General features: G+C 68.1%; 55 protein-coding genes (1 of these 55 only partly in view). 32 read left to right on the top strand and 23 right to left on the bottom strand.

Annotated elements, in window-relative coordinates; genetic code table 11:
- On the top strand, positions 1-252 hold the 3' portion of the coding sequence (locus tag F1654_RS07630; RefSeq protein WP_150022930.1) for a 2Fe-2S iron-sulfur cluster-binding protein. It extends 69 nt beyond the left edge of the window; 252 of the gene's 321 nt are visible here — the last part of the coding sequence; the start codon falls outside the window, past its left edge; its stop codon occupies positions 250-252.
- A 98-nt stretch (positions 253-350) separates the two neighbouring features.
- Positions 351-917, top strand: a complete 567-nt coding sequence (locus F1654_RS07625) for a hypothetical protein (RefSeq protein WP_150022929.1) — start codon at positions 351-353, stop codon at positions 915-917.
- A gap of 6 nt (positions 918-923) precedes the next feature.
- On the opposite strand, the gene F1654_RS07620 is transcribed toward F1654_RS07625, so the two are convergent.
- On the bottom strand, positions 924-1,286 hold the full coding sequence (locus tag F1654_RS07620; RefSeq protein ID WP_150022928.1) for a DUF2794 domain-containing protein: 363 nt from the start codon (positions 1,284-1,286) through the stop codon (positions 924-926).
- A gap of 304 nt (positions 1,287-1,590) precedes the next feature.
- On the opposite strand from F1654_RS07620, the gene F1654_RS07615 reads away from it, so the two are divergent.
- The 8 genes from F1654_RS07615 to F1654_RS07580 all read left to right on the top strand — a co-directional run bounded on the left by F1654_RS07615 (position 1,591) and on the right by F1654_RS07580 (position 11,991).
- Complete coding sequence (locus tag F1654_RS07615) at positions 1,591-2,346, top strand: ABC transporter ATP-binding protein (protein ID WP_150022927.1); 756 nt, start codon at positions 1,591-1,593, stop codon at positions 2,344-2,346.
- Positions 2,343-3,083 (top strand): ABC transporter permease, encoded by a 741-nt coding sequence (locus tag F1654_RS07610; RefSeq protein ID WP_150022926.1) that lies wholly within the window; start codon positions 2,343-2,345, stop codon positions 3,081-3,083. The genes F1654_RS07615 and F1654_RS07610 overlap by 4 nt, the downstream gene beginning before the upstream one ends.
- Positions 3,080-4,927 (top strand): Gldg family protein, encoded by a 1,848-nt coding sequence (locus F1654_RS07605; RefSeq protein WP_150022925.1) that lies wholly within the window; start codon positions 3,080-3,082, stop codon positions 4,925-4,927. The genes F1654_RS07610 and F1654_RS07605 overlap by 4 nt, the downstream gene beginning before the upstream one ends.
- Positions 4,924-5,973 (top strand): DUF4340 domain-containing protein, encoded by a 1,050-nt coding sequence (locus tag F1654_RS07600; RefSeq protein WP_150022924.1) that lies wholly within the window; start codon positions 4,924-4,926, stop codon positions 5,971-5,973. Before F1654_RS07605 ends, F1654_RS07600 begins: the two co-directional genes overlap by 4 nt.
- Before the next feature lie 170 nt (positions 5,974-6,143).
- Positions 6,144-7,931: a hybrid sensor histidine kinase/response regulator gene (locus F1654_RS07595; protein ID WP_150022923.1), complete on the top strand. Its 1,788-nt coding sequence runs from the start codon at positions 6,144-6,146 to the stop codon at positions 7,929-7,931.
- Positions 7,932-7,956: 25 nt separating this feature from the next.
- A complete protein-coding gene (locus F1654_RS07590; RefSeq protein ID WP_150022922.1) occupies positions 7,957-9,399 on the top strand; it encodes an AmpG family muropeptide MFS transporter in 1,443 nt (480 codons plus the stop codon).
- Between the two features lie 71 nt (positions 9,400-9,470).
- Positions 9,471-10,979, top strand: a complete 1,509-nt coding sequence (locus F1654_RS07585; protein ID WP_150022921.1) for a flavin-containing monooxygenase — start codon at positions 9,471-9,473, stop codon at positions 10,977-10,979.
- Between the two features lie 118 nt (positions 10,980-11,097).
- Entirely contained in the window at positions 11,098-11,991 is an 894-nt protein-coding gene (locus tag F1654_RS07580) for an RNA polymerase factor sigma-32 (RefSeq protein WP_150022920.1), read from the top strand.
- Here the strand turns inward: F1654_RS07580 and F1654_RS07575 are convergent, their stop codons facing one another.
- The 5 genes from F1654_RS07575 to F1654_RS07555 form a co-directional block, all read right to left on the bottom strand.
- Positions 11,992-12,840 carry an EamA family transporter gene (locus F1654_RS07575; protein ID WP_150022919.1) on the bottom strand — a complete coding sequence of 283 codons (849 nt, stop codon included), beginning with the start codon at positions 12,838-12,840 and terminating at the stop codon, positions 11,992-11,994.
- Positions 12,841-12,919: 79 nt separating this feature from the next.
- On the bottom strand, positions 12,920-13,459 hold the full coding sequence (locus F1654_RS07570) for a DUF3035 domain-containing protein (protein ID WP_233205184.1): 540 nt from the start codon (positions 13,457-13,459) through the stop codon (positions 12,920-12,922).
- Between the two features lie 89 nt (positions 13,460-13,548).
- On the bottom strand, positions 13,549-14,055 hold the full coding sequence (lspA, locus tag F1654_RS07565) for a signal peptidase II (protein WP_233205183.1): 507 nt from the start codon (positions 14,053-14,055) through the stop codon (positions 13,549-13,551).
- A gap of 80 nt (positions 14,056-14,135) precedes the next feature.
- A complete protein-coding gene (locus tag F1654_RS07560) occupies positions 14,136-15,074 on the bottom strand; it encodes a bifunctional riboflavin kinase/FAD synthetase (RefSeq protein WP_150022918.1) in 939 nt (312 codons plus the stop codon).
- A gap of 8 nt (positions 15,075-15,082) precedes the next feature.
- A complete protein-coding gene (locus F1654_RS07555; protein WP_150022917.1) occupies positions 15,083-15,526 on the bottom strand; it encodes a MaoC family dehydratase in 444 nt (147 codons plus the stop codon).
- A gap of 138 nt (positions 15,527-15,664) precedes the next feature.
- On the opposite strand from F1654_RS07555, the gene F1654_RS07550 reads away from it, so the two are divergent.
- The 7 genes from F1654_RS07550 to F1654_RS07520 all read left to right on the top strand — a co-directional run bounded on the left by F1654_RS07550 (position 15,665) and on the right by F1654_RS07520 (position 22,314).
- Positions 15,665-16,051, top strand: a complete 387-nt coding sequence (locus F1654_RS07550; protein WP_150022916.1) for a response regulator — start codon at positions 15,665-15,667, stop codon at positions 16,049-16,051.
- An 86-nt stretch (positions 16,052-16,137) separates the two neighbouring features.
- A complete protein-coding gene (locus F1654_RS07545; RefSeq protein ID WP_150022915.1) occupies positions 16,138-16,806 on the top strand; it encodes a protein phosphatase CheZ in 669 nt (222 codons plus the stop codon).
- A 105-nt stretch (positions 16,807-16,911) separates the two neighbouring features.
- The gene (locus F1654_RS07540) at positions 16,912-19,086 is read left to right on the top strand and encodes a primosomal protein N' (RefSeq protein ID WP_150022914.1); all 2,175 of its coding nucleotides are present in this window, start codon (positions 16,912-16,914) and stop codon (positions 19,084-19,086) included.
- A 69-nt stretch (positions 19,087-19,155) separates the two neighbouring features.
- Entirely contained in the window at positions 19,156-20,109 is a 954-nt protein-coding gene (locus tag F1654_RS07535; RefSeq protein WP_150022913.1) for a tetratricopeptide repeat protein, read from the top strand.
- Positions 20,102-20,677 (top strand): tetratricopeptide repeat protein, encoded by a 576-nt coding sequence (locus F1654_RS07530; protein ID WP_150022912.1) that lies wholly within the window; start codon positions 20,102-20,104, stop codon positions 20,675-20,677. The genes F1654_RS07535 and F1654_RS07530 overlap by 8 nt, the downstream gene beginning before the upstream one ends.
- Positions 20,678-20,734: 57 nt before the next feature.
- Entirely contained in the window at positions 20,735-21,232 is a 498-nt protein-coding gene (gene purE, locus F1654_RS07525) for a 5-(carboxyamino)imidazole ribonucleotide mutase (RefSeq protein ID WP_150022911.1), read from the top strand.
- Between the two features lie 2 nt (positions 21,233-21,234).
- Complete coding sequence (locus F1654_RS07520; RefSeq protein ID WP_150022910.1) at positions 21,235-22,314, top strand: 5-(carboxyamino)imidazole ribonucleotide synthase; 1,080 nt, start codon at positions 21,235-21,237, stop codon at positions 22,312-22,314.
- Here the strand turns inward: F1654_RS07520 and F1654_RS07515 are convergent.
- The 3 genes from F1654_RS07515 to F1654_RS07505 form a co-directional block, all read right to left on the bottom strand.
- On the bottom strand, positions 22,305-23,666 hold the full coding sequence (locus F1654_RS07515) for a dicarboxylate/amino acid:cation symporter (RefSeq protein ID WP_150022909.1): 1,362 nt from the start codon (positions 23,664-23,666) through the stop codon (positions 22,305-22,307). The two genes, F1654_RS07520 and F1654_RS07515, sit on opposite strands and share 10 nt — an antisense overlap.
- A 119-nt stretch (positions 23,667-23,785) precedes the next feature.
- Complete coding sequence (locus F1654_RS07510; RefSeq protein ID WP_199200503.1) at positions 23,786-25,912, bottom strand: glycosyltransferase; 2,127 nt, start codon at positions 25,910-25,912, stop codon at positions 23,786-23,788.
- A complete protein-coding gene (locus F1654_RS07505) occupies positions 25,912-26,670 on the bottom strand; it encodes a glycosyltransferase (RefSeq protein WP_150022907.1) in 759 nt (252 codons plus the stop codon). The genes F1654_RS07510 and F1654_RS07505 overlap by 1 nt, the downstream gene beginning before the upstream one ends.
- Before the next feature lie 186 nt (positions 26,671-26,856).
- On the opposite strand from F1654_RS07505, the gene glmS reads away from it, so the two are divergent.
- The 4 genes from glmS (at position 26,857) to F1654_RS07485 (ending at position 31,978) form a co-directional block, all read left to right on the top strand.
- Positions 26,857-28,683, top strand: a complete 1,827-nt coding sequence (gene glmS / locus F1654_RS07500; RefSeq protein WP_150022906.1) for a glutamine--fructose-6-phosphate transaminase (isomerizing) — start codon at positions 26,857-26,859, stop codon at positions 28,681-28,683.
- A gap of 87 nt (positions 28,684-28,770) precedes the next feature.
- Positions 28,771-29,886: a DegT/DnrJ/EryC1/StrS family aminotransferase gene (locus F1654_RS07495; protein WP_150022905.1), complete on the top strand. Its 1,116-nt coding sequence runs from the start codon at positions 28,771-28,773 to the stop codon at positions 29,884-29,886.
- Between the two features lie 77 nt (positions 29,887-29,963).
- Positions 29,964-30,974 carry a dipeptide epimerase gene (locus tag F1654_RS07490; protein ID WP_150022904.1) on the top strand — a complete coding sequence of 337 codons (1,011 nt, stop codon included), beginning with the start codon at positions 29,964-29,966 and terminating at the stop codon, positions 30,972-30,974.
- Complete coding sequence (locus F1654_RS07485; RefSeq protein WP_150022903.1) at positions 30,971-31,978, top strand: DUF1611 domain-containing protein; 1,008 nt, start codon at positions 30,971-30,973, stop codon at positions 31,976-31,978. Before F1654_RS07490 ends, F1654_RS07485 begins: the two co-directional genes overlap by 4 nt.
- 4 nt (positions 31,979-31,982) lie before the next feature.
- On the opposite strand, the gene F1654_RS07480 is transcribed toward F1654_RS07485, so the two are convergent.
- Genes F1654_RS07480 through F1654_RS07465 form a run of 4 tightly spaced genes read right to left on the bottom strand, consistent with a single transcriptional unit; the run spans position 31,983 to position 34,230 of the window.
- Positions 31,983-32,423, bottom strand: a complete 441-nt coding sequence (locus F1654_RS07480; RefSeq protein ID WP_150022902.1) for an acyl-CoA thioesterase — start codon at positions 32,421-32,423, stop codon at positions 31,983-31,985.
- Positions 32,420-32,767, bottom strand: coding sequence for a HepT-like ribonuclease domain-containing protein (locus F1654_RS07475; protein WP_150022901.1), 348 nt, complete (start codon positions 32,765-32,767; stop codon positions 32,420-32,422). Before F1654_RS07475 ends, F1654_RS07480 begins: the two co-directional genes overlap by 4 nt.
- Positions 32,764-33,078 (bottom strand): nucleotidyltransferase family protein, encoded by a 315-nt coding sequence (locus F1654_RS07470; RefSeq protein WP_150022900.1) that lies wholly within the window; start codon positions 33,076-33,078, stop codon positions 32,764-32,766. Before F1654_RS07470 ends, F1654_RS07475 begins: the two co-directional genes overlap by 4 nt.
- Positions 33,079-33,087: 9 nt before the next feature.
- The gene (locus F1654_RS07465; RefSeq protein ID WP_150022899.1) at positions 33,088-34,230 is read right to left on the bottom strand and encodes an iron-containing alcohol dehydrogenase; all 1,143 of its coding nucleotides are present in this window, start codon (positions 34,228-34,230) and stop codon (positions 33,088-33,090) included.
- 96 nt (positions 34,231-34,326) lie between these two features.
- On the opposite strand from F1654_RS07465, the gene F1654_RS07460 reads away from it, so the two are divergent.
- On the top strand, positions 34,327-35,454 hold the full coding sequence (locus F1654_RS07460; RefSeq protein ID WP_150022898.1) for a phenylalanine 4-monooxygenase: 1,128 nt from the start codon (positions 34,327-34,329) through the stop codon (positions 35,452-35,454).
- Between the two features lie 15 nt (positions 35,455-35,469).
- Here F1654_RS07460 and F1654_RS07455 read toward each other — a convergent pair whose 3' ends face one another.
- Entirely contained in the window at positions 35,470-36,771 is a 1,302-nt protein-coding gene (locus tag F1654_RS07455) for a tetratricopeptide repeat protein (RefSeq protein WP_150022897.1), read from the bottom strand.
- A gap of 124 nt (positions 36,772-36,895) precedes the next feature.
- On the opposite strand from F1654_RS07455, the gene thiE reads away from it, so the two are divergent.
- Both thiE and F1654_RS07445 read left to right on the top strand, forming a co-directional pair.
- Positions 36,896-37,507: a thiamine phosphate synthase gene (gene thiE, locus F1654_RS07450; RefSeq protein ID WP_150022896.1), complete on the top strand. Its 612-nt coding sequence runs from the start codon at positions 36,896-36,898 to the stop codon at positions 37,505-37,507.
- Positions 37,477-38,604: a tetratricopeptide repeat protein gene (locus F1654_RS07445; protein WP_150022895.1), complete on the top strand. Its 1,128-nt coding sequence runs from the start codon at positions 37,477-37,479 to the stop codon at positions 38,602-38,604. Before thiE ends, F1654_RS07445 begins: the two co-directional genes overlap by 31 nt.
- A 3-nt stretch (positions 38,605-38,607) precedes the next feature.
- On the opposite strand, the gene F1654_RS07440 is transcribed toward F1654_RS07445, so the two are convergent.
- On the bottom strand, positions 38,608-38,940 hold the full coding sequence (locus F1654_RS07440; protein WP_150022894.1) for a hypothetical protein: 333 nt from the start codon (positions 38,938-38,940) through the stop codon (positions 38,608-38,610).
- Between the two features lie 202 nt (positions 38,941-39,142).
- On the opposite strand from F1654_RS07440, the gene F1654_RS07435 reads away from it, so the two are divergent.
- Positions 39,143-39,709 carry a hypothetical protein gene (locus F1654_RS07435; protein WP_150022893.1) on the top strand — a complete coding sequence of 189 codons (567 nt, stop codon included), beginning with the start codon at positions 39,143-39,145 and terminating at the stop codon, positions 39,707-39,709.
- 81 nt (positions 39,710-39,790) lie between these two features.
- Here the strand turns inward: F1654_RS07435 and cmk are convergent, their stop codons facing one another.
- A complete protein-coding gene (gene cmk, locus F1654_RS07430) occupies positions 39,791-40,417 on the bottom strand; it encodes a (d)CMP kinase (protein ID WP_150022892.1) in 627 nt (208 codons plus the stop codon).
- A 25-nt stretch (positions 40,418-40,442) separates the two neighbouring features.
- Positions 40,443-41,216, bottom strand: coding sequence for a YebC/PmpR family DNA-binding transcriptional regulator (locus F1654_RS07425; RefSeq protein WP_150022891.1), 774 nt, complete (start codon positions 41,214-41,216; stop codon positions 40,443-40,445).
- A gap of 162 nt (positions 41,217-41,378) precedes the next feature.
- Here F1654_RS07425 and kdsB point away from each other — a divergent pair, with 162 nt between their 5' ends.
- Genes kdsB through F1654_RS07410 form a run of 3 tightly spaced genes read left to right on the top strand, consistent with a single transcriptional unit; the run spans position 41,379 to position 44,001 of the window.
- Positions 41,379-42,155 (top strand): 3-deoxy-manno-octulosonate cytidylyltransferase, encoded by a 777-nt coding sequence (kdsB, locus tag F1654_RS07420; protein WP_150022890.1) that lies wholly within the window; start codon positions 41,379-41,381, stop codon positions 42,153-42,155.
- Positions 42,155-42,793: a histidine phosphatase family protein gene (locus F1654_RS07415; protein ID WP_150022889.1), complete on the top strand. Its 639-nt coding sequence runs from the start codon at positions 42,155-42,157 to the stop codon at positions 42,791-42,793. The genes kdsB and F1654_RS07415 overlap by 1 nt, the downstream gene beginning before the upstream one ends.
- Positions 42,790-44,001: an O-antigen ligase family protein gene (locus F1654_RS07410; RefSeq protein ID WP_150022888.1), complete on the top strand. Its 1,212-nt coding sequence runs from the start codon at positions 42,790-42,792 to the stop codon at positions 43,999-44,001. Before F1654_RS07415 ends, F1654_RS07410 begins: the two co-directional genes overlap by 4 nt.
- A 4-nt stretch (positions 44,002-44,005) precedes the next feature.
- On the opposite strand, the gene F1654_RS07405 is transcribed toward F1654_RS07410, so the two are convergent.
- From F1654_RS07405 to F1654_RS07385, 5 genes are all read right to left on the bottom strand, one after another.
- A complete protein-coding gene (locus tag F1654_RS07405; protein WP_150022887.1) occupies positions 44,006-45,040 on the bottom strand; it encodes a nucleotidyltransferase family protein in 1,035 nt (344 codons plus the stop codon).
- Positions 45,041-45,092: 52 nt separating this feature from the next.
- Entirely contained in the window at positions 45,093-46,313 is a 1,221-nt protein-coding gene (gene serA / locus F1654_RS07400) for a phosphoglycerate dehydrogenase (RefSeq protein WP_150022886.1), read from the bottom strand.
- Positions 46,314-46,407: 94 nt separating this feature from the next.
- Positions 46,408-46,632: a hypothetical protein gene (locus F1654_RS07395; protein ID WP_150022885.1), complete on the bottom strand. Its 225-nt coding sequence runs from the start codon at positions 46,630-46,632 to the stop codon at positions 46,408-46,410.
- Positions 46,629-47,519, bottom strand: coding sequence for an MBL fold metallo-hydrolase (locus tag F1654_RS07390; RefSeq protein ID WP_150022884.1), 891 nt, complete (start codon positions 47,517-47,519; stop codon positions 46,629-46,631). The genes F1654_RS07395 and F1654_RS07390 overlap by 4 nt, the downstream gene beginning before the upstream one ends.
- Positions 47,520-47,613: 94 nt before the next feature.
- Positions 47,614-49,767 (bottom strand): alpha/beta hydrolase family protein, encoded by a 2,154-nt coding sequence (locus tag F1654_RS07385; protein ID WP_150022883.1) that lies wholly within the window; start codon positions 49,765-49,767, stop codon positions 47,614-47,616.
- A gap of 138 nt (positions 49,768-49,905) precedes the next feature.
- On the opposite strand from F1654_RS07385, the gene F1654_RS07380 reads away from it, so the two are divergent.
- The 4 genes from F1654_RS07380 (at position 49,906) to F1654_RS07365 (ending at position 53,356) form a co-directional block, all read left to right on the top strand.
- Entirely contained in the window at positions 49,906-50,502 is a 597-nt protein-coding gene (locus tag F1654_RS07380) for an SH3 domain-containing protein (protein ID WP_150022882.1), read from the top strand.
- 86 nt (positions 50,503-50,588) lie between these two features.
- Positions 50,589-51,122 carry a 3-hydroxyacyl-[acyl-carrier-protein] dehydratase FabA gene (fabA, locus tag F1654_RS07375; RefSeq protein WP_150022881.1) on the top strand — a complete coding sequence of 178 codons (534 nt, stop codon included), beginning with the start codon at positions 50,589-50,591 and terminating at the stop codon, positions 51,120-51,122.
- Complete coding sequence (gene fabB / locus F1654_RS07370; protein ID WP_150022880.1) at positions 51,119-52,333, top strand: beta-ketoacyl-ACP synthase I; 1,215 nt, start codon at positions 51,119-51,121, stop codon at positions 52,331-52,333. Before fabA ends, fabB begins: the two co-directional genes overlap by 4 nt.
- Before the next feature lie 78 nt (positions 52,334-52,411).
- The gene (locus F1654_RS07365; protein WP_150022879.1) at positions 52,412-53,356 is read left to right on the top strand and encodes a DUF4349 domain-containing protein; all 945 of its coding nucleotides are present in this window, start codon (positions 52,412-52,414) and stop codon (positions 53,354-53,356) included.
- A gap of 25 nt (positions 53,357-53,381) precedes the next feature.
- Here F1654_RS07365 and pheT read toward each other — a convergent pair whose 3' ends face one another.
- A complete protein-coding gene (pheT, locus tag F1654_RS07360; protein ID WP_150022878.1) occupies positions 53,382-55,769 on the bottom strand; it encodes a phenylalanine--tRNA ligase subunit beta in 2,388 nt (795 codons plus the stop codon).
- Between the last annotated feature and the right edge of the window lie 15 nt (positions 55,770-55,784).

Raw genomic sequence — 55,784 nt, 5'->3', positions numbered from 1 at the left:
GTGATGGAGGGCGCGATCCGCAATCTGGTGCCGGGCATTGACGCTGATTGCGGCGGGGCGTGCGCGTGCGCCACCTGCCATGTCTATGTGGACCCGGACTGGATGGCCCGCACGGGCGGGCGCGAATCCATGGAAGACTCCATGCTCGATTTCGCCAGCGATGTGCGGGACAATTCGCGTCTTTCGTGCCAGATTAAGGTAAACGAGGCGCTCGACGGGCTGGTCGTGCGCCTGCCTGAACAGCAGGGCTGACGGACGGCGCGGTCTCATCCGCGCCTCCAGGATCCGCGAGGGGGCGGTTCCGGAGCGTTCATCCGCCCGGCCTTGGCATCGAGCGAGGGGACGCGCGCGTGACGGGACGGACCAGCCATTTTGGCGCCTGTGCAGCGCTGGGCGTTGTGTGCCTGGCGCTGGCGGCCTGCTCGGAGGGAAACGCCCCGCGCCAGGCTGAAGCCGGCGAGGACCGGTATGCGGTCTATCACCTGACCAGCCTGACCGCCCTGCATGGCGATCTGCATGTCTCGCCGGGCGCCGGCGTGTTCATCGAGTTCGGCCGGGCCGAAGCGGTCATCGCTTGCGAGGCGGACGCCATGATGTGCCAGGAATGGCCCTTCGTGTTCGCCTGGCCCGAACGTGGCGCGCCGCCTTCCGGAGGCTGGAGCGCAGGCGGATATGAGTTCCGCATCGCCGGGCAGGGTCCGCGCAGTTTCTGCGGCCGCACGCGCGAGGCCTATCTGGTGGAAGGCGCCAATGAGGCCGGCTGGGCGACGCGGGTCTGGTATCACCCTGATTTCGGCGTTTACGCCGTGATGAGCGGCCAGGCCGAGGACGGCGAGCTGGTCACCGTGGAGCGCGCCTATACCACCTGTGACCGGGGGCTCTACGCCCGGTCGAACCGGGGCTGGTGGCCGTTCTGAAGGCGCTCACTCGGGTGAGATGGACCCCCAGCTCAGCTTTTTCAGCTGCCGGTCGAACACGCCCAGCACCGCGTCCAGCTCGTGGCCGCGTTTGAGGATCAGGCCGCCTGCGCTGACCACCTTCCAGGCGCCCTGGCGGCGCGCATCGGCGGGCGTCTTGACGATGCGGTAGAGCGGGTATTCGGCCGCATGGCGGTAGATGGAGAACTCGGCCCGGTCTTTGAGCCCGTCAATGGCGTAATCGCGCCATTCCCCGCCCGCCACCATCATGCCGTAGAGCCACAGAATGCGGTCCAGCTCCCGGCGGTCGAACATGACCTTGTCCTCACGGGGGCGGGGCAGGCCGGGCGGTGTCATCGAGCCGTCCATATGTTCATGAACCCGAGCTTACAGAGATTTCATGCACTGCCGCAATCCGGCCATGTTTTGGTCCTTGCGCAGCCGCACCCCATGCCCACCTTCATCCCTGCCGGTCAGTGCGGTCAAGGCCGCCGGGTCTGGATTCACAGCCCCCCCAGCCCCCCGGATCCGGAGGGTTCGCACTGACCGGCGCTTCCCTTTCCAAATTCATACGAAATTCACCCCCCGAACGGCGCCGGAACGGTGGCGCGCGCGCGCGCCATGCGATATCGCTGAAGGGTCTGATGTCCGCAGCTCACATGTCCCGCGCGCCATGATCCTCGCCGATGCCCTGGTCAAGACCTTCGCCGGCAAGACCGCCGTGGACCGGGTGTCGTTTCAGGTGCGCCAGGGCGAGGTGCTGGGCTTTCTCGGCCCCAATGGCGCGGGCAAATCCACCACCATGCGCATGATCGCCGGCTGTCTGGAGCCCGATGGCGGGCGCGCCGCCGTGGCCGGGTTCGACAGCGCCATGCAAAGGCGCCAGGCGCAGAGCCAGCTGGGCTATCTGCCCGAGGGCGCGCCGGCCTATCCGGCCATGACGCCGCGCGGCTTTGTGCGCTTTTCGCTTCGCGCGCGCGGGTTTTCCGGCGCCGGCCTGGAGGCCGCCGCAGAGCTGGCGCTGGCGCGCGCGAGCCTGGGCGCGGCGGCCGAGCGGCCCATCGGCACGTTGTCCAAGGGCTATAAGCGCCGCGCGGCGCTGGCCGCGGCCATCGCCCATGACCCGCTGGTGCTGATCCTCGATGAACCCACCGACGGGCTCGACCCCAACCAGAAGGACGGGGTGCGCGCCCTCATCACCGCCATGGCGCCGGACAAGGCGATCATCATCTCCACCCATCTCCTGGACGAGGTCGAAGCCATCTGCACCCGCGCGATTCTCATAGCGGGCGGGCGGGTGATGGCTGACGAGACGCCCGGCGCGCTGGCGAAACTGGGGCCGCAGGGCGATCTGCCTTCGGCTTTCCGCGCGCTCACAGCGCCCAGCGGCGAGGTTATCTCCCACCGGCCCGGGCGGCGCGCCACATGACCGGTCTCAACGCCGTCTACCGCCGCGAGCTGGCGGCCTATTTCCAGACCCCTCTGGCCTGGGTGTTCCTGACCGTGTTCGCCATCGCCGCGCCCAGCCTGACCTGGCGCGCGGGCCGCCTGTTCGAGACGGGCCGGGCCGATCTCGCCCCGCTGTTTGACTATCTGCCCTGGCTCTTGCTGGTGCTGATGCCGGCGCTGGCCATGCGCGCCTGGGCCGAGGAGCGCGACCGGGGCACGCTGGAAACCCTGCTGGCCAGCCCTATCGCCCTGTGGGAGGCGGCGCTGGGCAAGTTCCTGGCCGCCTGGAGCGTGGCGGGCCTGGCCCTGATGCTCACCTTCCCCTTGTGGATCGCCGTCAACTGGCTGGGCTCGCCCGATAATGCGGCCATCGCCACCGCCTATTTCGGCGCGCTTCTGCTGGCCGGGGGCTATCTGGCGGTGGGCCAGGCCCTGTCGGCGGCCACCTCCAATCAGGTGATCGCCTTTGTTCTGGGCGCCTCGGCCTGTCTTCTGATCACGCTGGCCGGCCTGCCTTTGGCGCTGGACGCCCTGTCGGCCTGGCTGCCGGGCGCAGCCGCCGAGGCGCTGGCCGAGCTGTCGGCGCTGTCACGCTTTGAATCGCTGCGGCGCGGCGTGATCAGCCTGCCCGATATGGCCTATTTCCTCAGCCTCATCGTGCTGGGGCTGGGGGCGGCCATGACCCTCATTGATGCGCGGCGCGGAGGCGGGCGATGAGCGCGGGACGCTTCGTGGCGGTGATGCTGGCGAGCCTTCTGATCGGCTTCGCCGGCTTCAACCTGTTCATGCGCGCCAGTCTCGAGGGCGTGCGCCTCGACCTCACCGAGGACGGGCTCTACGCCATCTCGCCCGGCGCCATGGAGGTGATCGGGCGCATTGGCGAACCGGTCAGCCTCACCTTCTACTATTCACGCGCTGAAGCGGCCCGCTACCCGGCGCTCAGGGCCTATGGAGCGCGCGTGCGCGAGCTGTTGCGCACCCTGGCCGCGCGCTCAGGCGGACGGCTCTTGCTGGAAGAGATCGACCCTGCGCCCTTCTCTTCGGATGAAGACGCCGCGCTGGCCGCCGGGCTGTCGCCGCTGGGCGCCGAGGATGGCGGGCAGATTTTCTTCGGCCTCACCGCGCGCAACGCCCTTGATGAGTTACGCGCCATCGCCTTTTTCGACCCGGCCAATGAGGCGCGGCTGGAATACGAGATCATCCGTGCGGTCACCGAGCTGGAGCGCGAGCGCACCCCGGTCATCGCCATCGCCACCAGCCTGCCGCTGGCGCCTGCACGCGGCGGGGCGCCGTCCAACCCGATCATCGCCGAGCTGGCGCAGGCCTACGAGATTGTCTGGCTGGACAGTGATTTTGACGCCATCCCGGCACAGACCGACGCGCTGTTCCTGCTGCATCCCGAACCGCTGGACGAGATCCAGGCCTATCTCATTGACCAGTTCGTGCTGGCGCGCGGGCGGGTGCTGGCGGCGGTGGACCCGCTGTCTCATTTCGCCCTCAAGCCCGGCCCGGACGGGCTGCCGCCCCTGCGCGCTCAGCGCTATTCCGATCTGGGCGGGCTCCTGGCCCATTGGGGTGTGCTCTACGACACCAATACCGTGGCCATGGACGCCGAGGCCGGCCTGCCGGTGCAGATCCAGGAAGGCGGGCGCACGCGCATGCGCGCCTATCCGCTCTGGTTCTCCGTGCCGCCCTCCGGACTTGATCAGGACCTGCCGGCCGTGGCGGCGCTCTCGCGCGGGATCAATCTGGGTTCGCCCGGCGCCATCTCGCCTGCGCCGGGGCTGGAAGACCGCTTCTCGGCCCTCATCATCACCGGACCCGAAGCCGCGCGCGTGGATGTGGACCGGGCCGCCGTCTCGCCCTCGCCTGAAGAGCTGATGCGCCAGTACGAGCCCTCGCCCGACGCGCCGCTGGTGATCGGCGCGCGGGTCTCGGGCCGCTTTCCCAGCGCCTTCCCCGACGGCCCGCCGGCAGGCGAAGGGATGTTCGCCCCCGGCGCTCACCTGTCCCAGTCGCAAATACGCTCCGAGATCGTGATTCTCGCCGACACCGATCTGTTCGATCCGGCCTTTTTCCGGCGCAGCGACCCGGTCCAGGGCGAGCAGGCGGTGGCTGACAACGCCGCCCTGGTGCTCAATCTGGCCGACTGGCTGGCGGGCGATCCCGCCCTGGTGGGCCTGCGCGCCCGGGCCAGCTCCGACCGGCCCATGACGCGGGTGGAGCGCCTGCGCAGCGAGGCCGAGGCGCGCTATCTCGCCCTGGAAACCACCCTGCAGTCCGATCTGGCCGAGGCCGAGGCGCGCCTGGCCGTGCTCAGCCGCGCCGGTCAGGCCTCGGCGCTGGGCGGGGCGGCGGGCGACTCGGCGCGCGAGGCGGATGCCTTGCGCGCGCGCATTGCAGAAGACCGCGCCCGGCTGCGCGCCATCGAGCGCGGCTTCCGGGTGGAGATTGATGCGCTGGAGCGCGCCTTGATGTTCTGGACCCTGTGGGTTCCGGCCGGCGGGGTGGCGCTGGCCGGGCTGGGCTTCGGGCTGTACCGGCGCTGGAGGCGCTCATGAGCGATTATGAGACCACGCCGCCCGCCCTGACCGCGCCGGCCATGCGCCGGCGCCGCCAGGCGCTGATCGCCGCGGGCGCGGCCCTGGCGCTGCTGCTGGCGGGCGCTGCTGCGCTGTGGCTCGACATGGCCTCGGGCGCGCCGCCCAGCGCGTCGGGACCGGTGGCGCCGGGCTGGGCGTCGTCGGCGGGCCGGGCCGATCTCATCGAGGTGATCACCGCCGGTGACCAGTTCATCATGCAGCGCACGGACGCAGGCTGGGTCATGCCCTCGCGCGGCGGCCACCCGGTGCGCCCCGAACGCATCGCTGCGCTGGACGAGGCGCTGGGCGGGCTGAGCTTTGCGCGCGCCCTGACCCGCGATCCCGCCCGCTTCGCGCGGCTGGGCGTGGATGATCCGCTCGAGGGCGGGGCGGGGGTGCGCCTGAGCGTGCTGGATGAAGACGGCCGCACGCTGGTCTCGCTGATCGCCGGCGAACGCCGGGGCGAGGACGGCCTGTATCTGCGCCCCTCCGGCGCCGCGCGCGCCTTCGCCGTGCGGGGCGTGCTGCCCGATCTCGCCGATCCGGGCCGCTGGCTGGGGCTGGATTTCTGGGATCATGATCCGGCGGTGATGGCCGAAGCCAGCATCCAGCCCGAGACCGGCCCGGCCTATGGCCTCAAGCGTTCGGGACCCGCCGAGCGCCATCACGCCCTGACCGCGCCTGAGGGCTGGCGCCTGATCACCGCAGGGGCCGGCAATGGCGTGGCCAACGCCAGCGCCCGGCTGCGCTTCCGTGATGTGCGTCCCGAGCAGGACCTGACCGGCGCCTTCACCGCCCGCCACGCCGCCTCCACCTTTGACGGTCTGGCCTGGCGCTTCGACTTCCTGGCCGAGGGCGAGGCGCGCTGGGCGCGCATCGAGGTGCGCGCCCTTGACCCGGAGGGCGAGGCGCGCGCCGAGGCGCTTAACGCGCGCACGCGGGGCTGGGCGTTTCTGGTCAGCCCGGACGCCTATGAGCGCCTGACCCGGCCACTGGCCGAGCTGGCCGAGCCGGCCGGGGACTGACCGGCGCAAACCGGGATCGTTTCGTACGAAAACCACCCGTTTCGGTACGAAAACGGACGTGTTTGGTACGAAAATCGCGCTTTCTAACACGTATTTCGTGCAGGCTTTCCCGGCGCTATCCCCCCATTTGGCTGCGAAGCGTTAACGCCTGCCATGGCATGTTCGCGACCATGAGCGCGCCCAGTGATTCCGCCCCTTCGAACCGGCCCGGCCCCGCCCAACTGCTTGAGGCGATGAGTGAAATTCTGGCCGCCAGCGGGCCGGACGGGACCCTGGCCTATGTCAATCCGGCTTTCCTGGCCGTGTTTGGCGGCGCAGCGGGCGACTGGCTGGGCCGCGATCTGGACATTGCGCTCCAGGGTCTTGATTCAAAGCGCCTTTTTGAATGGACCCGGGCGCCCTTGCCCGGCGGCGGGGTGGTGGCGCTGGGCCGTGATGTAAGCGCCGCCCGGGAGGCGGCGCGCGGCAAGAGCGTGTTCTTCGCCTCGGTCACCCATGAGCTGCGCACGCCGCTGGCGGGCGCGCTGGGCGCGGCGGATCTGCTCCGCGAGACCGGGCTCAAGCCTGACCAGATGGCCTATCTCGACGTGGTGCGCGCCAGCGCCGAACACGCCCTGCGCCTGATCGACGACATCCTTGATTTATCTAGACTTGAGGCGGGCGCCCTGGCCCTGCGTCCGGAGCCTGTCGATCTGCGCGGCCTGATTGAGGATGCGTGCGAGATGCTGGCCCTGCGCGCCGCGCAGAAGGGGCTGACGCTCGATCATGTGATCTGCCCGGACGTGCCTGAACTGATCCGCGCCGATCCGGGCCGGGTGCGCCAGATCCTGTTCAACCTGGCGGGCAATGCGGTGAAGTTCACCGATTCCGGCGGGGTGCTGGTGGAGGCCGAATACCGCAAGGGCGCCATACGCTTGAGCGTGCGCGACACCGGACCGGGCATCAGCGAAGACGATCAGACGCGCCTGTTTGAGCATTTCGAGCGCGGCGCCCAGGAAGGCTCCGGCGCGCCCGGCGCAGGGCTGGGCCTGGCCATGGTGCGCCGCCTGGCCGAAGCCGCTGGCGGGCAGGCGGGGATCAGTTCCAGCCCGGGCGCCGGCGCTCTGTTCTGGTGCCAGTGGCCTGCTGAAGCCCTCGCCCCGGCGCCCCGGGCGCGCCCTCTGGCGGGCCGCACTGTGCTTGTGGCGGCGCCGGAAGCTTTTCAGCGCCAGGCGTTGGCGGCGCAGGCTTCATGTCTGGGCGCCCATGCGCTGGCGGCTGAAGACATCGAAACCGCCTGGGCGCTGGCGGCGGATCAGACCGGCCCCCTGACCCTCATTCTCAGCGAAGCCTGGGCGGACGAGGCCGGCGGGCTGAAAACCGCTGCGCCGCGCGCGCGCCTGCTGGCGCTGGCCCGTCCCGAGACCAAGGACTTGTTCAGCGCCGCGGCGCGGCCGGCCGGGTTTGACGGCTGGCTGGTGGCGCCGGTGCGCTTGCGCTCTCTGGCCGCTTTCGCCGCCGGTCAGGACGCGGACGCCGCCCCGCCCAGCACCGCCGCAAAGGCCCCGGTCCGGGGCCGGCCGCTGGCGGGGCTGAGCGTGCTTCTGGCCGAAGACGACCCTGTCAACACCTTGATTGCGCGGACGGTTCTGGAGCGGCTTGGCGCGCGCGTCACCCACGCAGCAGACGGACGCGCCGCCGTGGAGGCGGCCGCTGGCGGCGAGCATGACGCGGCCATTCTCGATCTGCGCATGCCGGTGATGGACGGGCTCGCCGCCGCGCGCGCCATCCGCGCCCTGCCCGGCGCGGCCTCCGCCATGCCTCTCGCGGCGCTGACCGCCAACGCCACCGAGGCTGACCGCACGCTGTGCCTGGCTGCGGGCATGGACGCTTTCCTCACCAAGCCGCTGGACCCGGACGTGCTGGCCGATGTCCTGACCGGCTTGTGTGCGCCCCAAAACCGCGCAAGGCTCGCCTGACGCTTCACAGGATGCCGCCCGGCCCATGACGGACGCCCCGACCGCAGACCGCCCTGAGCCCGCACCGCCGCGCAATGTATTGTGGCGGGCCCTGACCGGGCTCGGCTGGCGCCGGGCCGGGGTCATGCTGCTCCTGGGGTTTGCGGCGGGCATTCCCATTCTTCTGGTGTTCTCCACCCTCTCGGCCTGGCTGCGCATTGAAGGCGTGTCGCGCACCGAGATCGGCTTCTTCGCCTGGGCGGGCATGGCCTATACCTTCAAATTCGTCTGGGCGCCGCTGGTGGACCGTATCGCCCTGCCGTTTCTGGACCGTTGGCTGGGGCGGCGGCGCTCCTGGATCCTGTTCTCCCAGTTCGCCCTGATCGCGGCCATGCTGCTGGCCGCTTCGGCCACGCCGGGCGAGGGGCTGGTGGTGATCGCCATGGCCACGGTGCTGATCGGGTTCTCCTCGGCCACCCAGGACATCGCGCTGGACGCCTGGCGTATCGACGTGGCCGAGGACGAGCACCAGGCCCTGATGGTGGCGATCTATCAGTGGGGCTACCGCCTGGGCATGATCGCGGCGGGTGCGGGCGCCTTGATGCTGGCGGACGCCACCAGCTTCAATTTCGCCTATGCCGTGCTGGCCGGACTGATGGTGATCGGGATTGCCGGCGTGTTCCTGGCGCCTGAACCGCCCCGGCCCAAGACGCTGGGCGGCGGAACCGAAGCGGTTGAAGGGGCGGTGGGCGGCAATCCGCTGGGCGGGGTGGCGGCCTGGCTCTATTCGGCCGTGGTGGCGCCCTTCGTGGATTTCCTGGTGCGCTATCGCTGGATCGCGATCCTGATCCTGACCCTGATCGGCGCGTATCGGCTCAATGATTTCATCCTGGGCTATATGGCCAATCCCTTCTATGTGGATATGGGCTATACCCTGTCCGAAATCGCGGCGATTTCAGGGGTTTATGGTGTATTCGCCATGCTGGCGGGGGCCATGCTGGCCGGGCTCGCTGCGGTGCGCTGGGGCGTCTATCCGGTGCTGATGGTGGGCGCGATTATCAGCGCGGTCTCCGCGCTGGGATTTACCTGGATGGCCATGGTCCAGCCCACCGATCCTTTCACCGTGGTGGACGGCGCTGCGTTGTCTCCCTGGCCGATGGAGAAAAACCCCGCCATCTGGCGGCTGACACTGGCGATCACGGCGGAGAACATGGCCGGCGGCTGGGCCGGCACGGCGCTGATCGCCTATATGTCCAGCCTGACCAACCGGGCCTTCTCGGCCACGCAATACGCCCTGTTCAGCTCGTTTTTCGCCCTGCCGGGCAAGCTGTTCGGCGGGTTTTCGGGCATCATGGTGGACTCTCTGGGCTATGCCAGCTTCTTCACCACCACCGCCCTGATCGGCGCGCCCGCCGTGCTGCTGGTGTGGATCGTGATGCGCTGGCGCGCCGCGCGCGAAGTCGCCAGCGCCCCCCCTCAGATCAGCTGATTGGCGCCCCCTTGATCCGGGCGGGTGAACAGTGTTCACTCGGTATGTAGAGGCAAGGCGGGAGCGTAATCATGGCCCATGGCGGCGAGGGCCCGGTCCAGGAGCGGGACGTTCTGATCGTGGGCGCAGGCCTGTCCGGCGTGGGCGCGGCCTGGCATCTCCAGCACCGCTGCCCGGACCGCAGCTATGCGATCCTTGAGGCGCGCGCCGGGATGGGCGGGACCTGGGATTTGTTCCGCTATCCCGGCATTCGCTCTGACAGCGACATGTACACATTCGGCTACGCCTTCCGGCCCTGGACGGACGGCAAGGTGTTCGCCGACGGCCCCAGTATCCGCCGCTATGTGGAAGACACCGCAAGCGAGGCCGGGATTAACCGCCATATCCGCTTTGGCCGGAGAGTAACGAGCGCCAGCTGGGACAGCGCCACGGCGCGCTGGACGCTGACCGCGGACGGCCCTGACGGGCGCGAGACCTGGCGCGCGCGCTTCATCATGCTGTGCTCGGGCTATTACCGGTATGACCGGGGCTATATGCCCGAATTTGAAGGCCTTGAAGACTTCAAGGGCCGGGTGATCCACCCCCAGCACTGGCCTGAAGACACCGATTACGCCGGCCGGCGCGTGGTGGTGATCGGCTCGGGCGCCACGGCGGTGACTCTGGTCCCGGCCATGGCCGAAAGCGCGGCGCATGTGATCATGCTGCAGCGCTCGCCCACCTATATCGCCGCCCGGCCCCAGCGCGACGCCATCGCCGATTTTCTGCGCAAGATTCTGCCCGGGCGCATGGCCTATGGCCTGACCCGGATCAAGAATATCGGCCTGGCCATGTTCTTCTTCCAGCTGTCGCGGCGCTGGCCGGGCTTTGTGAAGAAGGGCGTGCTCAAGCAGATCCGCGCCGAACTGGGCGCTGATTTCGACGTGGAGCGCCATTTCACGCCGCGCTACGACCCCTGGGACCAGCGCTTCTGCCTGGCGCCGGAGGGCGATTTCTTCCAGGCGCTGAAATCGGGTCAGGCGAGCATTGTCACCGATCAGATCGACCGCTTCACGCCTGAGGGCGTCAGGCTGAAATCGGGCGAGGTGATTGAGGCTGATCTGGTCATCCCGGCCACCGGGCTGGAAATGCAGGTGGGCGGCGGCATCGATATCAGCGTGGACGGGGCGCCCTTCACAGCCAGTGAAACCATCACCTATCGCGGCATGATGCTGTCGGGCGTGCCCAATGCGGCCATGGCGTTCGGCTACACCAACGCCAGCTGGACGCTGAAGATCGATCTGACGTGCGAGCGCGTGTGCCGCATGCTCACTCACATGGCCCGCACCGGGGCGGACTATGCCGTGCCGGTTCCGCCCGGAGAGATCGAGACGCTGCCCTTGCTCGATTTCAGTTCGGGCTATGTGCAGCGGGCCCTGCCCGGCCTGCCGCGTCAGGGCGCGCGCACGCCCTGGAAGACCCACCAGAACTATGTGCTGGACATGCTCACCATACGTTTTGGGCGGCTGGAGGACGGCCATCTGCAATTTCGCAAGGCGGGCGCTGAGGCGGCGCCCGCGTCCCTGGCCGCCGCGGCTGAATAGGGCGCCTGCCCCATATGTGAAGATTTCCGGGCGTTTGTGTGATCCGGCGTGCGCGGGCCTGCGTATCAGTTTGTTGAATACGCACATAGACCGCAGTCCTGATCGAAAGGCGTCTGACATGACGACACGCCCCGCGCCGTCCCGCTCCGCCGATCCCGACCGGCGTTATCTCAAACAGGCCATGGACACGCCGCTGCTCGAACGCGAGGAAGAGCTGGCGCTGGCCACGGCCTGGCGCGAGGAGGGCGATGAGGCTGCGCTGCACAAGCTCACCAGCGCCTATATGCGCCTAGTGGTCGCTGTGGCGGCCAAGTTCCGCCATTACGGCCTGCCCTTTCCCGACCTGGTCTCGGAAGGCAATATCGGCCTGATGCAGGCCGCGGCCCGTTTCGAGCCGGAGCGCGGCGTGCGCTTTTCCACCTATGCCAGCTGGTGGATACGCTCCTCCATTCAGGACTATGTGCTGCGCAACTGGTCCATCGTGCGCACCGGCACCACGGCGGCGCAGAAATCGCTGTTCTTCAATCTGCGCCGCTTGCGCGCCCTGATCCGCGATGTGGGATCGGGCGCCCTCAGCCCGGAGAACCGGGCCTATGTGGCCCAGGCGCTGAAAGTCGGCGAGGACGATGTGGAGCAGATGGCCGCGCGCCTGTCGGCGGTGGACCGCTCGCTCAACGCGCCCTTCAGCGAGGACGGGGACGGAGAGTGGCAGGACCTGCTCGCCAGCGAGGCGCCCGACCCGGAAGAATCGGTCATGGATTCGCGCGATGCGGCCAAGCGCCATGAATGGCTGGGCGAGGCCATGGCGCGGCTCAATGAGCGTGAGCAGCTGATCATCCGCGAGCGCCGCCTGCGCGAAGAGGCGGTGACGCTCGAACAGCTGGGCGAGCGTCTGGGCATTTCCAAGGAGCGTGTGCGCCAGATCGAGCACCACGCGCTGGGCAAGCTGCGCAAGGCGCTGGTGGAAGCCGTCGGCGACCCAGAAGAGGCCGGCCTGATCCCGGCGGGCTAGTTAGCCCAGCTGCAACAGCGCCAGCCCGCCCGCCAGCACCAGCGCCATCACGGCGCGCCGTGCGCCGAAGGGTTCCTTGAGCACGATGGCGGCCAGGATCGCGCCGAACACGATGGATGTCTCGCGCAGCGCCGCCACCGGCGCCACCGGCGCGATGGACAGGGCGTAAAGCGCCAGCCCGTACGTGGTGATGTTGAACACCGACGAGGCCGCCGCGCGCGGCAATTCGCTGCGCGCCTGCATCGCGAACGCCCGCCCGCGCCGGATCAGGGCGGTGGCGCCAAGACTGGCTGCGCTGAGGACGAAGAACCAGGACAGATAGCTCAGCGCCGAGCCTGCCGCGCGCACGCCCGAGGCGTCGTTGACGGTATAGCTGGCGGTCATCAGGGCCGCCGTCAGCGCAAAGGCCAGCGCGCCTGCCTTGGGTGCGCCGCCGCGTTCGGGCCAGGCGAAAGCGATCAGGGCGGCCGACGCAATCGACAGTCCCAGTATCGCCGCGGGCCCCAGCGGCTCGCCCAGCACGATGAAGGCGAACAGGCCCGCCAGCGCCGGCGCCGAACCGCGCATCACCGGATAGACCAGATTCATCTGCCCGCGCTGCATGGCCGCGATCATCGCCATGTTGAACGCCCAGATGATCGCCGCGCCCAGAAGCAGGAAACGCCAGGCCTCCCAGGGCGGGAAGGGCAGGAGGATGAGCAGCGGGCTCAGCGCCAGCGCGCAGATCGTCATGGAGACGGCCCGGAACACCAGCATGTCGCGCGCCTGCTTGGTGAACAGCGTCATCACCGCATGGGCCATGGCCGAGCCCAGCGCAGCGGCCAGGGCGATCACCGGCGCCTCGCTCATCAGGACATGTCTGCGAACGCAAACGGCCCCGCCTCAGGCGGGGCCGTCACATGCGGGTAATCAGACCTCAAGCCGGGGCTCAAAGACCGGGAAGCTTCGGGCGCACGCGGCGGCGCTCGCGGGTGATCTGCACCTGGCCGCCGCCGGTGATGGCCGCCATGCGCGAGAGCTCGTCCTCATAGTCGATCGCCTCGCGGCCGTGGGCCTCAAGACGCTCATTATCGCGCCAGAACAGGATGCGGTCGGCGATGGAGGGGGGCTTGCGCACGATGGCGGCGGTTTCGCCGTCGATCAGGGCGCGCACGTCGGGAATGGCGTCCGCTGCGCCTGCGCGCTGGGCGAACAGGATTTCCGCATCCGTCGCCTGGGTCGCCGACAGATCGCCGAACAGGGCCCGGCGCGCGGCCTGGTCCTGGAAGATATCCTCGGGGCGCAGCTCGCCCGGCCGCGGCGGGCGCAGATTGAACTCCGGCGGCACGGTCAGCGGGGCGATGGTCACCACGCGGAATTCGTCGGGCACGGTCTTGTCCGCGCCCAGCGCCTGGCGGACGCCGGTATTGCACGCCGTGGCGCCCAGAAGGGCGGCGGAGGCGATGATCAGGGCGGTGCGCATGTGCATGGCGTGTACGCTCTTTCTCGGTTGCGAAGGCCGTAGGCTGTTTTGTAGCAGAGCCGGGGCGGACCTGGCCAGAGCGCCCGGCGCCCGGCTCAGCGCCGGCGTTCGTTGAACACAAGATCGGCCAGCATCACCGCCACGCCGATGGAGATGGCCGCATCGGCCACATTGAACACCCAGGGGAAATACAGCCCGGAAAAATCGAGGAAATCGGCCACCGCGCCATAGGCCAGCCGGTCGATCACATTGCCCACTGCGCCGCCGATGATCAGCCCGAATGCACAGGCCTGCAGCGCCCGCTCCGAGCGCCACATCCATACCGCCAGCACGCCGGCCACCGCCAGCGATATGCCCACCAGGATCAGGCGCTGCCACAGGCTGTCAGCGGCGAACAGGCCGAAACTGATGCCCGCATTCCACACCATGGTCAGATTGAACCAGGGATCGATCACCGGGATCTGCTGCACTTCGGGCAGGCCGGAACGGTAGAGGATCCAGGCCTTGGAAGCCTGGTCTGCGGCCAGAATGGCGAGAGCAGAGAGCAGTCCCGCCAGAGCCGGGGCCGGCAAACGCCGGCGTCGCGCAAACATGGGTTTCATGTGTCAGGCGTCCTCATCCCCCTGATCCCTTGGCTAGCAGGCCAGGCGGCGCGGGTCCAGTGACGGGCGGGCAAGTGTGATCACGTTCCCGCGCCCAGCAAGCGCCGGGCGGTGTCACAATCCGCCGCGATCTGGGCGCGCAGGGCGTCCAGCCCGTCAAAACGCTGTTCAGGCCGGATAAAGGCGATCAGCTCGCACTCGATCATCTGGCCATAGAGATCAGCGTTGAAATCGAACAGATAGGCCTCCAGGCGGGCCTCCAGCCCCTCCACCGTGGGCCGCCGTCCGATATTGGCCACCGCCGGCAAGGCTTCGCCTCCGCCCAGATTCACCCGCACGGCGTACACCCCGAAAGCCGGGCGCAGATACTCGCCCAGCGCCACATTGGCGGTGGGAAAGCCGATGGTGCGGCCGCGCCGGTCGCCTTCGCTGACCTCGCCTTCAATGGCGAAAGGCCGGCCCAGCAGCGTGGCGGCGCGCGCCGGATCGCCCTCGCGCAGGGCCTGGCGCACGCCGGAGGAAGAGATTTTCTGTGCGCCGGGCCCATCCTTCACCGGCGCGGCGATGCGCACCGCCATGCCGCAGGCCTCGCCCAGGGCCTTGAGTGTTTGCGCATCGCCTGCCCGGTTGCGGCCGAAGCAGAAATCGGCGCCTGTGACGACGCCGGCCAGGCCCAGCCCCTCATGGAGCGCCTCGCGCACGAAACGCTCCGGGCTCATGGCCGCCAGCGCCCGGTCAAACGGGATGTGATGGACCAGTTGCGCGCCTGCGCCCTGCAGCGCCCGCACGCGCTGGGCGGCGCTCATCAGCGCGAAGGGCTCGGCGTCCGGCTGAAACACCCGGCGCGGATGGGGGGTGAACACGGCGGCCCCCGCCGGGGCGCCCAGCGCGCGCGCCAGCGTGACCGCCTCGCTCAGAACAGCCTGATGTCCGCGGTGCACGCCATCGAAATTGCCCAGCGCCGCGACGGCGCCGCGGGCGGCTTCAGGCAGGGCGCTATAGCCGTGATAGACGCTCATGCGGCCGGTCAGGCGGCGCTGGCGGGGCGGCGCTTGCGCACCACCACTTCGGCGTCCGCCTCCATGCAGGTCTGGCCGTTGACCTCGCACACGCACAGAAGCTTCACCTTGCGTCCCTTGACATCCACCTCGGTGACCGTGGCGCGCACCAGGACCGTGTCGCCAATGCGAACGGGGCGCTCAAAGCGCATGGTCATGCCCGCAAACACCGCGCCCGGACCGGGCAGGTGATTGCCCAGCACGCAGGAAATAAAGCTGGCCACCAGCGCGCCATGGGCGATGCGCCCGCGGAAGGGCGTGCGCGAGGCATAGGCTTCATCAAGGTGCAAGGGATTGAAATCGCCTGAGACTTCAGCGAAGCGCCGCACGGTCTCATCGTCCACGAGACGGGTGATTTCGGCGCTTTGACCGACCTCAAGTTCGGTGATTGCGTAGCCTTCGCCGCCGGTCATGAAATGCGCCCTTTCCTGTTGGCCGGGTGTTTAACCGAATTTTGACCGCACTTGTCTAGCCTTGCGTACTCACAAGGGCGGACACGGAAAAGATTCCGGTCTGCTGTCTGACGCGCCTGAACAAACGGAGGTGGGGTGATGGCCGTTGAGATGAATATGCCGATCCTGGTGGTTGATGACTACAAGACCATGGTGCGGATCATCCGCAATCTGCTCAAGCAGATCGGTTTTGAGAACGTGGACGAGGCCAGTGATGGGGCCGAAGCGTTCGAGATGATGAAAAAGCGCAAATACGGCCTTGTCATCTCCGACTGGAACATGGAGCCGATGACCGGCTATGAGCTGCTCCAGAAAGTGCGCGCGGACGAGGCGGTGAAATCCACCCCGTTCATCATGGTCACGGCCGAATCCAAGACCGAGAACGTGATCGCCGCCAAGAAGGCGGGCGTGAACAATTACATCGTCAAGCCGTTCAACGCCGGCACGCTCAAGGCCAAGATGTCCGCCGTGATCGGCGAGTTCTGAGGCTGGGGCCTGAACACTATTGCAGAACACATGAGGGCGCGGCCAACGCGCTCCGTGGGGCAGATACCTGAGGGAAGGATGATCCCATGCCTGCAGCAGAAGTCGCCGCGCGCGTGCGCGAATCGCTTCAGTCGGTGAAAGCCGCCGATCTGAAGGACGCCCAGCTGATGGAGGTCTTGCGCCTCGCCCAGCAGCTGACGGACACCATGCAGATGTTTTTCGGGTCGCTGGATCGTTCGATCCACACCGAATTCAACGCCATCGCCGCCTATATCGCGCGAACGCGTGATGAAATCGCCCAGCTGCGCCCCAATGATATCAAGGAGCAGCGCATCCCCGTCGCCGGCGCCGAGCTGGAAGCGGTGGTGGGCGATACCGAAAAGGCCACCGAAACCATTATGAGCCAGGCCGAGGCCGTCATGATGATGGACGCCAGCGACCCCGCCGCCTACAAGGACGCGGTGGACGAGGCGATGACCAAGATCATCGAGGCCTGCGCCTTTCAGGATCTCGCCGGTCAGCGCGTGTCCAAGGTGGTGTCCTCACTCAAGCATATCGAGGAGCGTGTCGGGCGCTTCGCCGCCACCATGGGCGTGCTCGACGCAGACGCCACCGAGGCCGAGCGTGAAGAGGCCGAGCGGCGCAACAAGCTGCACCTCAACGGCCCGGCTCTGGGCGGGCCGGAAACCGGCCAGGATGATGTGGATGCGCTGCTGGGCATGGACCAGGACGCCATCGACGCCCTGTTCGACTAAAGCCTGACATCGCTGCAGCACCGGCAAGGCCGGCGGGACCTTCCGCCGGCCTCTGCTATGGTGGCGGCCTGATTCCCGTCTGCCGGGGGAGGTCCCAGCGCGTCCATGTCCGCCCCGCTCGCCGTCAGGGCTTCGGTCCTGTTTCCCATGCCCCTGCCCGAACCGTTCGACTATGCGGTCCCTGACGGCGTGGACGTGCGTGCGGGCGATCATGTGCTGGCGCCGCTGGGCCAGCGCACGGCCCCGGGCGTGGTGTGGGCGTTGCGCGCCGATGACGGATCTCGCCCGCTCAAATCCCTGACCGATGTCATTGGCGGCCCGCCGCTGGGCGAGGCCGACCGGGCCTTTGTCGACTGGTGCGCGCGCTATCTGGTGGAGCCGCCCGGCGTGATCCTGCGCGCGCTTCTGCGCTCGCCCGGCGCCCTGCGCCCCAGCCCGGTGGAGACCGTCTATCATGTCACCGGCCTTGAGATCGCACGCCTGACCCCGGCCCGGCGCGCCGTGCTGGAGGCCGCGGCGCCCGAAGCCGTCACCGCCGCCGAACTGGCCCGGCGCGCAGGCGTGTCCTCATCTGTCGTGACCGGGCTGGCGCAGGCCGGCGCGCTGCGCGCCGAAGAGATCGCCGCCGATCCGCCCTTTGACGCCCCTGATCCGGACCGGGCGGGCCTGGCCCTGACGCCACTGCAGGAACAGGCCTCCGCAGCGCTGCGGCGCATGGCGGGCGCGGGCGGATATCAGGCCGCCCTGCTCGATGGCGTGACCGGATCGGGCAAGACGGAAGTGTATTTCGAGGCCGCCGCCGAGATCCTGCGCCGCGAGCCGGACGCCCAGGTGCTGGTGCTCCTGCCCGAGATCGCGCTCACCCAGGCTGTCACCCGCCGCTTTGCCGAACGCTTCGGGGCTGAGCCGGCGGTGTGGCACTCAGGGCTCTCCGACAAGGCGCGCCGGCGGGTCTGGCGCGAGGCGGCCTCGGGGCGCGCGCGCATCGTGGCCGGGGCGCGCTCGGCGGTGTTCCTGCCCATGCGCAATCTGCGCTGTATCATCGTGGATGAGGAGCACGACCCCACCTACAAGCAGGACGAGATGCTCACCTATAACGCGCGCGATCTGGCCGTGGCCCGTTCCAGGCTGTCCGGCGCGCTGTGCGTTCTGGCCAGCGCCACGCCCTCGCTGGAAAGCCTGGTGAACGCCGAGAGCGGGCGCTATGTGCATGTGCGCCTGCCCGCGCGCGCCGGGGGCGCGGTGCTGCCCGATATCGAGCTTCTGGACCTGCGCCTGAGCCCGCCCGAGCCGGGCGACTGGCTTTCGCCAACGCTTGCCGCCGCCGCGGCCGAGACGCTGGCGCGCGGCGAGCAGGTGATGTTCTATCTCAACCGGCGCGGCTACGCCCCGCTGGTGCTGTGCAAGGCGTGCGGCCACAAGATGAAGAGCCCGGAGGCGGACCGCTTCCTGGTCGAGCATCGCTATACCGGGCGCCTGGTCTGCCATGTCACCGGGTTTTCCATGCCGCGGCCCGAGGTCTGCCCGTCCTGCGGCGCCAAAGACAGCCTGATCAGCGTCGGACCGGGCGTGGAGCGCGTCGCCGAGGAGGCGCGCCGCCGGTTTCCCGATCAGCGCATCGAGGTGTTCTCGTCAGACACCGCACAGGGTCCTGATGGCATCAGAGCGCTCGTTTCCAGCATGGAAAAGGGCGAGATCGACATCCTGGTTGGCACCCAGATCGCAGCCAAGGGCCATAATTTCCCCCGCCTGACGCTGGTGGGGGTGGTGGACGCCGATCTGGGCCTGGCGGGCGCGGATTTGCGCGCGGGCGAAAGGACTTACCAGACGCTGGTGCAGGCGGCTGGGCGCGCAGGGCGCGCGGACCGTCCCGGGCGGGCGATCCTGCAGACCTGGAACCCGGATCATGAAGCGCTTCAGGCGCTTGCTGCCGGCGACCGGGAGGCGTTCCTGGCCGCCGAGCGCTCGGTGCGTGAAATGCTGGGCCTGCCGCCCTTCGGGCGCCTGGCCGCGCTGATTCTTTCCGGACCTGACCCCGAAGCTCTTGAAACAATATCGCGATCCATCGCCGCCGCCGCGCCTCTGGCCGACGGTGTGGAGGTGTTCGGCCCCGCTGATCCGCCGCTGAGCGTGGTGCGCGGGCGCTGGCGCAAGCGCTTCCTGGTGCAGGCGGGCCGGCAGGTGGATATATCGGCCTATATGCGCGCCTGGGCCTCGCGCTTCAAAACCCCGCCCTCCATCCGGGTGAGCCTTGATATCGAGCCCTATTCCTTCTTGTAATTTCAGGCTTGTTTTCAGGCGTCTGGAGGCGCAGCCTCGCCAGCGGTTTCCACTATCAAGGCCGCCGCCATGCGCGCTCTGCCCCTCATCGCCGCCCTGCTATGCGCCGCCCCCGCCTTCGCTGACGAACCTGACCGTTTCGCGGACGCCGGGAAGGCCATGGAGGCGCGTGATTTCGCCAGCGCCGCCCGCATGCTGAGGCCTTTGGCCGAGGCTGGCGACGCCGAAGCGCAATACCGGCTGGGCATGGCCCTGGCCGACGGGCGTCAATACGGCGCCATGGGCGGGGTGGAAGGCGTGGAATGGCTGGAGCGTGCGGCCTTGCAGGGTCATGAGAATGCGGTGCTGCGTCTGGCCTTTGGCCATCAGTACTGGCCCAACCACCCCTTTCACCGCGCCGAGCTTGTGCGCTGGCTGGAGTATGGCGTTGAGGCCGGCTTCCCCTGGGCGATGAGCTGGCTGGCGGGTTATTTCCATACCGATACAGGCCTTTACACCGGGCAGGATCATGAGCGCGCCCGTGCGCTATATCAGGCGGCGGCTGATGCCGGACATGGCCACGCCATGGTTCCGCTGGCCCGGATGCTGATGGCGGGCGAAGGCGGACCGGCGGACGGGGAGGCGGCGCTGCACTGGCTGGACGCGGCGCGGGCGGCGCAGATGCGCTTCACCGAATGGCCCACGGGCGAGCTTTTTCACTATGGCGCGCCGGGTGTTGAGCCTGACCTGGACCAGGCCGCCTACTGGTACATGCAGGCGGCGCGTGAGGGCCTCCAGCCGCCTGAGGCCTGGTCGCGCCTGTCTGATCTTTACGAGGCGCGCGGTGATCGCGCACGGGCGGCCTCTGCGCTGGATGTGTTCTCAAACCGGCTGTCTGATCCCCATAGGCCAGAACTGGCCGCCTATATGGCCGGACTGCGCGAGCGGCTGGCCGTCTACCACACGGATCTCACCGAGGCCGAGCGGCAGACCCGCCAACGGGTCACCCTCGCCTGCCTGTTCAATGACGGCGTCTGTGATTGATCCGTCTCTGGCCCGGGCGCTCGACGCGCTGGCCTCGGGCGCGCTGGAGGCGGCGCGCGATCTCCTGCGCCCGCTCGCCGAGGCTGGTTATGGCGAGGCGGCCTATTGGCTGTCACGATCGCTGATGCACGACACGCCCGCCCGCCTCAACTGGCTCCATCGCGCCGCAGAGCTGGGTTCGGGCCAGGCGCATCTGGAGCTGGCCGGGCTGTATGAAGAAGGCCGGATCGTCCGGCGCGACCCGGAGGCTGCGCGCGCGGCCTATCTCGCCGCAGCGCAGACCGGCCAAGCCGAGGCGCAATTCGTACTGGGTTCACTGCTCGCATCAGGCGGTTTGTTCGAGACGGACCCGGACGGCTCGGCCCACTGGACCCGCGCCGCCGCAGAGCAGGGCCATCAGGGCGCCATGCTCAATCTGGCTCACAAGCTCCTGCAGGCGGGCGCGCGCGGGGAGGCTGCCCAATGGGGGCACCGGGCCGCCCTCAGCGAGGAGCCGGACATCGCCGCCTGGGCGGGCGATGTGCTGGCGGCGCTGGAGGCGGGGGGCAGCGGGACCGGTTCTCCTTGACCTTGCAGCGCGTGTGCGTATTGTCCCGCGCTTTCCAGTGACCAGCAGGCAGTCATCATGAGCACTCGCGCCGGGGCGGCGCCCGTCGCCATCGTCATGGGTTCGCGTTCCGACTGGCCGACCCTGAAGTCGGCGGCGGCGATGCTGGATGCGCTTGACGTGGCCTATGAGGCGCGCGTGGTCTCCGCACACCGCACGCCGGACCGGCTGGTGAGCTTCGCCAAAGGCGCACAGGCTGCTGGCGTGAAGGTGATCATCGCGGGCGCGGGCGGCGCGGCGCACCTGCCAGGCATGGTGGCGTCCATGACGTCCCTGCCCGTTCTGGGCGTGCCGGTGCAGTCCAGGGCCCTGTCCGGGCTCGATTCCCTTTTGTCCATCGTGCAGATGCCCGGCGGCGTGCCGGTGGGCACGCTGGCGATCGGCGAGGCGGGCGCGAAGAATGCGGGCCTCATGGCCGCCTCCATCCTGGCCCTGTCCGACGCGGAGCTGATGGCGCGGCTGGAAGCCTGGCGGGCCGGGCAGACCGCCTCGGTGGCCGAGAGCGTCGAGGACTAAAAGTGAGCGCGCTCAAGCCGGCAGACCGCATCGGCATTCTCGGCGGCGGCCAGCTCGGGCGCATGCTGGCGCTGGCGGCGGCGCGGCTGGGCCTGGACGCGGTGATCTTTGATCCCGAACCCGATTGCCCGGCGAGCCGCGTAGCGGTCGAGCATCACTGCGCGCCCTATGAGGATCTGGACGCCGTGGCGCGCTTCGCCGCTTCGGTGCAGGCAGTGACGTTCGAGTTTGAAAACGTGCCCGTCGAAAGTGCGCGCGAGGCGGCCCGCCACGCCCCCTTGCGCCCGGGCGCCCAGGCGCTGGAGACCGCGCAGGACCGGCTGACGGAGAAGACCTTCCTCAACGCTCATGGCGCACGCACGGTGGAGTTCCGCGCCGTGGACAGCGCCGATGACGCGCGCGCCGCACTGTCCGAACTAGGGGCGCCGGCCATACTCAAGACCCGCCGTCTCGGCTATGACGGCAAGGGTCAGGCGGTGGTGAAAACCGCCGATGAGGCTGCAGACGCCTTCACCCGTTTCGAAGGCCGCCCGGCCATTCTGGAAGCCTTCGCCCCGTTCCGGCGCGAGTTGTCCATTCTGGCGGCGCGCAGCCTTGAGGGCGATGTGCGCCCCTGGCCGCTGGCGGACAATCGTCATCAGGGGGGCATTCTGCGCGAGAGCCTGGCGCCGGCCGATGTCAGCGCGGCGACGGCCCGGACGGCTGAAGACATGGCGCGCGCCATTCTGGAAGCGCTGGATTATGTCGGCGTCATGGCGGTGGAGCTGTTCGAGCTGGAGGACGGGACGCTGCGGGTCAACGAGATCGCCCCGCGCGTTCACAATACCGGCCACTGGACCATGGACGCCGCGCGCACCTGCCAGTTCGAGCAGCATGTGCGGGCGGTGGCGGGCTGGCCGCTGGGCGATCCGTCTGCCTTGCGGGCGGCGCGCATGATCAATCTGATCGGATCTGAGGCTGATGACTGGGCGCGCTGGCTCGCCGAGCCGGGCGCGCACCTGCATCTCTATGGCAAGCGGCAGACGCGCGAAGGCCGCAAGATGGGCCATGTCACCCTGACCGCGCCCTTGCTTCAGGACTGACGGGCTTCGGCGGCGTCCAGCTCCTCGCCATTGCGGGTCAGGATGCGCGTGGCGGCCAGATCCCCGGTGACGTTCACCGCCGTGCGCGCCATGTCCAGGAACCGGTCCACGCCCAGCACGAACACCAGCCCGTAGGGCGGGATGCCGAAGCTGACGACAAGCCCGGACAGTATGGCGATGGACACGCCCGGCGCCCCCGGCGCGCCGATGGAGGCGGCCACCAGCGTGGCGATCATGAAGGCCACCTGGAACGGATCGAGCGCCACGCCGGCGATCTGGGCGACGAACACCACCGCGCAAGCCTGATAGAGCGCGGTGCCGGCCATGTTCACCGTGGCCGCCAGCGGGATCACGAAGCTGGCGGTGGAGGAGGGGGCGTGCAGCTTCTCCACGGCGGTGCGGATGGAGAGCGGGATGACGGCGGCGGAGGACGAGGTGGAGAAGGCCAGAAGCTGGGCCTCACCCACCGCGCGCTGGAAGGTCAGCGGGCTCATGCGTCCGAACAGCGCCACGCAGGCGTAGTACAGCGCCAGAAGACCGGCGAGTCCCGCCAGCACGGTCGCCACATAGGCGCCCAGCGCCACCAGCGATTCCGCGCCCAGGCGGGCCAGCAATTGCGCGGTCAGGCCGAACACGGCGTAGGGCGTGATGTACATCGCCCATTTCACCACCGTCATGGCCACTTCCAGCAGGCCCTCCAGCACCCGGATCAGCGGCTCGAGGCGGGTCTTGTTGGGCGAGGCCACATAGGCGGCGCCCAGAAAGATGGAGAAGATCACCACCGCCAGCATCTCGCTCTCCACCATGGAGGCGAGCGGATTGTCGGGCACCAGTGCGGCGATCATGCCCGGCGCGTCAGCGGCCATCTGGGCGAAGGGATCAGCGTTGATGGCCGCTTCAGCCGGGTCGGGCCGCAGGCGCGGGACGGGGACGAACTCTGTGGCGACCAGCGCGCCGGGGCGGAAGGTCATGGTCAGAAACGCGCCCAGCGCCGCGGCGGCGGTGGTGGTGGCGCCCACGAACAGGGCCAGGCGCCCGCCCACCGCGCGCAGGCGCGCAGGATCGGCGGCGCCCGCGGCGAGACCGAGAATGATGGAGCTGGCCACCAGCGGCATCAGCACCATCTTGATCAGCCCCAGGAAGATATGGCCGGGCAGCGCCATCCATTCGCCCAGCGCCGCCGCCAGCTCGCGGCTGACCAGCCCGGCTTCCGGCCCCAGCGCCAGCCCCGTCGCGGTCCCCAGGATCAGCCCGATCAGCACCTGCGCCCACAGGCGCGCCTTGACCCAGCCTTCCAGCGTGCGGGTGAGCGTGTTGTAGCGAATGCGCCTCGGCGCGCGCGCCCGGATCATGGCTTTATCCCTGCGGGTCTGAGTGACTGTGGCGGCGCCCGGCGTAACTGAGCGCGCCGCCCGTGAACGGCTCGAAGCCAGTTTGCCGCCCCCGCCTGGTCCGGGCAACTGGCGCGCGGTCAGTCCTGGCCGGTCTGGGCGCTTTCCAGCTCGTCCAGGCGTGAGCGCGCATCCTCCAGCTGGGCCTCCAGCTCGATAAAGCGCAGCTCGCGCGCCACCTCGCGGCCTTGCAGGTCATTGAGCTGGACGCGCGCCTCATTGAGCAGGCGGCGTGCCTTGACCGCTACGCCGGCGGTGAATGCAAAGGCCAGGGCGAACAGGGCCAGCGGCCATAGCCAGGGCCGCAGGGGCGCGCTCCAGTCCAGCGCCAGAAAACCGAGGAAGGCGATCCCCGCCACCGCCATCGCCGCCAGGAAAGCCCGGTTGCGCCAGGCCGATAGCAGCGGCGCGCGCAGGCGCGCGGGCGCGCGCTCGATCATCGCTTCGATGCGGCTGGTCTGGGGCGCGGCGCCTTCCGCAGGCTGGGCGGCGATTTTGCGCTCGCGGATAATGGTGCGCACTTCGGGATCGAACAGGGTCTCGTAATCAATCCGGTCAAACACCTCCAGATCGCCGCCCACAGTGGCGTTGAACACCTTGATCGCGCGCGCCTCCAGCGCCTGCCGGGCGAATTTGTAGTGCTCGATCATCATGGCGGTGTTGGGCGCGTGCCATTTGCGGTCCTTGCCGAAATAGGCCGGATCGAAATGATTGGGGTCGTCATCGCGCGTGGAGGTCAGGGCGAGCGCGTCAGGATCGTCCGCCTTGACGCTGTCGGGCACCACATAGCGGGTGTCGCAGCCGATCAGGTAAATCTCCGAAAACCCCATATAGGCCGCGATTTGCAGCATGGTGATGGTGACCGTATGGGGTTGCACCACGCCCGCCTCGATATCGGTGGAGAACATGGAATCGGGCAGGTCTTCGAGCGTGCCGAACACCTCGTTGAAATAGAAGCGGTTCTTGGCCGACGGCAGAGCTGTGCGCGCGGGCGTGCGGCGCTTGTCGCCCACATGCTCCTGGATCACCGCCGGGAAGAAGCCGGTCATGGACGGGTTGGCGTCCAGCATGGCTGCGATCTCGCTGGCGCGGTCGGGCAGGACACGTGAATCCACACAAGCGTAATAGGTTGGCCGCCAGTCGATCCGGTTGAACAGCATGTAGATGGAGTTGCAGGCGAACACCGTCTCGCCGTCCAGCAAGCTCAGGTCGGTCTGGTTGAGCGAGGGGCCATTGCCCATGATGAAGCAGCGCTGGCCGGCGTGGACGCCCTTGAACCGGGTCAGCAGGCTGGGTGCGCAGGCGCGCTCGATGGCGTTCTCAAAAATCTGGGGAGCGGTTTCCTTGCGCCCGCCCTGCCGCGCCGGCCGCAGGCTGCTGGCGCGGATGATGGGCGGATCGCAGACGGACAATTCCTTGTCGCGGCGCTGGCGCGCATCAGCGTCCAGCGTCACCGGCGCATCGGGGAGAAGCGTCGCGAAGGCGTCGCGGAAGTCCGGCTCCGCCTGCTCCAGCTCGCGCGCCAGAATCTGGCGGGCTTCCTTTTCATAGCGCGTCTTGTAGACAATGGAGCGCTGGCCCGGACGCACCCGGAAACAGCCCAGATGGCGGTCGACCGTGTGCAGCTCGGCATGGCGGAAAAAGCGGCACCACAGCTCGAAATCATTGGCGAGCTGGAAGTCCGTGTCGAGCCGTCCTCCGGCCCGCTCCCACAGGCTGCGCCGCCAGAAGGTGGATTCCTGCTGGATCCATTGATTGTCGCCGGCCAGGAAGCGCACGCGCGACCAGGGCCGCACCGGCCCCATCCACTCGATCACCCCGTCCGCATTCATGCTGGAGGGCCTGCCGGTGATCCAGTCAATGTCGGGACGGGCTTCAAACAGGCGCGCCACGAAGGACAGCGTGCCCGGCAGGATCACGTCATCGGAATTGATCCAGCCCATGATCTCGCCGGTGGAGGCGGCGAACCCCTTGTTGAGCGCGTCGGCATGGCCGTTATCGGGCTCGCAGATCAGGCCGGACAGCTGGTCGCGGAATTCCTCGATGATGATGCGCGAACCATCCGAGCTGTCGCCGTCCACGACGATGTATTCCAGCTCCGGGTAATTCTGCTCCACCACCGATTCCAGACATGGGCGCAGATAGGCCTGGCCGTTCCAGTTCGGGGTCACGATGGTGAAGCGGGGGCGTGTCGCAGCGGCGTTCATCAGCGGCTCCGGAGCGGGTGCAGGGCGAAAGAGGCGGCGGACTTCAAGGCGTTCCATGGCCCGGCGTGACGATTGACCAGCCGGGCGATCTCCCACAACCGGCGGGCGTTGATGTCGGCGGTCTTGGTGCCCTGGCCCATATAAACCCGCGAGAGTATGGCGTCAGTGCGCACGAAACGCGTTCCGGCGGCGTGGAGCCGCACCCACAAATCCCAGTCCATGGTGTAATGAAGCGCCCGGTTGATCCCCCCTACAGCCTCTATTGAGGCGCGCCGGACAAAGCAAGACGGCTGGGAGATGAGATTGGCCCGGTAGAGCAGAGGCCCGGCCTCGCCCAGCTGGTCATGCTGGCCGGTGATCTCGCCTTCGATATCCACAAATTGCGATCCGCCATGCACCACGCCGGCGTCCGGGTGAGCCTCGAACAATTCCAGCACGGTTTGCAGCGCGCCAGGCGCCAGCTGGTCGTCGGCGTTGAGCCAGCCCAGGATCGGCGCGCGGGTCTGGGACCAGCCGTCTGCAATGGCGGCGGCCTGGCCGCCGTCCGGCCCCTCGCGGCGCACGGCGAAGGCGATCGCGCTGGCGTCGGCGCAGTCACGCACGCGCGCATCGCCCGAGGCGTCCATGAAGGCGATCTCGAGCGGCATGTCCTGGGCCTTCAGGCTCTCCAGCACCGCCGGCAGCAGGGGATGCCAGGCGCCCACCGGCATGGCGATGGCGAATGCAGGCGTGGCGGAATCGCGTGGCTCGGTGGTCATGGTCCGGCTTCTAGCGCGAATTGCCCGGCAGGGGCGCCCGGTTTGTCGCGGCTGACTGAGAAAGCCCGCGCTGGCGCTCCTGTCACGATCTGAAATGTTTTGTCGGACCGGGGCGTCTGGCGCCTTGCGTGCAGGGCTGCCTATAAGAGGCCGGGCTGGCCCCGGGACCTGTCAGGAGACGGAACAATGTGCGGCATCGTGGGTGTGACCGGGCGGGCCGACGCCTGCGACGTGCTGGTGGAGGGCCTGCGGCGGCTGGAATATCGCGGCTATGATTCGGCTGGCGTGTGCGTGGCCGGTGCTGACGGGGCGCTCGCAGGCGAACGCGCGGCGGGCAAGGTCTCGGCGCTGGCCGGCAAGCTCGCGGCGCGTGGCGGCCTCACGGGCGCATCCGGCATCGCCCATACGCGCTGGGCGACCCATGGCGCCGCCGAGGAGCGCAACGCCCACCCCCACCGCGCTGGACAGGTGAGCCTGGTCCATAACGGCATTATCGAGAACCACGCCGCGCTCAAGGCCGAACTGGTCAGGGCGGGGCGGACATTCCAGTCCGACACCGACTCCGAAGTGGTCGCCCATCTGTTCGATCAGGCGCTGGATGCGCATGCCGATCCCCATGACGCCTGGCGCTCTGTCGTGGCGCGCCTGCAGGGTGCGTTCGCGCTGGCGGCGGTGAGTGAGAGCGCGCCGGGTCTTGTGTTCGGCGCGCGCCGGGCTGCGCCCCTGCTGGCGGCGCTGGGGCAGCAGACGGGCTATATCGCGTCTGACGCCATGGCCCTGCCCGAAGACGCCCGGACCCTCATCTATCTCGAAGACGGCGACACGGTGGTGGTGAGTGCTGGCCAGGCCGATGTGCGCGATGCGCAAGGCCGTCCGGCCCAGCGCAAGCAGGCGGCGGGGCCGGGCGTGTTCGGCCGGGTCGACAAGGGCCCGTTCCGCCATTTCATGGAAAAGGAAATCCACGAGCAGCCCGAAGTCGTCGGGCGCACGCTGGCGGCCTATCTCAATCTCGCCGAGGGTGCGGTGCAGCTGCCGTCCCATGTCGATTTCAAGGCCATGAACCGGCTGCTCATCGTGGGCTGCGGCACGGCGGCCTATGCTGGCATGGTGGCGCGCTACAGCTTTGAAAGCCTGGCCGGCCTGCCGTGCGAGGTCGATATAGCCTCGGAGTTCCGCTATCGCGATCCGGCCTTCGCGCCGGGGGATGCAGCGCTGTTCATCTCCCAGTCGGGCGAGACTGCTGACACGCTTGAAGCGCTACGCCTGTGCCAGCAGGCGGGCCTGATCACCATCGCCCTGACCAACACGCCCCACTCCACCATGGCGCGCGAGGCCGATATCGTCCTGCCCACGCTCGCAGGGCCCGAGATCGGTGTGGCCTCCACCAAGGCTTTCACCTGCCAGCTTGCCGCGCTCTTCGCGCTCGCCATCGCAGCCGGCGCCCAGCGCGGGCGCCTGGACAAGGCGGGCGTCAGCGCCGCCATCGCCGACCTCTCCGCCGCCCCGCGCCTGATGGGCGAAGCGCTCAATCTGCGTCAGGGCGTGGATGCGCTGGCGCTGGATCTGGCGCGCAGCGATATCGTCCTGTTCCTGGGCCGCAACGCGCTGTTCCCGCTGGCGCTGGAAGGCGCGCTGAAGCTCAAGGAAATCAGCTATATCCATGCCGAAGGCTATGCCGCTGGCGAGCTCAAGCACGGCCCCATCGCCCTCATCGAGGAAGGCGTGGCGGTGATCGTTCTGGCGCCCATGGATGCGCTGTTCGACAAGACCCGCTCTTCGATTGAACAGGTGCGCGCGCGCGGCGCACGGGTGATTGCGGTGGCCGATGAAGCCGCCGCCGCCGCGCTGGACGGTCAGGCGGCGCTGACCCTGGTGACGCCGCCCGCCGGGCGGCTGTCCGCGCCGATCGTGATGGCGGTGGCGGTGCAGCTGATCGCCTACCTCACCGCCGTGCACAAGGGCACCGACGTGGACCAGCCGCGCAATCTGGCCAAGTCGGTGACTGTCGAATAGGGCAATGAAACGTGAGTTCCGCCCCGCCCCGGGCGGCGATATACGCGCCGCCACACCTTGAATTCCGCTTGAAGGATCACCGTCCGCATGTTGCCTTTCATTGATCTCGCCGCCCAGCGCGCCCGCATCCAGGACCGGCTCGACGCCGCCATCGCGCGTGTGGTCGCGGACGGCAAATACATTTTCGGGCCCGAGGTCACCGAGTTGGAAAGCCAGCTCAAGGCCTTCGGCCAGACAGAACACGCCCTGACCTGCGCCAACGGCACCGACGCCATCGCCCTGCCGCTGATGGCCTGGAAGCTGCGCCCGGGCGATGCGGTGTTCGCGCCCAGCTTCACCTTCGCCTCCACCGCCGAAGTGGTGGCCTGGCTCGGCGCCACGGTGGTGTTTGTCGATATCGACCCGGACACCTATTGCATGGACCCGGCGAGCCTGGAGCGCGCCATCGAGTGGGCGAAGACAGAGCCGGGCCTCACCCCGCGCGCGGTGATTGCGGTGGACCTGTTCGGCCAGCCTGCTGATTATCCCGCCATCAGCGCCATCACCCGCGCCCATGGCCTCAAGCTGATCGCCGACAGCGCTCAAGGCTTTGGCTGCACGCTCAACGGCCAGCATCCCGCCCACTGGGCTGATATCGCCACCATCAGCTTCTATCCGGCCAAGCCGCTGGGCTGTTATGGCGATGGCGGAGCGGTGGTGACCAATGACGGCGAGCTCGCCGTCCTGTTCTCCTCGCTGCGCAATCATGGCCAGGGCGAAGAGCGCTACGCCTATGACCGGATCGGGATGAATTCGCGCCTGGACACCATCCAGGCCGCCATCCTTCTGGAAAAGCTGGCGATTTTCCCCGACGAGATCAAGGCGCGCAACACCGCCGCAGACGCCTATGCGGCGGGCTTTGGCGATGTGGTCAAGGCGCCGGTGGTGATTGAGGGCGGGGTGTCGACCTGGGCGCAATACACCATCGAGGTCGATGACCGAGATGCCTTCCGCGCCCGCCTGGCCGAAAAGGGCGTGCCCACGGCGGTGTATTATCCCGTCCCGATGCATGTGCAGGAACCCTACAAGCGCTATCCGCTGGCGCCGGGCGACCTGCCCGTGACCGAGCGGGCCATGGCGCGCGTGGTGTCCCTGCCCATGGACGCCTATCTGGCCGGTGACCGTCAGGACCAGGTGATCGCCGCGGTGCGCGCCAGCCTGTAGCGCGCGAGGGCCCTCGCCAGAGCGGGTGCAAGCCGTTACAAAAAGGCGCAAATCACCGCTCAGGAAGGCTGTCCGCCGTGCGTCATCTTCAGGCCAGCATCAATACGCGCCGCCTCAAGCGCCCCTTCGTCATCGCCACTGGCGCGCGCACCGAGCAGGCCTCGGTCGCCATCACATTGAGCCAGGGCTCATATGTGGGCTATGGCGAGGCGGTGGGGGTGAGCTATCGCGGCGAAACGCCCGAGACCATGATGTCTGAAATCGAGGCGGTGCGCGGCGCCATCGAGGCGGGCGCTGACCGGATGCGCCTGATCCAGCTCCTGCCGCCCGGCGGTGCGCGCGCGGCGCTGGATGCGGCGCTGTGGGATCTTGAGGCGCGCCGGGCCGGAACGACGGTCGCCGCCCTGTGTGGCCTTGAGGGGCCGGTGCAGCCGGTGGTCACCGCCTTCACCATTTCGCTGGACGACCCGGACGGCATGGAGGCGCAGGCGCGTGCGGCCTCGCACCGCCCGCTCCTGAAGGTCAAGCTCGGCCGGCGTGACGGGCTGGACGGCGCGCGCGCCGCCGCCGTGCGCCGGGGCGCGCCGGACGCGGTGCTGGTGGCCGACGCCAATTGCGGCTGGACCCGCGAGGATCTGCCCCATCACGCTCATGAGCTGGCGCAGCTGGACTTCAAGCTGCTCGAACAGCCCTTGCCGCCCGATCAGGATCCTCTGCTGGACGATTTTCGCTCGCCCCTGCCGTTGTGCGGGGATGAAAGCTGCCAGTCCATGGCCGAGCTGGAGCGCGCGGCCCGGCGCTATGACGTGATCAATATCAAGCTGGACAAGTGCGGCGGGCTCACCCACGCGCTGGAGATGCGCGCGCGCCTGAAGGCGCTGGGCAAGGGCGTGTTCGTGGGCTGCATGATCTGCGGCGTGCGCGCCATCGCGCCGGCGCTGATCCTGGCCCAGGACGCCGATTTCGTGGATGTGGACGGGCCGGTCTGGCTCGCCGAGGACATCGCCCCCATGGAGCTGGACGCTCAGGGCCGGCTGGGCCCGGTCCCGCCGGGCGTGTGGGGCGGTATGGGAGAGACATTGTCATGATCGCGCTGCCCTATCTGGTGTTTCTGGGCGATGCGGACCGCGAGGTCGGCGTGAAGACCGCGCAAGGGGTTCTCTACTGGCGTCCGGACCAGGTGGCCGGCCAGTACCGCCTGCCCGGCTGCGAGCTGGATCTGGGCATTGCCGACATGGACTATGAGGCGGCAGTCAAGGCGGGCGCGCGCACCGTGCTCATCGGCATCGCCAACCGGGGCGGCATCCTGCCCGAACGCTGGATCGAGCCTTTGCGCCTGGCGCTGGAAGCCGGGCTCGACATCGCCAGCGGGCTGCACCAGCGGCTGAGTTCGTTTGCGGTGCTGAAGGAGACCGCGGACCGGCTGGGCCGCCAGCTCCATGACGTGCGCCACTGGTCCGGCCCGCCGATTGCGCTGGGCACGGGCGAGCGCCGCCCGGGCAAGCGCGTGCTGATGGTGGGCACCGACTGCAATATCGGCAAGAAATACGCCGCTCTGGCCGTGGCGCGCGAGATGGCGGCGCGCGGCGTCAAATCCACCTTCCGGGCCACCGGCCAGACGGGGCTCCTCATTGCGGGTGAGGGCGTGGCCATTGACGCAATCCCGGCCGATTTCGTCTCCGGCGCGGTGGAAATGCTCTGCCCGGCCAACACCGAAGACCACTGGGACGTGATCGAGGGCCAGGCCAGCGTGCTGCATCCCTTTTTCGGCCAGGTCACCCATGGCCTGGTGCTGGGCGCCCAGCCGGACGTGCTGGTGCTCTGCCATGAGGCGGGCCGCGCGCATATCCGCGGCCTGCCCCACCGCCCCCTGCCCAGCCTGACCGAGACTCTTGAGGCCCATCTGGCCGCTGCGCGGATCAATAATCGGGATGTGCGGGCGGCGGCGGTGAGCGTGAATACCGGCGCCCTGACGCCCGAAGCCGCCGAAGCGGCGCTGGAGGCGGCGCGGGCCGAGACAGGCCTGCCCGCCACAGACCCGATCCGTCACGGCGCCGGGGCGATCGTGGACGCGGTGCTGAAGGCGGGCTGAGGGCTCACGCCTTTAGCACCCACTCGTTCAGAACGGCGCGCCAAGCGTCGGGCAGGGGCGTGGGGCGCCGGGTCTGCCGGTCCACATAGACATGGACGAAAAAGCCTTCAGCGATGGCCGCGTCCTCGCCCGGGCGGAAGATCGCCAGCTCGTAGCGCACCGAGCTGGTCCCGATGCGCGCGACTTTCAGCCCGGCTTCCAGCGCGTCGGGGAAGGCGGCGGACGCGTTATAACGGCAGCCGGTTTCCACCACCAGGCCGATCATTTCGCCGCCGGTGATGTCCAAGAGCCCCGCCCGCGCCAGGCGCCGGTTCACGGCGGTGTCGAAGAAGGCGTAATAGACCACGTTATTGACATGGCCATAGGCGTCATTGTCCGCCCAGCGCGTCTCGATGGGCTCGAACACGGCGAAGTCTGAGCGGGTGGCGCGGCTGCGGTCAGTCATGGGCGCTCGACAAGTATCGTGTCGACCTGCCGGATCAGATCAGGAAAATGATCTTGAACGATCACGATGAGCTGACCTGGATTGAGCGAGTCATAGCCATGGGCCAGCTTTGTACGCAGCCCGATGGCCTCCCGCCACGGAAGGTCCGGATATTCTGCGGCGATTTCAGGGTCATTCGCCACGAGGGCGCGAAGGGCCTCGCCGACTATCTCACAGGCGCGCTCAAGAGCACGGCGCAAAGTTGGGTCCGAGGACGCCGCCGATCCATGGCGGTTGACCAGATCGACCGCGAACTGCGCTTCCTCGCGAACATCCGCCAAGCGCTTTAGCAAGCGTTCATTCATAGCGTGATGCGCCGGCCGGTACGTTCGATTTCGGTCGCCAAACGGGGTTTGACCGCAGCGCTTGTCAGCACATCGACGCGCCGCATGAGCGCGCTCTCAAGAAAGTCCTGCAAATCCAGAAGCTGGCGGAAGCTTTTGGGGCCGGGCTCGACAACCAGATCGACATCGCTGTCGCTGTCGAATGTGCCGTCCGCGAACGACCCGAACACCGTGACGGCGTCAACGCCAAAAGCGCGCAAGGGTTCAGACCGCTCACGCAGGCGGGCGGCAAGCTCCTCGAATGAGGCCACAGGCGGCGCAAAGTCTCTCATGGCACCAGATTACTGGATTTCCTCGAACATGGCCACGATGGAGGCGTAGTCCATCTCGCGCGGATTGTTCGGCAGGAGGCGGTCATTGGCGGCCACGTCGGCGGCCATGGCCGGGATGTCGTTATGGCTGATGCCCAGCTGGGAGAGGCGCCGTTCGATGCCCACTTCCTCGGCGATCCGGTCCATTTCCGCAATCAGCCCGTCCGAGGACGGATGCAGGCCCAGATGGGCGGCGATCTCGGCATAGAGCGGCTCGGCGGCGGGCGCGTTGAAGCGCAGCACCGGGGGCAGCACCACCGCGTTCGAGAGCCCGTGGGGCACGTGGAACATGCCGCCCAGCGGATAGGCCATGGCGTGAACGCCGGCGCACGGGGAGTTTGAGAAGGCCTGCCCGGCCAGCATGGCGCCCAGCAGCATGTCGCCGCGCGCCTTCCGGTCCGATCCGTCCGCGCAGGCGCGCAGGATCGAGCCGTGCAGTTTTTTCAGCGCCGCCAGCGCCAGCGCGTCCGAGACCGGGTTTTTCGAGCGCCGGTTGGTGAACGCCTCGATGGCGTGGACCATGGCGTCAATGCCGGTATAGGCGGTGGGATGGCGCGGCAGGCCCAGCGTCAGATCCGGGTCCAGGATGGCCATGTCGGCATAGAGCGGATCGGCCGCGATGCCGCGCTTGGAGGTGGCGCCGGTGGTGATCACGGCCACATTGGTCACCTCCGATCCGGTCCCGGCGGTGGTGGGCGCCAGTATCAGCGGCGGGCGTGAGGCGCGCACCTGCTGCACGCCATACATGGCCGACAGCGGTTGTTCGCCCGAGAGCAGCACGGCGACCACCTTGGCGGCGTCCATCGGGCTGCCGCCGCCAAAGCCGATCACGGCTTCGGCGCCGAAATCGCGTGCGGCCTCCACCGCCTCGATCACGGCGGATTCGGGCGGGTCGGGGATGATCGCGTCATGGACCAGCACTTCCAGCCCGTCCGCCTCGAGCCCGGCCAGCGCGCCATCGCACAGTCCCGCGCCGCGCACGCCCTTGTCGGTGATGAACAGGATGCGCTTCGCGCCTTTCAGCGCCGGGGCCGCGGCGGCGGCGAGCCGCGCGCTGGCGCCGGGCTCGAACAGAATGTGCGGCACGGTCTTGAAGGAAAAGGCGGCGGTCATGGTTCTCTCCGGGCATGGCGGCGCGCAGCCGGTTTGTGGCGGGCGCAGCGGGGCTCATGCTAGAAGGAGGGCCTCACACAGGACAAGGTGAAAGCCATGGCCGAAGACATCAGCACCGCCACGCCGCAGCGCGCCATCCCGCAAATGGGAGACGCCTATTTCGATCCTTTGCTGCAGGACGCGGGCGAAGGGCTGGAGGGGCCGGGCGGCGCCATGCACCGCTATGCCCGCCGGCCTGAAGGGTTCATGCTGGGCGCGGCTGATTTCGACCCCGAGACCTGGCTGCTCTCGCGCCAGCCGCTCTATACCGAGGCCGAGCATCACCGCTGGCGGCTGTTGTTTGACAACCAGCGCAAGATGCTGCCCGGACGCGCATGCAGCGATTTTCTGAAGGGCTTCGCCGCGCTGGAAGGCGCCATGAAGGACGGCATTCCAGACTTCGCCGATCTCAACGCCGTGCTGGAGCCGGCCACGGGCTGGCGCGTGGTGCCGGTGCCGGAGCTGATCCCCGACAATGTCTTCTTCTGGCATCTGGAGAACCGGCGCTTCCCGGCGGGCGCCTTCATCCGCGGCGGCAAGCCGAAAACCCTCAAGGTGCGCAAGGCCAATGAGGGCGCCGCGCCCGAGCACATCGCCTACAGCCAGGTGGAGGACGATCTGTTCTACCTGCAGGAGCCGGACATTTTCCACGATGTGTTCGGCCATGTGCCCATGCTCATGGACCCGTTCTTCGCCGACTATATCGCCGCCTACGGCAAGGGCGGACGGCGGGCCATCGAGCATAACCGGCTGAAGAATTTCGGGGCGATCTACTGGTACACGGTGGAGTTCGGCCTGATCCAGGAGGCCGAGGGCTTGCGCATCTATGGCGCGGGCATTCTCTCCTCGCCCGACGAGACCCTGTTCTCGCTGTATTCAGACAGCCCGCACCGCATCGCGCTCAATGTCGACCGGGTGATGCGCACCGATTATGTGATCAGCGATTTCCAGGACACCTATTTCGTCATCGATTCCTTCGAGGCGCTGCACAAGGCCACGGCCGGGCGCGATTTCGGCCCGATCTATCAGCGCCTGCCCGCCGGCTTCACCTACGCCACCACGGCGCTTCTGGACACCGATACGGTGGTCTCGGCGGGCACGCAGGAATACAAATTCAATGGCGGCAAGGGCAAACCGCGCGCCATGGCCCATATGGACCGCCTGCGCACAGCGCACGGGCGTTGAGGCGAAGCGGCGTTCCTATTCTGGATCTATCCTATAGTGATTTGGCGCCAGGGTGCATGGCCGCAACACGGCCCCGTCGGCGAAGCGCTCGGCTTCGTCCGGATCTGAGAGGGAAATCGCGCTCACCGAGTACCGGGGCCTCAGGACATCAGTAAGCTCGCGCATCTCTCGCTCCACTATGGCGGCAACGCCGTATTCATCTGCGCTGTCTGCGCGCAAGATGGTGTAGGTTTTGGCCCCATCTGCGCCCGGCGATGAGGGCCGCCATGGCCCGCGCTCAGGATCGTGCTCGTAGATATCAATGAGGAGCGCGCGCGGCGTCTCTCTCGACGAGTCAAACGCGGCTGTCCACCGGCAAGAAAAATCATCCGGCCTGAAGTTGAAATGAAGGTGGGTGTCATCGGGTGAATACGTGGCAGCGCGGCTATTCCCCGGTACGAGGAACCAGTAGCGCTGCCGGTATTCTGACGTAACGCGCACCACGCTGGCCGCTCGCGCCTGGTCGATGCCTTCGGCAAGCGCCGGGGCCACGTCAGGGCGGCGCCCATGCTCGGTTTGCGCCACCGCTTCCCAGTCGGCCAGCGCCAGGCGCGGGAAACCCATATGATAGCGCGCATTGCCGCGCAGGAGCCGGGTTTCGGGACGAGGGCTGTAATGGTATGCGCGCGAAAACGCCGCTTCCGCCGCGCGCCAGTTGCCCGCCGCGCCTTCCAGCTCGCCAGCGCGCACCAGAAGGGTGGCGCGTTCTTCCTCTGAGGCGATGGACACCTCGAACGCTTCGGTCAGATAGCCGGCGGCTTGCGCCGGGCGCCCGGCGGCGGCCATCAGCTCGGACAGCACGATGCGCAGCTCCACGCTGTTCGGGCGCAGGGCCAGGCCATGAGTGAGACGGTTCAGCGCCGCCTGCCCCTGCCCGGCCTGCATGTCCAGTCGCGCCAGTCCGGCGATGGCGTAGGTTTCACGCGGATCAAGCTGCAGCGCCCGTTCAAACTGGGCGCGCGCCATCTGGGGATTGGCGCCCGCCGTCAGCATGCCCGCCGCCACGCGCGGCTCGGCCCGGTCGGGGTGGGATTCAAACAGGGCGTTGAGCCGGGCCAGGGCGGCTTGCTGATTGCCTTGCGCCAGCAGGGCCTCCACTTCCAACAGCGGCTCAAACCGCTCCGCGATGGGGCGTTCGGGGCTGTTATCCACGACACGCCCGCCGCCCTGGGCGAACAGGGCGGAGCTGAGGAGGCTGGCGGCCAGACCCGCCAGAACCAGGGTGAGCCCGCCCCGATAGACTGAGCGGGCCAGGGCGACGGGAGCGGTAAAAATCATGATCCAGCGTCCTTTCTCACAGAGGCGGCGCGTGGAAGCCGCCCTTCAACGCAAGAGTATGGCGCTTTTCCCGCACCGCGCCCTCCCCTTTTCAGGGGGGGCGCCCGGCGCTAAGCCTTGATCCATGACCGAGCTCTACCTCCTCACCCCGCCGCGCGTCGGCGCAGACTTCGAGGCGCTGCTGTCTCGCACGCTGGCGGCGGGGCGCGTCGCCGCGCTGCAGATCCGGCTCAAAGACCACGCCCCGGACGAGATCCGCGCCCTGGCGCCGGGCCTTGTTGCGGCGGCGCGCGCACACGGCGCCACGGTCATGCTCAATGATGATCCGCAGCTGGCCGCGGAACTCGGCTGCGACGGGGTGCATATCGGCCAGGAGGACGCCAGCTACGCCCAGGCGCGTGCGGCCATGGGGCCGAAAGGCATTGTCGGCGTCACCTGTCATGACAGCCGGCATCTGGCCATGGTGGCGGGTGAGCGCGGGGCGGACTATGTCGCGTTCGGCTCCATGTTTCCCACCGCCACGAAAACGCCCAAGACATCCGCACCCTTGTCGCTGATCAGCTGGTGGCGCGAACTGTTTGAAATCCCCTGCGTGGCCATTGGCGGCATTACCACCGAGACAGCGCCCGAAGTGATTGCTGCGGGCGCTGATTATATCGCCGTGTGCGCCGGCGTCTGGTCGCACCCGAAAGGACCTGAATACGCATGCGCGGCCTTCTCCCGATTGCTGGACTGATCCTGGCCGCCGTGATGGCGTCCGCTGACGCGCGCGGCGACGAGACCCCGGCCCTGCCGCCGGGGCTGGACGAGCTGGTCACCCGTGACCGCAGCGCCGAAGGCGTGGAAGAGCGTTCCTTCACCAACTCGGCGATGGCCAGCGCGTCGGGCGCCTATATCAGCGGGGATTACGCCATGGCGCTGATACACGCCGAGCGCGCCGCGGCGGGCGGCGAGGCGCGCGGCGCCACGCTGGCCGGTCACATCCTCCTGCATGGCCTCTCCGGCGAGCCGGACGAGGCGGGCGCTGTACGCTGGCTGCGCCGGGCTGCAGAGCTGAACGAGCCGGACGCGCTGATCGTCCTGGCGCGCCTGGCCGAGGCGGGCCGCGCCGGGCTGTCGCCCTGGCAGGCGCGCGAGTATCTCTCGCGCGCCGCCGAGGCCGGTGATGTGCGCGCCGCGCACGAATACGGGCTCTACCTGATGGAGCGCACCGATCCGGGCGCCGCGCCCGCCGCCATGGACTGGCTGCGCCTGGCCGCCGAGGGCGGGCGCGAGGACGCGTTTGTCGATTACGCCTATGCGCTGGGCGAATGGGCCCACGGGCCCCAAGATCTGACGGCGGCGCGGCTGTGGTATGAGCGCGCAGGCGAGGCGGGCGTGCCATTCGGCGCGCTGATGGCCGGGACCATGCATCTGCATGAGGAGGGCGAGGGCGCAGATCCGGCGCGGGGCGCCCAGCTGGTGCGCATGGCCGCTGAATCCGGCCTGGCCGCGGCCATGGGCCAATATGCGCTTCTGCTTTACGAGGGCGCGCCCGGCCTGCCGGCCGATCCGGCCAATGCCGCCCATTTCGCCCAGCAGGGCGCCCGGCGCGGCGATCCCGAAAGCCAGTTCCTCTACGCCTATGCGCTGGCCACAGGCGACGGCACGGCGCGCGATCTGGAAGAGGCCTATGTCTGGGCGGTGCGCGCCGGGATCACGCGTTCAGGCGAGATGGCCGATGATCCTGACCGCCAGCGCCTGGAGGCCGCGCTGTCCCGCGCGCTGGACGCTGAAACCCTGGAACGCCTGCGCCAGCGTGCACAACTGCCCGCCGATACGCGTCTGCGCTAGGGGTCAGGGCGGCGGTTCGGCGCAGTCTTCGCGCCAGTAATCCTCAAACCCGCGCGCCCGGGACACCAGCGTGAAGGCTGGATCATTACGGTCCACCTTGCCGCAGGCATTGAGCTGAGGCATGCCGATCCCCGGCGTATCATGGAAATACGCAAAGCTCGCCCGCTCCACCAATTCCGCGTCCAAACCGGCGGCCAGGGCGAGGGCTTCATCAAGCCGTTCGCCGGTCAGGCGCCAGCGTACATAAAGCGTCTGCAGCCGCATCATCGCGAACGCACTGGACGGCTCGCCGTCCGCGTCGAAGGGCTGTTCGAGATAGGCATACATCGCGATCATGCAGTCCAGCGCTTCGGGGTCGCCGCGGTGCGCCGCCTGCCGTATCGGCTGCTCCGCGCCCTCTTGCAGTTCCGCGGGATGGTCAGGACACAGCGCCGCCCAGTCGCGATACGCCTTGGGCGCACTTTCAGAAACATCGTTGCATGCAGTCAGCCCCGCGCAGCATAGCGCGCAAGCAATTGAAACATAACAAGACTTTATCTTGTTGAGCAAAGTTATCCTCCCCCACTTGAACACAACTATATGCTTTGCAAAAATCACGAGAAAGGTATTTTTGATGAATCGGGCCCCACAATGTGAAAGCATTCAGCGCAATATCAGGCATTTCGCAGCGGAATTGAATGAATTAGGGCGAGAGCGATTGAGGTTGCGCGAAGAAGTCATGCGCATTGAAGGTGACTTGCGTGACTTGGGGATAGGGATATCCGAGCTAGAAGCGCTAGCCCAATTGCCAGATACTGGATCAGCTTTGGAAGAGGCCTTGCGCCGAAGGCAAGTCAACGCGGCTCTCAACCGGCTGCAGGCTGCCCTGATACGCGTCCGCCGCAATCCTGGAGTTATTGTTGATCTAACGATCGCTACAATACGAGCGATCGCGCAGCGTGAACTTCAACCTCTCTATCGCCTTAAAGCAGACAGAGTTCGCGATCTTACGCAAAGGCGTGATCGATTGAATTGGATTTCTTATAGGGTGCAGGAGCTAAATGGATTGATGGCGCAGTCGGCCGAAATTCAGCGCCAGCTGGAATGCGGTGCAACTGGCCGATAAGGCATTTTGATTTGTGATCATTACCCGCACACAAGCCGTCTGTGCCAAATTGTACAAACTCGATGGTGAACTTTCGCCGCCTCAACTCCCCCGCCGCGCCTCCACGATCGCAATCGCTGCACGGATGGCTTCGTCCTGGGTGAAGGCGCTGGTGTCGAGCTCGACCGCGTCATCGGCTTTCATCAGGGGCGCTTCGGTGCGGCTGGCGTCGCGGGCGTCGCGCTGGCGCAGCTGGCCGAGCACCTGGTCAAACCCGATCTGCTCGCCGCGATTGATCAGCTCGGCATGGCGCCGGCCGGCGCGCACTTCGGGGTCGGCGGTGACGAACAGCTTCACATGCGCGTCCGGCGCGATCACCGTGCCGATATCGCGCCCGTCCAGAACCGCGCCGCCGGGCTGGCGGGCGAAATCGCGCTGGAGTTTCAGCAGCGCGGCGCGCACGCCGGGATGGGCCGAGACGATGCTGGCGGCCACCCCTGCGCCCGCGCTGCGGATGCGGCTCTCGTCGATGGCTGCGATGTCCAGCGCCAGCGCAGCAGCTTCGGCGGCCTTGGCGTCCTCGGGCTGTGCGCCGGAATCGGTGACGGCCACAGCCACGGCGCGATAGAGCGTGCCGGTGTCCAGATGGGGCAGAGCGAAATGCGCAGCGAGCGCGCGGGCGATGGTGCCCTTGCCCGAAGCAAGCGGGCCGTCCACGGCGATGATCATGGCGTCAGGCCCCTCCCCGGGGCGGTCACGAGGCGAGCTTGTCCATCTCCGCATCGGAAATGTCGAAATTGGAGAACACCTCGCCCACATCATCGAGGTCTTCGAGCGCTTCCATCAGCTTCATCAGCGTGGCGGCCTTCTCGCCGTCCACCTCGATGAGGTTTTGCGGGCGCCAGATGATATTGGCTGATTTCGCTTCTCCGAAGACCGCCTGCAAGGCCGAGGAGACCTCGGCCAGATCCTCGCGGGCGCAATAGATGACATGCTCGCGCGCGGGCTCGCCGTCATCATCGGTCACGGCTTCCTGGATCACGTCCTCGGCGCCGGCCTCGATGGCCGCTTCCAGCATGGCTTCTTCATCGCCTACGCTGGCGGGAAAGCGGATCTCGCCGACCGGGTCGAACATGAAGGAGACCGAGCCGGTCTCGCCCAGATTGCCGCCATTCTTGGAGAAGGCCGCGCGCACTTCCGAGGCGGCGCGGTTGCGGTTGTCGGTGGCGGCCTCCACGATGATGCCGACCCCGCCCGGGCCGAAGCCCTCATAGCGGATCTCGAAATACTCCTCGACATCGCCGCCCTGGCCCTTCTTGATGGCCCGTTCGATATTGTCCTTGGGCATGGACTGGCCCTTGGCGTTGGCCACCGCCAGGCGCAGGCGCGGGTTCATGTCCGGATCGGGACCGCCCATTTTCGAGGCGATGGTGATCTCCTTGGACAGTTTGGAGAACAGCTTGGCGCGGGCCTTGTCCTGACGGCCCTTGCGATGCTGGATATTGGCCCATTTGGAATGGCCGGCCATGGATGCGCCTCCGGTGCCTGGATGCCATGCCCGGACAATGTGTCCGGTTGCGGAAGGCGCCTTCTAACCCATCCCCGCGCGCCCGGCAAAGGGGCTTGCGCCCTTGGCGCAGGGGCGGGGTTCATGGCAAGGAGAACCCTGTCTGTTTGAAGGCCCCGCCCCATGTCCGTCATCGCCGTCATTCCCGCCCGTTATGGCTCGACCCGGTTTCCCGGCAAGCCGCTGCACGAGATCGCCGGCGTGGCCATGGTCGAGCGCGTGCGCCGGCTCGCCGCCGCTGCGCCGTCGGTCAGCCGGGTGCTGGTGGCCACTGATGACGCGCGCATCGCAAACGCCGTGGCCGGGTTTGGCGGCGAGGCGGTGATGACGCCGGAAAGCTGCCGCAACGGCACCGAGCGGGTTTATGAGGCGGTCAAGGCTTTCGCCGGGCCGGAGGATGTGATTGTCAATCTGCAGGGAGATGCGCCGCTGACCCCGCCCTGGGTGATCGAGGCGGCCGCCGGCGCCATGGCCGCCGATCCGTCCCTGCAGCTGGCCACCCCCGCCGTGGCGCTGGACGAGACGGCGCTCGCACTGCTCCGCGCCGCCAAGGCGGCCGGCGAGGTGGGCGGGACCAGCGTGGTGTTCGATCACGCCATGAACGCGCTCTACTTCTCCAAGGCGATCATCCCCTTCCGGCGCGAGACGGATGCCGCGCGCATCTACAAGCATATCGGGCTTTACGCCTACCGCTTCGCAGCGCTGGAGCGGCTGGTGGGTCTGGAGCCCGGACCGCTGGAGCTGGCCGAGAGCCTGGAACAGCTGCGCGCGCTGGAAAACGGCATGCCGATCCGGGTGGTGCTCACCGATTATCGCGGGCGCACGCCCTGCTCGGTGGATTCCCCGCGCGATGCTGAAGTCGCCGCGCAGATCATTGCGGCAGAGGGCGAGCTGGTCTGATGCGCCTGATCCTGGCCCGGCACGGCAATACGTTCGAGGCGGGCGAGACCCCGGTCTGGGTCGGTGCGCGCGAGGATTATCCCCTCACCGCCAAGGGCGAGGACCAGTCGCGCGCCATCGGCGCGGCGCTGAAATTCGCCGCCATCCGCCCTGCCCGCCTGATCGCCGGGCCGCTCAGGCGCACGCGCGAAGGCGCGGTTCTGGCCGCCGCGGTGTGCGGGTTTGACGGCGATATCGAGATAGACGCGCGCCTGAAGGAGCTTGATTACGGGCTTTGGGGCGGGCGCAGCGACGCTGATATCGCGGCTGAGTGGGGCGCAGAGGCCATCGAGGCCTGGCGCGAGCGCTCCATCGTGCCTGAAGGCGCAGGCTGGAGCCCGTCCCCGGCTGAGGCCGCGGCCAACGCACGCGCCGTTCTGGAAGGCGTCATGGCCGATGCGCGCGGCGATGTTTTGCTGATCAGTTCCAACGGCATATTGCGCTATTTCCACGCTCTGATTGCAGGCGCCGGCGCGCCGCCGGAAGAGGCCAAGGTGAAGACCGGGCATATGGGCGCCGCCCGGCTGGTGGCCGGCGTCTGGCGGTTGATGTTCTGGAATCAGCCCCCGGAAGCCGCGCGCGAAGCGCTGGCGCCATGACCGCCTTCCCGCGCGCCATGGTCTGGGTGTTTGCGGTCTGTATCGCAAGCAGCGTGATCGCTGCAGGGGCAGGCGCGCTGGGCATGGCGACGACAGTGGGCGTGCTGGGCCTGGCGGCTGCGCCTTTCATCGCCCGGCCGGCCTGGCGGGCGGTGCGCGCTGCGCCGCTGGTCCCGGCGCTGGCGGCGGCGGCCATCGCCTGGTTTGCGCTCAGCCATATCTGGTCGGCCTCCACGCGGCCCGATGAGGTCTACAAGCTGCTTTTGCTGGCGCCGGTCTATGTCATGGCCGCCTATGCCTGCTGGCGCGCCGATGACGCCATGGCGGCCCGGCTGGCGCCGTGGATCGCCGGCGGGACCGGCCTGCTGGCGCTCTGGTTCTCCATGGAGGCGCTGCTGGGCATGCCGGTCTCGATCCAGTCCAAGGACTGGTTCCATGATGTCACCGCCTACGAAGAAGCGCGCTCCATCGCCATGCGCCGGCTGTCGCGCGGGGCGACCCATTTCCTCATGCTCGCCGCGCCTGCCGCCCTGTGGCTGTGGATGCGTGGCGGACGCTTCAGCCGCGCGGGCGCGCTGGGCCTTCTGGCCGCCAGCGTGATCGCGGCGTCGGCCTTCGCGGTGGCCGCCAATGTGGTGGCGCTGACCCTGGCGCTCTGCGTCATGGCCGCCGCCCTGAAATGGCCGCGCCTGACCTTGCAGGGCGCGCTCATCGCAACAGCGGTCTTTATCCTGGCCTCGCCTGTGATCATGGGCGCGCTGCTGGCGCTGATCCCCGACAGTCTCGCCGAACGCCTGCCGCTGACCTGGCACTGGCGGATGGAAATCTGGGCCTTCGCGCTGGAGCGCATCGCCGAGCGGCCCGTGACCGGTCATGGCCTGGATTCCGGGCGGGTGATGAGCGATCTGGTCATGCTGCGCGGCATGGAGATCGAGCGCATGCCGATCCACGCCCACAATGCCGGGCTTCATATCTGGATGGAGACCGGGCTCATCGGCGCCGTCCTGGCCGCTGCGGCCCTTCTGGGTCTGGCGCGCGCGGCCGGCCGGGCGGCGCTGACCGCGCTGCAATGTGCGGCCATCGCCAGCGCTTTCACGGTGATGACGGTGAGCGTGATGCTGGGTTATGGCCCCTGGCAGGAATGGAACCAGGCCGCCCTAGCCCTGTCGGCGGGCGCGGCGTTTTTGCTGCTGCGCCAGAAAGCGTGAGGATTCAGGCGTCATCCATATCGATATGGCGCGCGGCCATCACCTGAAGATCAGGGCTGCGGGCCAGTGAATCACGGATGGCGGCGCGCCATTTCGGCCCGGTCCGCCAGGCCGTGTCCAGAGCTGCGGCAAGCTCCTGCGGCCGTGTTTCCTCCAGCGCTTCCATCAGGGCGCGCGCCTGAGCCAGATCCTTGCGCGCCTTGGCGCGTTGATGAGCTGGCCGGCGGCTTGCCACGATCAGCTTGTGGACGGCGAAACGCTCGGGCCGGGGTATGCGCACCAGCACGCCCGCCCGATACAGGCCGACAGCCGGGATCGGATCAGCGATCAGGAAGTTGAGAAAGTGCAGGGACTGGGCCCTGACACCCAGGCTCGGCAGGGCGCGCACGCCTTCCTCATCATCAAAGCTGGGGGTGAGGAAATCGATCGGCGTGCCGCCGCCGCGCGCCGCCCAGCGCGCACCGTCCTGACCGGGCTCAAGCCCGGGGACAGGCTTCAGCCCTAGGGGCTTCAGGGCTTCGGCCAGATCGGGATCGGGCTTGTCTTCAATGACCATCGCCAACCGCTCGAAGGCGGCGATGTCGATGTCCTCGGTCATGGGCACGGCGCGCCCGCTGACCCACATGCCCAGCTCGGCGGCATAGAGGGCGAAAGCATGCGTTCCGATCAACGTCCCGCCCAGCCGGAACACGCCCGCCCGGGCCAGCGCAGAGAGCACCTTGCCGCTTTGCATGTCCAGCGTGGGCAGGCCTGCAGCGCGCAGCTGGGCTATCATGGTCCCGCAGCGGGCTTCAAAGGCGGCGCGATCCTCGCGGCTGGACTGGAGCGCTTCAATGCGGCGCCGGACATCGTCTGTATCCGGGCCGATATAGCGGGTGCGCACATGGCCGTTGATGCGCATATTGGCGTACCAGTAGCGCTTGCCATCCACTTCCCGGACAAATGGCGCGCCCTCGACGGGCGCCTCGGGCTGCATCAGCCAGGCGTCGAGCAGGTCCTGATAAATCGTATGGACGGCCAGAGGGACAGCTTCGATCATGACTTACACTACCAAAATTATTTTTGTAGTGTAAGCGCCTTCGCGCCCGGCCCTACGCCGTGATGGCGCGGGCGCGGATGGTGCCGTCTATGGCGCGGATGATGTCCAGGAAGCCGGACGGGAGCGCGCCCTCCAGGTCGGCGATGGCGTAGCCGATCTCGCCCTCTGTGCGCAGGAACTGGGCGGCGACATTGAGCCCGGCCTGTTCAGACGCGTCATTGAGTTTTCTCAAATAGCCCGGGCGGTTGAGATGCGGCGCCAGGATGCGCGTGCGCCCCGGCTGCAGCGGGCCGGCGTCCACCTGGGGGAAGTTCACCGCGTGGGAGGTGGATCCTTCATAGAGGAATTTGGCCAGCTTGGTGGCCGCATCCAGCCCGATCGCCGCCTGGGCCTCCAGGGTCGACCCGCCGATATGCGGGGTGAGGATCACATTGGGGCAGCCGATGAGCGGGCTTTCAAAGCGCTCGTCCTTGCCCTTGGGCTCCACCGGGAACACGTCCACCGCCGCGCCCGCCAGATGGCCCGAACGCAAGGCGGCGGCCAGCGCATCCACATCCACCAGATCGCCCCGCGCCTGATTGATCAGGAACGCGCCCGGCTTCATGGCGGCGATGCGCGAGGCGTCCATCAGATTGCGGGTGCGCGCCGTGGACGGCACGTGCAAAGTGACCACGTCGCTCTCGGCGATCAGCGCGTCCAGGCTCTCCATGGGCCGGGCGTTGCCGTGGGCCAGCTTGGGCTCGATATCGTAAAAATAGACGTGCATGCCCAGCGCCGAGGCGATCACCGACAGCTGCGCGCCGATATTGCCGTAGCCCACAATGCCGAGCTTTTTCTTGCGCACTTCATTGCTGCCCTCGGCGCTTTTGAGCCATTCGCCCCGGTCGATGGCGGTCATCTTTTCGGGCACGCGGCGCATCAGCATGATGATGCTGGCGATGGCCAGCTCGGCCACCGAACGGGTGTTGGCGAAGGGTGCGTTGAACACCGGCACGCCGCGCGTGGCGGCGGCGGAGAGGTCGACCTGATTGGTGCCGATGCAAAAGCACCCCACGGCCAGAAGATCAGGGGCTACGTCCAGCAGGGCGGCGTCCACCTGGGTGCGCGAGCGAATGCCCAGCAGCTTCGCCTTGGCCGCTTCGGCGCGCAGGGTCTCCGGCGCCGGCGAGCCGGGCAGTCGCCGGATAGAGACCGGCCCCAGCTGGCTGAGGGCGGCGTCGGCGTCGGGATGGACGTTTTCGACCAGTAAGGCGTCAGGCTGGGTTTCGGTCATGGGGCTCGCTCGTGCTCGGACTGTGCTGCGCTGCACACAATGGCCCAGGCCCGGACAATTGCAAGCCGCCGGGATGATTGCGCTCCGGGCGCCGTCAGCGCCTGCGCCGCTTGGAGCGCGGGCGCCGGCCCGGCTTGGCGTTGCGCGTGGAGAACACCACCACGAACCAGAACGCGGCGGCGAACGCGATGCCGGCCAGGAAGCCCTGCACCCAGCCGCCCAGAACCACCCACATGATGAGGCCCATGAACACGGCCAGCGCCACGATCATGGTGATGATATTGGCCGGCGGCAGCCAGCCGGGGCGCGCCTTTTTCATTGCACGGCGTCCCGGTAGAGGATGGCGGTCATGGTCCGGGTGGAGATGAAGCCCCAGCTCCAGTCCTCATCGAATTCAGCCAGCGGATTGGCGTCCTGCACCGCCTCCAGCGACAGGTCCTGAGCGGCCAGCGCCGCAACAGCCTCTTGCGCTGCGCTTAGCATGGCGATGCTGGCCAGCACGTCGGCGCGAGCAGACAGCGGCCCGTGGCCGGGGATGATGCGCGTATCCGGCCCGGCGGCGTCAGCAATGGCCTGCATGCCCGCGATCATGCCTGCAACCGTGCCGCCATTATCCAGATCGATGAAGGGATACAGGCCCGAGAACAGAAGATCGCCGGTATGGATCACATCGGCTTCTTCAAAATGAACCCACAGATCGCCGTCGGTGTGGGCGTCGGGCGCGTGGTGGATGCGCGCGGTATGGCCGTTGAGCGTGATCACCGCGCCTTCACTGACGCCCACCACCGGCAGGAAGGGGCCGTCCAGCGGATCGGGCGTGTTGCCGGTCACGGCGTTGGGCGAGGGCGATTGCAGGCGCCCGCGCACGGACGGGTGGGCCATGATCAGCGCGCCGCGTTCAGCAAAATACGCATTGCCCAGCACATGGTCGCCATGCAGGTGCGTGTTGAGCACAAGGCGCACCTCCGCCCCGTCCGAAACGGCTTTCTGCGCCTCGTCCAGACCCGGCGCGAGATGGGCCATCTGGGTGTCGATCATCCACACCCCGTCCGGTCCGGCGCTGACGCCCACATTGCCCGCCACATGGGTGGCCAGCATGTAGAGCCCGCCGCCCAGATCGGTGGTCTCCACCGGCGGCGCCTCCTGGGCGTGGGCGGGCAGGGTGCAGCAAAAGGCGGCGGCGAGCGCCCTGGCGCGCAAGGTCATGACCGGTCCTCCTCAAGATTATCGTTTCTCCGGCCAAGGATGGGACGCCGGGCGCCCGGCGTCCAGTGCCCGCGCCACCGCCCGGCGCGCCGGTTCAGTTATCGAAGGGATCGATCTCGACGATGATGTCCACGATCTCGCCGTCCGCGCTGTCCATCTCCCGGCGCGCCTGGGCGAGGGCGCCGCGCGGGGTTTGCAGATGGTCGAACAGGAAGAACACGATGCGCGTGGCCACATGCGCCCATTGCCGGTCGGTTGCGATATTATGTCCGCCATTGTGCGGGATATAGCTGTGCTCCACCCGCGCGGCCTTCAGGGCGCGCTCCATGATCCGGCTTTGCTCCACCGGGACCACGCCGTCCCGGCGCCCATGAAGCAGCAGCACGGGCGCCTGGATTTCGCGGGCGCGCCGGGCCGGTGAGTAGGCGATCAGCTGGTCCATCGCGGTGTTCGGATCGCCCATGGCGCGGCGGGCATAGTCGAACACTTCACCGCCCTCGTCTTCCAGCCAGCCGAGCAGATCAGGCAGGTCCGAAGGCGCTGCGCCTGCGATCACACAGCGATATAGGCCGGGTTCCAGAACGGCCTGCATCAGGGCGGAATATCCGCCAAAGCTCCAGCCCACCGCGCACACCCGGTCCGGGTCGACCAGGCCGCGCTCGAGAAGATCGCGCACCCCGTCTGTGATATCGGACTGGATCAGCCCGCCCCACTGGCCATAGCCCGCTTCGGCGAAGGCCCGGCCGAAGCCGTGAGAGCCGCGAAATTGCGGCTGGAACACCAGATAGCCCTGGGCGGCGATCAGCTGGGCGAGCCGGTCGAAATCATGATGGTCGCGCGCTTCCGGCCCACCATGGGGCAGCACAACCAGCGGCGGGGGATCGCCTGCGGGGGTTTGGGGCCAGGTGAGATAGCCGAACAACCCGGTCCCGTCGCGCGCGCCGTAGTCATGTACGCTCACCCGGGCCAGGGCGCGTCTGGCGAGCAGGGGCTGGCGGTCGCCGATCGGCCAGATCTGGGAGGCGTCCATGTCATAGAGATAGAACACGCCCGGTTCACCCGGGCCGGTCACCTTGATCAGCACGCGCTCGCCCACGCGCTGGACGGGAAAGGCGAGCGTGTCCTCACCAAAAAATGCGGCCAGGGCCGGCAGGTGGGCGTTGATATCCTCATCGAACATCATCAGCCGCCGGCGGGTATCCGACCAGGTCACGCCCAGCGCGGTCAAGGTCAGCGGATCAACGATCACGCCGCTGACATCATACTCGGGATGGGAAAAAGCCGCTCCCGCCAGTTCGCGCGTGGAGAAGGCGTACCGGTAGAGCCCTGTGGTGCCGGTCTCTGGATTGTTCCAGTAGACCAGAGCCTCGTCATGAACGTCTGACCGGGCCGTCCATTCGTAATCGCGCTGCAGGCGCTGGAACTCGTTGACCGGCACGCGCTGGGCGGTGCGCCAGCGCCGCGTGCCGGGCGCGCGCACAAGGATGCGCAGGTCCTGGCCGTAACCGGCCAGGTCCCAGCGCATGGTCGCCTCGCCTGCCGCATTGGTGAAGAAGGCGATTGTGGCTTCTGACCCGCTGACAGCCACGCGCGCGCGTCCCGTCTCGATATTCACCCGGTAGAGATTGAGCGAGCCGGCCGAGCTGCGCGCCGGCAGAAGGACATGGTCGGGATCATGGAGCAGAAAATCAGACACCTGATCCAGGCGCGTGTTGAACAGGTGATTGAACTGGCGGCTTGAGAAATCGAACAGCATGACCGGGTCCTGGCCGTCCCGGCGCACGGACATGATCTGGCTGCGGCGAATTTCGGTTATGCGGGTGCGCGTGCCGTCGCTGCGCACCGCCTGAAATCCAGCGCCGCGCACTTGCGCCATAAGCTCCAGCCCCAGAAGCACGCGTTCATTATTGCCCCAGGCCGCCCACCGCACCGTCATGTCCGGCAGGGGCAGGCGCGTTGCGCGCGGCTCGCCAGGATCAGTCAGGTCAATGATGACAATCTGATTGGGCGTTCCGGCGGGATCGGCCGGCTGGGGTTCGCGCACGAACAGCAAGGACCGCCCGTCCGGGGATAATTGCGGATTCTCCATCGCTGCAGGGGCGGTGAAGTCCGTGATCGCAGGCGGGCGCGGCTGGCCAGCCGCCGGGCCGGCGGCCATCAGCCATGCCAGAAGGACGCCGGCGAGCAGGCCTGCGCCTGTGATAATGCGCCAGCGGCGCGTGCGCCTTGCAAAGGCTGCTGCGCGCATATGCCCCTCCCTCAGCCGCAGAACATTCTGGCCTTAGGCGAGTGTGCGCCCCCTTGCACGTTGTGGCAAGTGCGGCCGGACTGGCAGGGGCTTCATGCTTAACCGGAATTTCACCGGCGCGGCCCGACTCTCGGCGTCATGCGCGCCCTTCGTATCCTGACCGTGATCGCCGTTCTGCTTGTCCCGTCTGCGCCCGCGCTGGCGCAGGGATGCGAGACGTTTTCCGGCCTGCCCACGCCGCGCTTCGTCACGCTCAAGAGCGGTGATGTGGTGGGCCGCGCCGGGCCGTCGCGCGATCATCCCGCCCGCTGGCGATATCAGCGCGCGGGCCTGCCCGTTCTGATCATCGCCGAGACCCCGCTCTGGCGCCGGGTGGAGGACCCGGACGGGGAACAGGTGTGGATGCTTCATTCCCTCCTGTCTGGCCGGCGGGCGGTATATGCGCGCGCGCAGACCGATCTCATGGCCCGCGCCGATGACGAAGCGAACCTGATCGCGCGCATCGAGCCGGGCGCCATTTTATGGCTGGAGCGCTGCCGGGCCGGCTGGTGCCGGCTGAGTGCGGACGGGCGGCGCGGCTGGGCGCGTGCAGATGCGTTCTGGGGCGTCTATGCCGATGAGGCCGGCGCCAGCCCTGCGCTTGAGGGCGCGCAAAACCCGTGCTACCGCTCGCTCCCGGAGCCAGCGCCGCTGGCCGCGCAGGCGCCCGATAGCGCCTCCGGTCCGGCCCGCTGATCAGATCAGTCCCGCGCCGCGCAGCGCTTTGACCTGCACGCCGCCCGAACCGGTGAGGGCTTCAGTCCCCGCCGCCCTGAGGACCCATGACCGCCCAACGCAACAGCTATGACTATGACGCCCTGATCGCCTGCGGCCGCGGCGAGCTTTTCGGCCCCGGCAACGCCCAGCTGCCCCTGCCGCCCATGCTGATGTTCGACCGCATCACCCGCATCGCCGCCGAGGGCGGCGCGCACGGCAAGGGCGAGGTGATCGCCGAACTCGATGTCAAACCGGACCTGTGGTTCTACGCGTGCCATTTCCAGAATGATCCGGTCATGCCCGGCTGCCTGGGACTGGACGCCATGTGGCAGCTTGTGGGATTCTTCCTGGGCTGGACAGGCGCGCCCGGGCGCGGACGCGCGCTGGGCGTGGGCGAGGTGAAATTCACAGGCCAGGTGCCGCCGAGCGTGAAGAATGTGCGCTACATCATTGATCTCAAGCGGGTCATCAACCGCAAGCTTGTCCTGGGCATCGCCGACGGGCGCGTGGAGGCGGACGGCCAGCTGATCTATGTGGCCAATGATCTGCGCGTCGGCCTGTTCAAACCTGAAGACCTCAATAGCGGAGCCGCCCAATGAGACGCGTCGTCGTCACCGGTATCGGGATCGTGTCCTCCATCGGCGACAATGCCGAGGAGGTCGCCGCCGCGCTGAAAGCCGGCCGCAGCGGCGTGGGGCCTGCGCCCGAATACGCCGAGCTGGGCTTCAAGTGCCAGGTGCACGCACGGCCCAAGGCCAATCCTGCCGAGCATGTGGACAAACGCGCCTGGCGCTTCATGGGTGAAGGTTCGGGCTGGACGTATATGGCCATGGAACAGGCCATCGCGGACGCCGGCCTGACGCCCGAAGAGGTGTCCCACGAGCGCACCGGCCTGATCATCGGAAGTGGCGGGCCCAGCGTTGAGGCCATTGTCGCCGCCGCCGACATCACCCGTGAAAAAGGCACGCGGCGCATCGGGCCGTTCGCCGTGCCCAAGGCGATGTGTTCGACCGGCTCGGCGACACTGGCCACCCCGTTCAAGATCAAGGGGCTGAACTATTCCATCAGCTCGGCCTGCACCACCTCGCTGCATTGCATCGGCGCTGCGGCCGAACAGATCCAGTTCGGCAAGCAGGACGTGATGTTCGCCGGTGGCGGCGAGGAGCTGCACTGGGCGCTGTCCAATCTGTTCGACGCCATGGGCGCCATGAGCGCGGGCTATAACGACACGCCCCAGAAGGCCTCGCGCGCGTTCGACAAGGACCGCGACGGCTTCGTCATCGCCGGCGGCGCAGGCGTTGTGGTGCTCGAAGACTATGAGCGCGCAAAGGCGCGCGGCGCCACGATCTGGGCCGAAGTGCTGGGCTATGGCGCCACCTCGGACGGCCATGACATGGTCCAGCCGTCGGGCGAAGGCGCGGCGCGCTGCATGCGCATGGCGCTGGAGCAGGCCAAAGGCCGTTCCATCGACTATATCAACCCCCACGCCACCTCCACGCCCGTGGGCGACATCAAGGAGGCCGAGGCGCTGCGCACGGTGTTCGGCAAATCCATTCCGGCCCTGTCAGGCACCAAGTCCATGTCCGGCCACTCGCTGGGCGCGGCGGGCGTGCAGGAGGCGATCTACTGCCTCCTGATGATGAAGCACGGCTTCATCGCCCCCTCCATCAATGTGGAGACCATTGATCCCGAACTGGCGGACCTGCCGGTGGTGACCCAGACCCGCGAAACCGGACTGAACACCATCCTGTCCAACTCCTTTGGCTTCGGCGGCACCAACGGCACCCTGATCATGGGCACGCCCGATTAGAAACGCCCCAACCCCTCCCTTTTCTGGCCGCATTGTCTGGTGCACCCTTGCGCGCAGGTCCAGGACAGGGAGCGGGACATGGGTATGCGGATGAGTATGGCGCTGGCCGGCGTGCTGGCGATCGGGCTGCTGGCCGGGTGCGACGGCGCAGAGGAGCGCCACGAGGTCAATTACGCAGACAGCGAGGCGGTCACAGCTTCGGGTGCGCGCATGGCGTCTGCGCCGCCGCCGCCCATGATGGCCGAGTCAGCGGGGCGCAGCAGCGATGCTTCCGCGCCCGAGCCGGCGCCGGGTGAACCGGCGGCCTATCTCGCCTACCGGTATGACTACACGGTGCGTCTGCCCGGCGCGGCTCTGGCCGATCTGCACGGCGCCCATGTGGCCGCGTGCGAGGCGGCGGGGCTCAATCAGTGCCAGGTGGTCCACGCCTCCACCCAGAACGCCGGGACGGAAAATGCCCGCGCAAACCTGCGCCTGCGCGCCGCGCCGGCCTGGATTGCGGGCTTCCGCGAAGGACTGGCCGGCGAGCTGGAGAGCGCGGGCGGTTCGGTGATCTCAGAGCAGACCGGGGTGGAGGATCTCACCACCCAGATCGTGGACGGCGAGGCGCGCCTGCGCGCGCGCGTCGCCCTGCGCGACCGGCTGCAGGCCATGCTCGAACAGCGCGAGGCGCGTCTGGAAGAGCTGATCCAGGTCGAGCGCGAGCTGGCGCGGGTCCAGGCCGATATTGAATCGCGTGAAAGCGTGATCGCGGCCCTGCGCCTGCGGGTGTCCATGTCGGAGCTGGGCGTGAGCTATCAGCCCCAGCTGACCCCGGTCTCGCGCTCAAATTTCGATCCGGTGAGCGAGGCGATCGAGTCCATGAGCCGGACCTTCGCCGAATCCCTGGGCGCGCTGATCAGCTTCCTGGCCGGACTCCTGCCCTGGCTGGTGCTGATCATCCCCGGCGCCTGGCTGATCCGGCGCTGGGTGCGCAAGGGACTGGAGCGCCGCCGCGCCCGCAAGGCGGGCGAAACGGGCTGATTAAATGGGCGCGTGGCTGGCGGGCTCAGGCCCGCAGGCGCGCGCCCGCTTTCTCCGCCGCGGTGATGATGGCTTTCGACGCGGCCTCGATTTCGGCCTCGGTGAGGGTCTTGTCTGCGGGCTGCAGCGTCACTTCCAGGGCGAGGCTGACATGGCCTTCGGGCACGCCCGCGCCCTGATAGCGGTCAAATAGCGCCACATCGGCGATCAGCGCCTTGTCTGCCCCGCGCACCGCGCGCATCAGCTCGCCCGCGCTGAGCGTCTCCGGGACCAGGAAGGCGAAGTCGCGGCGCACCGGCATCAGATCTGACAGGGCCAGCGCCGGGCGGGCCTTGAGGGCTTTCTTGCGCGGCGCCGGGATGGCGTCCAGCGTGATCTCGAAGGCCAGAACCCGGCCCTCCACGTCCAGCGCCTTGAGCACGCGCGGGTGAAGCTCGCCGAACTCGGCGATCAGATTGCGGCCAAGACGCAAGGCGCCCGACCGGCCCGGATGCCACCAGTCATGGGTGTCCGTGCTGACCTGCAGATTGTCCACCGGCGCGTCCGCTGCGGCCAGCGCGGCGAGCGCATCAGCCTTGATGTCGAACACGTCCGGCGCGCCCGCGCCGCGCCAGTCGCGCGCCGCGATGACCCGGCGGGCCGCGGCCACGACCGTGCGCTGGCCGTCGGGCTGATCATTGAGATAGACCGGCCCGGCCTCGAAGAAGCGCGGATCGGTGAGCCCTCTGCGCGCATTGGCTTCCAGCGCGGTGATCAGATGGACAAGCGCGCTGGGGCGCATCACGTCCAGCTTGGAGCTGATCGGATTGGCCAGCGTCAGGCCCGGCCCGGCTCCGCCGAACAGGGCCGCTTCGCTGTGGTGGCAGAAGGACCAGGTCACCGCCTCCTGATAGCCGCGCTGGGCCACAGCCCGGCGGCTGGCGCGCACCCGGTTTTGCAACACGGTGGCCGGCGCCTCCAAGCGCCCGTCAGGGCGGGCAAGCCGGGTGGCGGGCAGCTGGTCATAGCCCTCGATGCGGGCGATCTCCTCGATCAGGTCCGCGCCCTCATGACAATCACGCCGCCAGCTGGGCAGGGCGACCGTCCACACATCGCCGCGCGTCACGGCGAAGCCCAGCGCGGTGAGGATGGCCTCGATGCGGTCCGAAGGCAGGTCCAGGCCCAAGAGCTTCTTCACCCGCGCCGGATCAAAGGCGATGTCCGGCAGGCGCGCCGGCGCCTCGCCCGCCACCGTGACCTCGCTGGGTTCGCCGCCGCCATATTCGATGATCAGCGCGGTGGCGAGCTCCAGCCCGTCCATCACGCTTTCCGGGTCCACGCCGCGCTCGAAGCGGTATTTGGCGTCGCTGTCGATGCCGGTCTCCCGGCCCGTGACGCGGGTGATAGCCGGATCAAACCAGGCGCTCTCGAGGAACACGTCCGTCGTGGCGTCCGTGCAGCCCGAATATTCCCCGCCCATGACGCCGCCCAGGCCAAGGCAGCGCTCATCGTCCGCGATCACGCAGTGATGGGAGGCGGGCTGATACTCGCGCCCGTCCAGCGCCTCGAACGTATCGCCCTCGCCCGCCCCGCGCCGCGCCCGGATCACCTTGCCGATTTTGGCCAGATCATAGGCATGGAGCGGGCGCGCGCGGTCGTAGGAGACGAAATTGGTCACATCGGCCAACAGATTGATCGGGCGCAGGCCCACGGATTTGAGCCAGCGCTGCAGCCAGTCCGGCGAGGCGCCGTTCTTGACGCCCTTGATCACCCGTCCGGCGAACACCGGGCAGGCTTCAGGCCATTCCGTTTCGATGCGGACAGGGCAGGGGTAAAGCCCCGCCACGGGCGCGATGGCTTCATCCCTGAACACGCCCGCCCCGGCGGCGGCGAGATCGCGCGCAATGCCGTGCACGCCCAGCCAGTCGGGCCGGTTGGGGGTGACCTCGAAATCGATCACCGGATCATTGAGGCCCAGCGCCTGCGCTGCGGGCGTGCCCACCGGCCAGTCGCCCTCAAGGTCGGCGATGCCGTCATGATCCTCGCCGGCTTCCAGCTCCTTGGTCGAGCACAGCATGCCGTGGCTCTCCACGCCGCGGATCTTGCGCGGCTTGGCGTCCAGCGAAAAATCCAGGCCCGGGATATACGCGCCCAGCGGGGCGTAGATGGCGGTCATGCCGGCGCGCGCATTGGGCGCCCCGCACACGATCTGCTTGACGCCGTCCTTCGTCTCCACCGTGCAAACGCGCAGCTTGTCCGCATCCGGGTGCGGCTCGGCGGCGATGACGCGCGCGGTGGTGAAGGGGGACAGGCGCGCCGCCGGGTCGTCCACATGCTCGATCTCAAGCCCGGCCATGGTCATGGCGTCGGTCAGGGCCGGGATGGAGAGATCGGTGTCCAGATGGCGTTTGAGCCAGGAGAGGGTGAATTTCATCGCGTGTGCGTCCGG

The organism is Alkalicaulis satelles (genome assembly GCF_008630495.1).
GTDB classification, from domain to species: domain Bacteria; phylum Pseudomonadota; class Alphaproteobacteria; order Caulobacterales; family Maricaulaceae; genus Oceanicaulis; species Oceanicaulis satelles.
This window is presented reverse-complemented; position numbering and strand designations above follow the sequence as displayed.

Coding starts and splice junctions, on each gene's coding strand:
- F1654_RS07620 (WP_150022928.1), bottom strand. CDS start 1,286: ATGGACGGCTCGATGACACCGCCCGGCCTGCCCCGCCCCCGTGAGGAC.
- F1654_RS07615 (WP_150022927.1), top strand. CDS start 1,591: ATGATCCTCGCCGATGCCCTGGTCAAGACCTTCGCCGGCAAGACCGCC.
- F1654_RS07610 (WP_150022926.1), top strand. CDS start 2,343: ATGACCGGTCTCAACGCCGTCTACCGCCGCGAGCTGGCGGCCTATTTC.
- F1654_RS07605 (WP_150022925.1), top strand. CDS start 3,080: ATGAGCGCGGGACGCTTCGTGGCGGTGATGCTGGCGAGCCTTCTGATC.
- F1654_RS07600 (WP_150022924.1), top strand. CDS start 4,924: ATGAGCGATTATGAGACCACGCCGCCCGCCCTGACCGCGCCGGCCATG.
- F1654_RS07595 (WP_150022923.1), top strand. CDS start 6,144: ATGAGCGCGCCCAGTGATTCCGCCCCTTCGAACCGGCCCGGCCCCGCC.
- F1654_RS07590 (WP_150022922.1), top strand. CDS start 7,957: ATGACGGACGCCCCGACCGCAGACCGCCCTGAGCCCGCACCGCCGCGC.
- F1654_RS07585 (WP_150022921.1), top strand. CDS start 9,471: ATGGCCCATGGCGGCGAGGGCCCGGTCCAGGAGCGGGACGTTCTGATC.
- F1654_RS07580 (WP_150022920.1), top strand. CDS start 11,098: ATGACGACACGCCCCGCGCCGTCCCGCTCCGCCGATCCCGACCGGCGT.
- F1654_RS07575 (WP_150022919.1), bottom strand. CDS start 12,840: ATGAGCGAGGCGCCGGTGATCGCCCTGGCCGCTGCGCTGGGCTCGGCC.
- F1654_RS07570 (WP_233205184.1), bottom strand. CDS start 13,459: ATGCACATGCGCACCGCCCTGATCATCGCCTCCGCCGCCCTTCTGGGC.
- lspA (WP_233205183.1), bottom strand. CDS start 14,055: ATGAAACCCATGTTTGCGCGACGCCGGCGTTTGCCGGCCCCGGCTCTG.
- F1654_RS07560 (WP_150022918.1), bottom strand. CDS start 15,074: ATGAGCGTCTATCACGGCTATAGCGCCCTGCCTGAAGCCGCCCGCGGC.
- F1654_RS07555 (WP_150022917.1), bottom strand. CDS start 15,526: ATGACCGGCGGCGAAGGCTACGCAATCACCGAACTTGAGGTCGGTCAA.
- F1654_RS07550 (WP_150022916.1), top strand. CDS start 15,665: ATGGCCGTTGAGATGAATATGCCGATCCTGGTGGTTGATGACTACAAG.
- F1654_RS07545 (WP_150022915.1), top strand. CDS start 16,138: ATGCCTGCAGCAGAAGTCGCCGCGCGCGTGCGCGAATCGCTTCAGTCG.
- F1654_RS07540 (WP_150022914.1), top strand. CDS start 16,912: ATGTCCGCCCCGCTCGCCGTCAGGGCTTCGGTCCTGTTTCCCATGCCC.
- F1654_RS07535 (WP_150022913.1), top strand. CDS start 19,156: ATGCGCGCTCTGCCCCTCATCGCCGCCCTGCTATGCGCCGCCCCCGCC.
- purE (WP_150022911.1), top strand. CDS start 20,735: ATGAGCACTCGCGCCGGGGCGGCGCCCGTCGCCATCGTCATGGGTTCG.
- F1654_RS07515 (WP_150022909.1), bottom strand. CDS start 23,666: ATGATCCGGGCGCGCGCGCCGAGGCGCATTCGCTACAACACGCTCACC.
- F1654_RS07510 (WP_199200503.1), bottom strand. CDS start 25,912: ATGAACGCCGCTGCGACACGCCCCCGCTTCACCATCGTGACCCCGAAC.
- F1654_RS07505 (WP_150022907.1), bottom strand. CDS start 26,670: ATGACCACCGAGCCACGCGATTCCGCCACGCCTGCATTCGCCATCGCC.
- glmS (WP_150022906.1), top strand. CDS start 26,857: ATGTGCGGCATCGTGGGTGTGACCGGGCGGGCCGACGCCTGCGACGTG.
- F1654_RS07495 (WP_150022905.1), top strand. CDS start 28,771: ATGTTGCCTTTCATTGATCTCGCCGCCCAGCGCGCCCGCATCCAGGAC.
- F1654_RS07485 (WP_150022903.1), top strand. CDS start 30,971: ATGATCGCGCTGCCCTATCTGGTGTTTCTGGGCGATGCGGACCGCGAG.
- F1654_RS07480 (WP_150022902.1), bottom strand. CDS start 32,423: ATGACTGACCGCAGCCGCGCCACCCGCTCAGACTTCGCCGTGTTCGAG.
- F1654_RS07475 (WP_150022901.1), bottom strand. CDS start 32,767: ATGAATGAACGCTTGCTAAAGCGCTTGGCGGATGTTCGCGAGGAAGCG.
- F1654_RS07470 (WP_150022900.1), bottom strand. CDS start 33,078: ATGAGAGACTTTGCGCCGCCTGTGGCCTCATTCGAGGAGCTTGCCGCC.
- F1654_RS07465 (WP_150022899.1), bottom strand. CDS start 34,230: ATGACCGCCGCCTTTTCCTTCAAGACCGTGCCGCACATTCTGTTCGAG.
- F1654_RS07460 (WP_150022898.1), top strand. CDS start 34,327: ATGGCCGAAGACATCAGCACCGCCACGCCGCAGCGCGCCATCCCGCAA.
- F1654_RS07455 (WP_150022897.1), bottom strand. CDS start 36,771: ATGATTTTTACCGCTCCCGTCGCCCTGGCCCGCTCAGTCTATCGGGGC.
- thiE (WP_150022896.1), top strand. CDS start 36,896: ATGACCGAGCTCTACCTCCTCACCCCGCCGCGCGTCGGCGCAGACTTC.
- F1654_RS07445 (WP_150022895.1), top strand. CDS start 37,477: ATGCGCGGCCTTCTCCCGATTGCTGGACTGATCCTGGCCGCCGTGATG.
- F1654_RS07440 (WP_150022894.1), bottom strand. CDS start 38,940: ATGATCGCGATGTATGCCTATCTCGAACAGCCCTTCGACGCGGACGGC.
- cmk (WP_150022892.1), bottom strand. CDS start 40,417: ATGATCATCGCCGTGGACGGCCCGCTTGCTTCGGGCAAGGGCACCATC.
- F1654_RS07425 (WP_150022891.1), bottom strand. CDS start 41,216: ATGGCCGGCCATTCCAAATGGGCCAATATCCAGCATCGCAAGGGCCGT.
- kdsB (WP_150022890.1), top strand. CDS start 41,379: ATGTCCGTCATCGCCGTCATTCCCGCCCGTTATGGCTCGACCCGGTTT.
- F1654_RS07415 (WP_150022889.1), top strand. CDS start 42,155: ATGCGCCTGATCCTGGCCCGGCACGGCAATACGTTCGAGGCGGGCGAG.
- F1654_RS07410 (WP_150022888.1), top strand. CDS start 42,790: ATGACCGCCTTCCCGCGCGCCATGGTCTGGGTGTTTGCGGTCTGTATC.
- F1654_RS07405 (WP_150022887.1), bottom strand. CDS start 45,040: ATGATCGAAGCTGTCCCTCTGGCCGTCCATACGATTTATCAGGACCTG.
- serA (WP_150022886.1), bottom strand. CDS start 46,313: ATGACCGAAACCCAGCCTGACGCCTTACTGGTCGAAAACGTCCATCCC.
- F1654_RS07395 (WP_150022885.1), bottom strand. CDS start 46,632: ATGAAAAAGGCGCGCCCCGGCTGGCTGCCGCCGGCCAATATCATCACC.
- F1654_RS07390 (WP_150022884.1), bottom strand. CDS start 47,519: ATGACCTTGCGCGCCAGGGCGCTCGCCGCCGCCTTTTGCTGCACCCTG.
- F1654_RS07385 (WP_150022883.1), bottom strand. CDS start 49,767: ATGCGCGCAGCAGCCTTTGCAAGGCGCACGCGCCGCTGGCGCATTATC.
- F1654_RS07380 (WP_150022882.1), top strand. CDS start 49,906: ATGCGCGCCCTTCGTATCCTGACCGTGATCGCCGTTCTGCTTGTCCCG.
- fabA (WP_150022881.1), top strand. CDS start 50,589: ATGACCGCCCAACGCAACAGCTATGACTATGACGCCCTGATCGCCTGC.
- fabB (WP_150022880.1), top strand. CDS start 51,119: ATGAGACGCGTCGTCGTCACCGGTATCGGGATCGTGTCCTCCATCGGC.
- F1654_RS07365 (WP_150022879.1), top strand. CDS start 52,412: ATGGGTATGCGGATGAGTATGGCGCTGGCCGGCGTGCTGGCGATCGGG.
- pheT (WP_150022878.1), bottom strand. CDS start 55,769: ATGAAATTCACCCTCTCCTGGCTCAAACGCCATCTGGACACCGATCTC.